Source organism: Rhodococcus sp. H36-A4 (assembly GCF_027158005.1).
Lineage (GTDB): Bacteria > Actinomycetota > Actinomycetes > Mycobacteriales > Mycobacteriaceae > Rhodococcoides.
In genome coordinates this window covers 57,672-113,758 of sequence record NZ_JAPVLQ010000001.1, presented here as the reverse complement: position 1 = coordinate 113,758, position 56,087 = coordinate 57,672, and the positions used below count along the sequence as shown (strand labels likewise).

56 protein-coding genes and 1 pseudogene (2 of these 57 cut by a window edge) are annotated in these 56,087 nt (G+C 61.7%); 27 read left to right on the top strand and 30 right to left on the bottom strand.

Features of this window, described 5'->3' with window-relative positions; genetic code table 11:
• Positions 1-262 carry the 5' end (the start) of a YhjD/YihY/BrkB family envelope integrity protein gene (locus O1W68_RS00440; protein ID WP_269300949.1) on the bottom strand. 1,271 nt of this gene lie to the left of the window's left edge, so the window shows 262 of its 1,533 coding nt (coding positions 1-262); the start codon lies at positions 260-262; the stop codon falls past the left edge of the window.
• Positions 263-374: 112 nt separating this feature from the next.
• On the bottom strand, positions 375-1,328 hold the full coding sequence (locus O1W68_RS00435; protein WP_269300948.1) for a ferritin-like domain-containing protein: 954 nt from the start codon (positions 1,326-1,328) through the stop codon (positions 375-377).
• Positions 1,329-1,685: 357 nt separating this feature from the next.
• Here O1W68_RS00435 and O1W68_RS00430 point away from each other — a divergent pair, with 357 nt between their 5' ends.
• Both O1W68_RS00430 and O1W68_RS00425 read left to right on the top strand, forming a co-directional pair.
• Positions 1,686-2,783, top strand: coding sequence for a ferredoxin reductase (locus O1W68_RS00430; RefSeq protein ID WP_269300947.1), 1,098 nt, complete (start codon positions 1,686-1,688; stop codon positions 2,781-2,783).
• Positions 2,784-2,802: 19 nt separating this feature from the next.
• Positions 2,803-4,215, top strand: a complete 1,413-nt coding sequence (locus O1W68_RS00425) for a fatty acid desaturase family protein (protein WP_269300946.1) — start codon at positions 2,803-2,805, stop codon at positions 4,213-4,215.
• An 83-nt stretch (positions 4,216-4,298) separates the two neighbouring features.
• Here O1W68_RS00425 and O1W68_RS00420 read toward each other — a convergent pair whose 3' ends face one another.
• From O1W68_RS00420 to O1W68_RS00410, 3 genes are read right to left on the bottom strand one after another with little or no spacing between them, the layout of a single operon-like run.
• Positions 4,299-4,679: a nuclear transport factor 2 family protein gene (locus O1W68_RS00420; RefSeq protein ID WP_269300945.1), complete on the bottom strand. Its 381-nt coding sequence runs from the start codon at positions 4,677-4,679 to the stop codon at positions 4,299-4,301.
• Positions 4,676-6,181, bottom strand: coding sequence for an FAD-dependent oxidoreductase (locus O1W68_RS00415; protein WP_269300944.1), 1,506 nt, complete (start codon positions 6,179-6,181; stop codon positions 4,676-4,678). Before O1W68_RS00415 ends, O1W68_RS00420 begins: the two co-directional genes overlap by 4 nt.
• A gap of 16 nt (positions 6,182-6,197) precedes the next feature.
• Complete coding sequence (locus O1W68_RS00410) at positions 6,198-7,103, bottom strand: AurF N-oxygenase family protein (protein ID WP_269300943.1); 906 nt, start codon at positions 7,101-7,103, stop codon at positions 6,198-6,200.
• A 194-nt stretch (positions 7,104-7,297) separates the two neighbouring features.
• Between O1W68_RS00410 and O1W68_RS00405 the strand changes: the two genes are divergently transcribed.
• From O1W68_RS00405 to idi, 3 genes and pseudogenes are all read left to right on the top strand, one after another.
• Positions 7,298-7,723 (top strand): nitroreductase family deazaflavin-dependent oxidoreductase, encoded by a 426-nt coding sequence (locus O1W68_RS00405; RefSeq protein WP_269301739.1) that lies wholly within the window; start codon positions 7,298-7,300, stop codon positions 7,721-7,723.
• A 4-nt stretch (positions 7,724-7,727) separates the two neighbouring features.
• Positions 7,728-8,111, top strand: a pseudogene (locus O1W68_RS00400) (PLP-dependent transferase); the annotation flags it as partial.
• Between the two features lie 273 nt (positions 8,112-8,384).
• Complete coding sequence (idi, locus tag O1W68_RS00395; RefSeq protein WP_269301738.1) at positions 8,385-8,999, top strand: isopentenyl-diphosphate Delta-isomerase; 615 nt, start codon at positions 8,385-8,387, stop codon at positions 8,997-8,999.
• A 38-nt stretch (positions 9,000-9,037) separates the two neighbouring features.
• Here idi and O1W68_RS00390 read toward each other — a convergent pair whose 3' ends face one another.
• A complete protein-coding gene (locus O1W68_RS00390; protein WP_269300942.1) occupies positions 9,038-9,634 on the bottom strand; it encodes a TetR/AcrR family transcriptional regulator in 597 nt (198 codons plus the stop codon).
• A gap of 127 nt (positions 9,635-9,761) precedes the next feature.
• On the opposite strand from O1W68_RS00390, the gene O1W68_RS00385 reads away from it, so the two are divergent.
• Positions 9,762-11,513: an acyl-CoA dehydrogenase gene (locus O1W68_RS00385; protein ID WP_269300941.1), complete on the top strand. Its 1,752-nt coding sequence runs from the start codon at positions 9,762-9,764 to the stop codon at positions 11,511-11,513.
• Between the two features lie 10 nt (positions 11,514-11,523).
• Here O1W68_RS00385 and glgX read toward each other — a convergent pair whose 3' ends face one another.
• Entirely contained in the window at positions 11,524-13,572 is a 2,049-nt protein-coding gene (gene glgX / locus O1W68_RS00380) for a glycogen debranching protein GlgX (protein WP_269300940.1), read from the bottom strand.
• Between the two features lie 72 nt (positions 13,573-13,644).
• On the opposite strand from glgX, the gene O1W68_RS00375 reads away from it, so the two are divergent.
• Positions 13,645-13,827 (top strand): hypothetical protein, encoded by a 183-nt coding sequence (locus O1W68_RS00375; protein WP_269300939.1) that lies wholly within the window; start codon positions 13,645-13,647, stop codon positions 13,825-13,827.
• A gap of 121 nt (positions 13,828-13,948) precedes the next feature.
• Positions 13,949-14,950: a mechanosensitive ion channel family protein gene (locus O1W68_RS00370; RefSeq protein WP_269300938.1), complete on the top strand. Its 1,002-nt coding sequence runs from the start codon at positions 13,949-13,951 to the stop codon at positions 14,948-14,950.
• Here the strand turns inward: O1W68_RS00370 and O1W68_RS00365 are convergent.
• The 7 genes from O1W68_RS00365 to O1W68_RS00335 all read right to left on the bottom strand — a co-directional run bounded on the left by O1W68_RS00365 (position 14,901) and on the right by O1W68_RS00335 (position 20,802).
• Positions 14,901-15,344 (bottom strand): PRC-barrel domain-containing protein, encoded by a 444-nt coding sequence (locus O1W68_RS00365; protein WP_269300937.1) that lies wholly within the window; start codon positions 15,342-15,344, stop codon positions 14,901-14,903. The two genes, O1W68_RS00370 and O1W68_RS00365, sit on opposite strands and share 50 nt — an antisense overlap.
• Positions 15,344-15,958, bottom strand: a complete 615-nt coding sequence (locus tag O1W68_RS00360) for a PRC-barrel domain-containing protein (protein ID WP_269300936.1) — start codon at positions 15,956-15,958, stop codon at positions 15,344-15,346. The genes O1W68_RS00365 and O1W68_RS00360 overlap by 1 nt, the downstream gene beginning before the upstream one ends.
• Before the next feature lie 296 nt (positions 15,959-16,254).
• Entirely contained in the window at positions 16,255-16,746 is a 492-nt protein-coding gene (locus O1W68_RS00355) for a GNAT family N-acetyltransferase (protein WP_269300934.1), read from the bottom strand.
• A gap of 78 nt (positions 16,747-16,824) precedes the next feature.
• Positions 16,825-17,649, bottom strand: coding sequence for a glycosyltransferase family 2 protein (locus tag O1W68_RS00350; protein ID WP_269300933.1), 825 nt, complete (start codon positions 17,647-17,649; stop codon positions 16,825-16,827).
• Positions 17,646-18,638, bottom strand: coding sequence for a glycosyltransferase (locus O1W68_RS00345; RefSeq protein WP_269300932.1), 993 nt, complete (start codon positions 18,636-18,638; stop codon positions 17,646-17,648). The genes O1W68_RS00350 and O1W68_RS00345 overlap by 4 nt, the downstream gene beginning before the upstream one ends.
• On the bottom strand, positions 18,635-19,726 hold the full coding sequence (locus O1W68_RS00340) for a glycosyltransferase (protein WP_269300931.1): 1,092 nt from the start codon (positions 19,724-19,726) through the stop codon (positions 18,635-18,637). Before O1W68_RS00340 ends, O1W68_RS00345 begins: the two co-directional genes overlap by 4 nt.
• Positions 19,726-20,802 carry a glycosyltransferase gene (locus tag O1W68_RS00335; RefSeq protein WP_269300930.1) on the bottom strand — a complete coding sequence of 359 codons (1,077 nt, stop codon included), beginning with the start codon at positions 20,800-20,802 and terminating at the stop codon, positions 19,726-19,728. Before O1W68_RS00335 ends, O1W68_RS00340 begins: the two co-directional genes overlap by 1 nt.
• A gap of 101 nt (positions 20,803-20,903) precedes the next feature.
• On the opposite strand from O1W68_RS00335, the gene O1W68_RS00330 reads away from it, so the two are divergent.
• Genes O1W68_RS00330 through O1W68_RS00320 form a run of 3 tightly spaced genes read left to right on the top strand, consistent with a single transcriptional unit; the run spans position 20,904 to position 24,204 of the window.
• Positions 20,904-21,860, top strand: a complete 957-nt coding sequence (locus O1W68_RS00330; RefSeq protein ID WP_269300929.1) for a WcbI family polysaccharide biosynthesis putative acetyltransferase — start codon at positions 20,904-20,906, stop codon at positions 21,858-21,860.
• Complete coding sequence (locus O1W68_RS00325) at positions 21,857-22,873, top strand: hypothetical protein (RefSeq protein ID WP_269300928.1); 1,017 nt, start codon at positions 21,857-21,859, stop codon at positions 22,871-22,873. The genes O1W68_RS00330 and O1W68_RS00325 overlap by 4 nt, the downstream gene beginning before the upstream one ends.
• Positions 22,870-24,204, top strand: coding sequence for a glycosyltransferase (locus tag O1W68_RS00320; RefSeq protein WP_269300927.1), 1,335 nt, complete (start codon positions 22,870-22,872; stop codon positions 24,202-24,204). Before O1W68_RS00325 ends, O1W68_RS00320 begins: the two co-directional genes overlap by 4 nt.
• A 3-nt stretch (positions 24,205-24,207) precedes the next feature.
• Here O1W68_RS00320 and O1W68_RS00315 read toward each other — a convergent pair whose 3' ends face one another.
• Both O1W68_RS00315 and O1W68_RS00310 read right to left on the bottom strand, forming a co-directional pair.
• Complete coding sequence (locus O1W68_RS00315) at positions 24,208-25,314, bottom strand: DICT sensory domain-containing protein (protein WP_269300926.1); 1,107 nt, start codon at positions 25,312-25,314, stop codon at positions 24,208-24,210.
• A 25-nt stretch (positions 25,315-25,339) separates the two neighbouring features.
• Positions 25,340-25,537, bottom strand: a complete 198-nt coding sequence (locus O1W68_RS00310; protein WP_269300925.1) for a hypothetical protein — start codon at positions 25,535-25,537, stop codon at positions 25,340-25,342.
• A 299-nt stretch (positions 25,538-25,836) separates the two neighbouring features.
• Here O1W68_RS00310 and O1W68_RS00305 point away from each other — a divergent pair, with 299 nt between their 5' ends.
• A complete protein-coding gene (locus tag O1W68_RS00305; protein ID WP_269300924.1) occupies positions 25,837-26,589 on the top strand; it encodes an SIR2 family NAD-dependent protein deacylase in 753 nt (250 codons plus the stop codon).
• Between the two features lie 70 nt (positions 26,590-26,659).
• On the opposite strand, the gene O1W68_RS00300 is transcribed toward O1W68_RS00305, so the two are convergent.
• On the bottom strand, positions 26,660-27,265 hold the full coding sequence (locus O1W68_RS00300; RefSeq protein WP_269300923.1) for an SACE_7040 family transcriptional regulator: 606 nt from the start codon (positions 27,263-27,265) through the stop codon (positions 26,660-26,662).
• Positions 27,266-27,377: 112 nt separating this feature from the next.
• On the opposite strand from O1W68_RS00300, the gene O1W68_RS00295 reads away from it, so the two are divergent.
• From O1W68_RS00295 to O1W68_RS00275, 5 genes are read left to right on the top strand one after another with little or no spacing between them, the layout of a single operon-like run.
• Positions 27,378-28,955, top strand: coding sequence for a carboxyl transferase domain-containing protein (locus O1W68_RS00295; protein WP_269300922.1), 1,578 nt, complete (start codon positions 27,378-27,380; stop codon positions 28,953-28,955).
• A gap of 6 nt (positions 28,956-28,961) precedes the next feature.
• A complete protein-coding gene (locus tag O1W68_RS00290) occupies positions 28,962-30,974 on the top strand; it encodes an acetyl/propionyl/methylcrotonyl-CoA carboxylase subunit alpha (protein ID WP_269300921.1) in 2,013 nt (670 codons plus the stop codon).
• On the top strand, positions 30,971-32,137 hold the full coding sequence (locus O1W68_RS00285; RefSeq protein ID WP_269300920.1) for an acyl-CoA dehydrogenase family protein: 1,167 nt from the start codon (positions 30,971-30,973) through the stop codon (positions 32,135-32,137). The genes O1W68_RS00290 and O1W68_RS00285 overlap by 4 nt, the downstream gene beginning before the upstream one ends.
• Positions 32,134-32,622 carry a MaoC family dehydratase gene (locus O1W68_RS00280; RefSeq protein WP_269300919.1) on the top strand — a complete coding sequence of 163 codons (489 nt, stop codon included), beginning with the start codon at positions 32,134-32,136 and terminating at the stop codon, positions 32,620-32,622. Before O1W68_RS00285 ends, O1W68_RS00280 begins: the two co-directional genes overlap by 4 nt.
• Positions 32,619-33,425 (top strand): HpcH/HpaI aldolase/citrate lyase family protein, encoded by an 807-nt coding sequence (locus O1W68_RS00275; protein ID WP_269300918.1) that lies wholly within the window; start codon positions 32,619-32,621, stop codon positions 33,423-33,425. Before O1W68_RS00280 ends, O1W68_RS00275 begins: the two co-directional genes overlap by 4 nt.
• A 96-nt stretch (positions 33,426-33,521) precedes the next feature.
• Here O1W68_RS00275 and O1W68_RS00270 read toward each other — a convergent pair whose 3' ends face one another.
• From O1W68_RS00270 to speB, 5 genes are all read right to left on the bottom strand, one after another.
• A complete protein-coding gene (locus tag O1W68_RS00270; RefSeq protein ID WP_168708278.1) occupies positions 33,522-33,677 on the bottom strand; it encodes a DUF6131 family protein in 156 nt (51 codons plus the stop codon).
• A gap of 333 nt (positions 33,678-34,010) precedes the next feature.
• Positions 34,011-34,559 carry a Dps family protein gene (locus O1W68_RS00265; RefSeq protein ID WP_269300917.1) on the bottom strand — a complete coding sequence of 183 codons (549 nt, stop codon included), beginning with the start codon at positions 34,557-34,559 and terminating at the stop codon, positions 34,011-34,013.
• 110 nt (positions 34,560-34,669) lie between these two features.
• A complete protein-coding gene (locus O1W68_RS00260; protein ID WP_269300916.1) occupies positions 34,670-35,635 on the bottom strand; it encodes a TerC family protein in 966 nt (321 codons plus the stop codon).
• A gap of 193 nt (positions 35,636-35,828) precedes the next feature.
• The gene (locus tag O1W68_RS00255) at positions 35,829-37,025 is read right to left on the bottom strand and encodes a PucR family transcriptional regulator (protein WP_269300915.1); all 1,197 of its coding nucleotides are present in this window, start codon (positions 37,023-37,025) and stop codon (positions 35,829-35,831) included.
• A 29-nt stretch (positions 37,026-37,054) separates the two neighbouring features.
• Positions 37,055-38,005 carry an agmatinase gene (gene speB / locus O1W68_RS00250; protein WP_269300914.1) on the bottom strand — a complete coding sequence of 317 codons (951 nt, stop codon included), beginning with the start codon at positions 38,003-38,005 and terminating at the stop codon, positions 37,055-37,057.
• Positions 38,006-38,161: 156 nt separating this feature from the next.
• On the opposite strand from speB, the gene O1W68_RS00245 reads away from it, so the two are divergent.
• Positions 38,162-38,974, top strand: coding sequence for a carbon-nitrogen hydrolase family protein (locus tag O1W68_RS00245; RefSeq protein WP_269300913.1), 813 nt, complete (start codon positions 38,162-38,164; stop codon positions 38,972-38,974).
• Positions 38,971-40,653: a flavin monoamine oxidase family protein gene (locus O1W68_RS00240; RefSeq protein WP_269300911.1), complete on the top strand. Its 1,683-nt coding sequence runs from the start codon at positions 38,971-38,973 to the stop codon at positions 40,651-40,653. The genes O1W68_RS00245 and O1W68_RS00240 overlap by 4 nt, the downstream gene beginning before the upstream one ends.
• A gap of 18 nt (positions 40,654-40,671) precedes the next feature.
• Here O1W68_RS00240 and O1W68_RS00235 read toward each other — a convergent pair whose 3' ends face one another.
• Together O1W68_RS00235 and O1W68_RS00230 are read right to left on the bottom strand one after the other, a co-directional pair.
• Positions 40,672-41,151, bottom strand: coding sequence for an Lrp/AsnC family transcriptional regulator (locus O1W68_RS00235; protein ID WP_136169637.1), 480 nt, complete (start codon positions 41,149-41,151; stop codon positions 40,672-40,674).
• A 48-nt stretch (positions 41,152-41,199) separates the two neighbouring features.
• A complete protein-coding gene (locus O1W68_RS00230; RefSeq protein WP_269300910.1) occupies positions 41,200-42,360 on the bottom strand; it encodes an NAD(P)/FAD-dependent oxidoreductase in 1,161 nt (386 codons plus the stop codon).
• Positions 42,361-42,445: 85 nt separating this feature from the next.
• Here O1W68_RS00230 and O1W68_RS00225 point away from each other — a divergent pair, with 85 nt between their 5' ends.
• A complete protein-coding gene (locus tag O1W68_RS00225; protein ID WP_269300909.1) occupies positions 42,446-43,252 on the top strand; it encodes a tyrosine-protein phosphatase in 807 nt (268 codons plus the stop codon).
• Between the two features lie 67 nt (positions 43,253-43,319).
• The gene (locus O1W68_RS00220; protein WP_269300908.1) at positions 43,320-43,865 is read left to right on the top strand and encodes a peroxiredoxin; all 546 of its coding nucleotides are present in this window, start codon (positions 43,320-43,322) and stop codon (positions 43,863-43,865) included.
• On the opposite strand, the gene O1W68_RS00215 is transcribed toward O1W68_RS00220, so the two are convergent.
• A complete protein-coding gene (locus tag O1W68_RS00215) occupies positions 43,848-43,985 on the bottom strand; it encodes a hypothetical protein (protein ID WP_168708277.1) in 138 nt (45 codons plus the stop codon). The genes O1W68_RS00220 and O1W68_RS00215 overlap by 18 nt on opposite strands.
• Before the next feature lie 116 nt (positions 43,986-44,101).
• Between O1W68_RS00215 and O1W68_RS00210 the strand changes: the two genes are divergently transcribed.
• The gene (locus O1W68_RS00210; RefSeq protein WP_269300907.1) at positions 44,102-45,226 is read left to right on the top strand and encodes a class I SAM-dependent methyltransferase; all 1,125 of its coding nucleotides are present in this window, start codon (positions 44,102-44,104) and stop codon (positions 45,224-45,226) included.
• A gap of 4 nt (positions 45,227-45,230) precedes the next feature.
• Here the strand turns inward: O1W68_RS00210 and O1W68_RS00205 are convergent, their stop codons facing one another.
• Positions 45,231-45,653 (bottom strand): hypothetical protein, encoded by a 423-nt coding sequence (locus O1W68_RS00205; RefSeq protein ID WP_186628957.1) that lies wholly within the window; start codon positions 45,651-45,653, stop codon positions 45,231-45,233.
• A gap of 187 nt (positions 45,654-45,840) precedes the next feature.
• Here O1W68_RS00205 and O1W68_RS00200 point away from each other — a divergent pair, with 187 nt between their 5' ends.
• A complete protein-coding gene (locus O1W68_RS00200; RefSeq protein WP_084348004.1) occupies positions 45,841-46,689 on the top strand; it encodes a Bax inhibitor-1/YccA family protein in 849 nt (282 codons plus the stop codon).
• A 78-nt stretch (positions 46,690-46,767) separates the two neighbouring features.
• Here O1W68_RS00200 and O1W68_RS00195 read toward each other — a convergent pair whose 3' ends face one another.
• Positions 46,768-47,988, bottom strand: a complete 1,221-nt coding sequence (locus tag O1W68_RS00195) for an acetyl-CoA C-acetyltransferase (protein ID WP_269300906.1) — start codon at positions 47,986-47,988, stop codon at positions 46,768-46,770.
• Between the two features lie 68 nt (positions 47,989-48,056).
• Entirely contained in the window at positions 48,057-49,019 is a 963-nt protein-coding gene (locus O1W68_RS00190) for an SGNH/GDSL hydrolase family protein (RefSeq protein WP_269300905.1), read from the bottom strand.
• Positions 49,020-49,127: 108 nt separating this feature from the next.
• On the opposite strand from O1W68_RS00190, the gene O1W68_RS00185 reads away from it, so the two are divergent.
• Complete coding sequence (locus tag O1W68_RS00185; RefSeq protein ID WP_269300904.1) at positions 49,128-50,513, top strand: cystathionine beta-synthase; 1,386 nt, start codon at positions 49,128-49,130, stop codon at positions 50,511-50,513.
• 59 nt (positions 50,514-50,572) lie between these two features.
• Here O1W68_RS00185 and O1W68_RS00180 read toward each other — a convergent pair whose 3' ends face one another.
• Positions 50,573-51,760, bottom strand: coding sequence for an acyl-CoA dehydrogenase family protein (locus O1W68_RS00180; protein WP_269300903.1), 1,188 nt, complete (start codon positions 51,758-51,760; stop codon positions 50,573-50,575).
• A 121-nt stretch (positions 51,761-51,881) separates the two neighbouring features.
• On the opposite strand from O1W68_RS00180, the gene O1W68_RS00175 reads away from it, so the two are divergent.
• From O1W68_RS00175 to O1W68_RS00165, 3 genes are read left to right on the top strand one after another with little or no spacing between them, the layout of a single operon-like run.
• The gene (locus O1W68_RS00175) at positions 51,882-53,054 is read left to right on the top strand and encodes a cystathionine gamma-synthase (RefSeq protein ID WP_269300902.1); all 1,173 of its coding nucleotides are present in this window, start codon (positions 51,882-51,884) and stop codon (positions 53,052-53,054) included.
• Between the two features lie 8 nt (positions 53,055-53,062).
• Positions 53,063-53,833, top strand: a complete 771-nt coding sequence (locus O1W68_RS00170; RefSeq protein WP_269300901.1) for a glutamate racemase — start codon at positions 53,063-53,065, stop codon at positions 53,831-53,833.
• Positions 53,834-53,891: 58 nt separating this feature from the next.
• Positions 53,892-55,175: an MFS transporter gene (locus tag O1W68_RS00165; RefSeq protein ID WP_269300900.1), complete on the top strand. Its 1,284-nt coding sequence runs from the start codon at positions 53,892-53,894 to the stop codon at positions 55,173-55,175.
• A 29-nt stretch (positions 55,176-55,204) separates the two neighbouring features.
• Here the strand turns inward: O1W68_RS00165 and O1W68_RS00160 are convergent, their stop codons facing one another.
• Positions 55,205-56,087: the 3' portion of a ferredoxin--NADP reductase gene (locus O1W68_RS00160; RefSeq protein WP_269300899.1), read on the bottom strand. It continues 173 nt past the right edge of the window; 883 of the gene's 1,056 nt are visible here — the last part of the coding sequence; its start codon lies beyond the right edge, outside the window — the gene reads right to left on this strand; its stop codon occupies positions 55,205-55,207.

Genomic DNA, 56,087 nt, shown 5'->3' with positions numbered 1-56,087 from the left:
GGACGCCGTCGACGGTCGCTTGGCCCTGCCCGAACACTCCCAGCAGCGACACGACGGCAAGCATCGCCGGGAACAGTGACAGCACAGCGTAATAGGTGAGAGCCGCGGCGAGATCGGTACATTGATCGCGCGAAAACTCTCTGGCGGTCTTGCGGACGATAAACAGCCAGGAGGGTTTGGTCAGCTCAGTGGGTAACTCCGGCTTTCGAGGGTCGTCGGGGTCGGCGTCGACCGGGGCTGGTGAATCTTTACGTACGTGCACAGTCCGGACATACCCACCCGTCGATTCCGGAAACCGTGGCGACTCACCGATAAAAGAAGCCGGCCCGAGCTGATCAGCTCGGGCCGGTTTCCATTGTTCGAAACTTCATCGATCAGGGCGTCGAGACAACTTCCTTGGCGATCGCAGCCAGTCTTGTCTGGGCCGCGGATACGACCCCATGGCGATTCTTGTGCGCTTCTTCGAAGGCGAGCACGACGCGAATGTCCGAAGGATCAACCAATTCCTTGATTGCAGATACGGATTCGGAAACATTCAAGTCTTCGTAACCATCGATGGGAAGCTCCTCGGGCTCGAGGATGCCACCGGCTGCACGTGCGGCGTGGATAGCGTCGGCTACTCCGTCGGCGCCCTCGTCGCGAGTCACACCCTCGGCAGCTTCCAGGGCAGCGTCGCGGCCGGCGGCGAGAGCCTTCGCTGCAACATCGCCTGCGTGGGCCCCTCTGCCGAGTAGCTCGCCCAAACGGTCGGGTGTTCCGCGGGCCGCGTCGAGTGCTCGATCGAGACTGCGGGCGGACCATGTCGCGGGCGCATTGACCAACTTGACGGCGCCGCCTGCTGCGGCCTGCAGCGGTGACCGGCGCAGTGCTGCGGGGCCGCCCAGTGCGTCTTCGGCGAGGACGGTTTCGAGCCATTCGACAGTGGCGCTGTGTGCGGTGATCAAACGATCGGCCAGGTCGACCACCTTCGCCTCGTGAGCTGCTGTTGCGAGAGCCTTGATGTACTTTGCACGGCCGAGCAGCTGTTGTTCGAGGGCAAGATCGCCGAGAAGTGCTTCGTCGAAGGGTTGGGCCTGCTCGCCGAGGGTCTTGAACAGTGCGAGGGTGCGTCCGAGCAGTGGCCCGACGACATCAGGAAGGCCACCGAGGTCACGGAGTGCAGATTCGATCGCGTCGGCGCGGTCACGGCCGTTCGACGCATTCTGTTCGAGCTCTGTGCGGACTGCTTCGGTGCGAGCTTGAGCAGTGCGAGTTTGGGCTGTCTGGATTTCGGTGTTCGTCAGTTGGAGAACGGCCCGCAACTGTGCGAGCAGGGTGGATGTAGCCATCGTGCGCTCCTTTTCGAGTTGTGTGGGTCTCTCGTTTCTGGTGTGCCCCCCACGTAGTCAATGGCACTGCTTAGTGCGTTACCCGTCGATATCGGCGACAAACACCGACCGAGTGAGGGTGATGCGCATCACTTGGCGCTCTCGGGTCGGCTCACTCGAAGATGAACTCGCCCGAGTGTCGTCGGAATGTCCTTTTCGAAGTTGATGCCCGGGGTGGTCGTCGCCTGGGTGGAGGGTGGTTGGATCTCTGTATTCCACTGCACTGCAATGAAATACAGACCAATCTGCGACGCGGCCCGGTTCGGTTGATTCGCGAATCCAGCACAAACATGCGTGACCGGGGTTAACGTGTACATCGTGGCAGAGCGCGGGGCGAGACCCCAGGTTTCGATAGTTCGCAGGACGATGCTGAGAGCCGTCCGATTGTTGTTCAATCCGTTGAGGCCAGATGACTATCTTTCGATGATCAATCCGCTCTGGACTACTCGTGAGCTGCGCGGCAAGGTCGAGCGAGTCTCGCCGGAGGGGTCGGAGGCAGTGTCGGTCTACATCCGGCCAGGCTTCGAATGGGCAGGCCACACCCCGGGGCAATATGTGCGCCTCGGAGTGCTCATCGACGGCCGGTACCACTGGCGAGCGTATTCGCTGACCTCGGATCCCGACCCGGTCGACGGCCTGGTGAGCGTCAGTCCCAAGCTGGTCCCGGAAGGCACGGTGTCGCCCTACCTGGTCGGCACCATCAGGGCCGGCGACATAGTCCGGCTCAGCGAGGTCGAAGGGGAGTTCACGCTTCCCGATCCGATACCGGTGAAGATGGTGTTCATCAGTGCGGGGAGTGGTATCACACCGATCATCAGCATGCTTCGAAGTCTGGACCACCACGACCACATGAAAGACATCGTCGTAGTCCACTCGGTTCACAGCCGTGAGCAGTTGATGTTCGCCGACACCCTCGCCGAACTGGAAGCGAAGCATCCTGGTTTTCGTTTCGAACTGCGCATCACCAGCGACGAAGGTCGAATGAAAGCCACCGAGCTCGACAAGCTCGTTCCGGACTGGCGTGAGCGTGAGGCGTTCTGTTCCGGTCCGGGGGAGCATCTGGACGACCTGCGGTCCTACTGGAAGGACGAGGGCGACTACGAGCGGTTCCATCATGAAAGCTTTCAGCCAGTGATCGGTGGCAATGCAGACGACGGCGAGGGCGGCACTATCCGGTTCGTCAACAGTGACAAGGACGTGGAGTGCGACGGCGGAACGACGATATTGGTGGCCGGTGAAGACGCAGGTCTCGACCTGACATTCGGATGTCGCATCGGGATCTGCCACACCTGTATCGGAACGCTGAGGTCCGGGCGTTTACGTGACTTGCGCAACGGGGATGTATCGGAACCAACGGGACAAGCCGTGCGAATTTGTGTGAACACGGCCGAGGGCGACATCGAAATCGAGCTATGAGATCTCCGGAGGGATTTTTATGACCATCGACCACTCGACTCGCACGGAGCCGGTCAATCCGCTGGCACACCTGAGCGAGGAGACCATCGCACAGTTGGCCAAAGAGTTCGACGCCATTCACGACGAGGTGTACGCGAGTCTGGGGGCGAAGGATCGGAAATACATCACCTCGGTAATCGCGGCACAACGCCAACTTCTGGTCGCGGGGCGCGTACTTCTGCTCGGCTCGACGAGCAAGCCTGCTTGGCTGGCGGGCACCGCCTGCCTCGGAGTTGCGAAGATCCTCGAAAACATGGAGATCGGCCACAACGTCATGCACGGGCAGTGGGACTGGATGAACGATCCAGAGATCCACTCTTCGGTGTGGGACTGGGACACTGCATCGACGGCGCAATCGTGGAAGCACTCACACAACTACGTACACCACACGTACACGAACATTCGCGGCAAGGACAAAGACCTCGGGTACGAGATCATGCGTATCGACCCGCGGCAGAAGTGGCACCCGGTCTATCTGGCGCAGCCCTTCTACAACGTTCTCCTCATGGCGTTCTTCGAATGGGGAGTGGCGCTGCACGATCTGGACCTCGATGCGTTGCGACACGGTGACAAGTCGCCGAAGGAACTGCTGGCCGATCTCGAGGGTATTGCAGGTAAAGCACGTCGGCAGTTCGTCAAGGACTACATCGGCTGGCCGGTTATCAGTGCGGGCGCATTCGGCCTGGCGCAGCTGATGTCCGGAGGGCATCTGCGCGAGAGCAACAAGTCGAGAGTGGCTGCGCGGTTGCGTAAGTCGACACGATTCGGGAAGAACAACGCCGTATCCAACGTGCTCGATGCTCGCTTCAGCGGCATCGAAAGCACGTTCCTCGCAACGTTCGCCGCAAATTTCTTCGCGAACATCATTCGCAATGTCTGGTCGCACGGCATCATTTTCTGCGGGCATTTCCCGGATCAGGCCTACACGTTCAGTGAAGAAGAAGTGGAGAACGAAACCCGCGGCGGCTGGTACGTTCGCCAACTCGTCGGGGCTGCCAACATCGATGGCGGGCCACTGTTCCATCTGATGAGCGGGAACTTGAGCTACCAAGTCGAGCACCATTTGTACCCGGACATGCCGAGTACGAGGTATTCCGAAGTGTCTCCGAAGATCAAGGACATTTGCGAGCGCTACCAACTGCCGTACAACAGTGGCCCGTTGATGCAGCAGTGGGGGATGGTGCACCGCACGATCGCCCGACTCGCTTTTCCCGGTGGCAAGCTTCGTCCGAAGCCCGGCCCCTACCGGCCCGACGAGGGCTGGCGTAGGAAGTTCCACGAAAGCGAAGCCGCCAATTCGCGCAGCCGCGTTCCGGCGAGCCATCCTGACGCGGGGCCCGAGCACCGGAGCGGAGGCGTGGACGTCGAGCCGCCTCCGCGTGGCGACGACTGATGTTGCTGACGGTGCGGTGCCCGATCGAGTAGGACAGGTACCGCACCGTTCGGTCCATCAGTAGTGAGAGTGCTTGGGGTGGGTCAGCTTTCGGCTACCCGATCGCTCTCCGACATGCCTGTGGCGGAGAGGGCCGATTCGAGGTCGGTATGACGGAAGATCGACGTGACGTGGTCGTGAACGACCCGGAAGCTGGCGGCCTCCGCAGTGGGTACTGTCGGCTCGGCCTCGCTTGTCGCCGATTCTTCGACGACAACGACGCCGTCCCGGTAGAACATCGCACCGGGAGTGAGTGTCACTCCGGGAGTGCGCACCCACTCCTGTAGGTGCTCGAGCCCCTGCGCAGCGCCATCGGCCGAGCCCACCTCGATGTCGTCACTCGACAAAGCCAATACCGTGTCCACGTCGGTCGAGTTGAGTGCGTCGTGCCAGGCCAATACAGTCGCGATCTCAGAAGTGCTCACCGATCGAGTATAACGACGTCCTCGATAGTTTTCGCTGATGCAGACAGTCTTCGGTACCGGTCTCGGGTGCGTCGGGGCCCGCGTGCCGCGACGTCCTCGATGAGCGCGTCCACAGTCAGTTCTGCATCGACCTTGTTGTCGCCGATTCCGCCCGTGGCGCCACGCTTGGCCCAACCGACCACGTAGCAACCTGCTACGAGTGTTCCGTCATGGTCGGACACGCGGCCGTCGATATTGTTGATGGTCCCCGATTTCTCGTCGAAAGGAACTCCCGCAGAGGGTGTTCCGCGATATCCGATCGCGAGAAGTACCAGCTCGGTGGAAATTGATCGTGCATCGTCTCCGGTGCCGACGAGGACCGACTCGACACGGTTGCCGCCGTGAACGGCGAGAGGTGCCCGTCCGAAAGCGAAGACGATCCGAGGCGAAGAATGCGGTGAACCCAGTTCGGCGACGTCCGCGCCACACAGCGCCGACGCCGGAGCCGAGGTGGGAAGCTCGTCGATTATCGACAGGGTCTCCGGCGATCCGGCTACCACCACATCGACGTGTGGGCGGTCGATCAGCGCCTTGCACTCGGAACGGGTGAATGCGGCGAACTCCGGACCTCGACGAGCGAGAACGACCACTTCCTCGACCCGGTTCCGTCGGAGAGCCTCGAGGGCATGGGGTGCGATGGAGGTGCATGCGAGATCGTCCGGGTCGGCGGTAAGGATGCGCGCTGCATCTAGGGCCACGTTGCCGTTGCCGACGATCGTGACACCCCGAACTCCGGTGAGGTCGACGGCATCGGCGGCGACGTCGGGATGGCCGTTGTACCAACCGACTACGGTGCGAGCGCTGATCGAACCGGGCAGGTCGAGGCCTGGAATGTCGAGGGGGCGATCCTTCTCCGCACCCACGGCGTACACGACGGCGTCGTAGCGTTCGGCCAGAGTCTGGTGGTCTATGCCGACTCCGACCTCGACTCCCAGCTTCATGCTGACGCGGGGGTGCGCGAAGATGCTCCGGAAATGCTCGTTGATTCGACGTGTTCCGAGGTGGTCGGGTGCCACCCCGTAGCGAGCCAGTCCACCTGCTGTCTGCAGGCGGTCGTAGAATGTCACCCGGCTGCTCGGAAGCCGAAGGAGTGCCTGTGCGGTGTAACAGGCAGCCGGGCCGGTCCCGATGATCGCGACATCGATGCGTCGAAGTTCGTTTACCGCCGGGGCTGGGAACCGCGGAGGTGCCCAGGCCGGATCGATCGGTTTGTCCTTGTAATAGTCGGCGTTGATATCCGCGTAGATCGACTGCTCCGGTGTCAGACGCGAGACGCGGGAAATTGCGTCGACCGGACATGCATCGGCGCATGCCCCACAGTCGATACAGGAGCGTGGGTCGATGTACAGCAACTCGGTCTTGCCGAAATCCGGCTCATCAGGCGTCGGATGGATGCAGTTGACGGGGCAGACCGACAGGCAGGACGCGTCGTTGCAGCAGTTCTGGGTGATGGCGAAGGCCATATCAGCTATTCCTTCTTCACAGCATGTGCAGCCGACGATAAATTGCCTCCGCCGGCTTGGTGGCAAGACCGCAGTCCAGCAGGAAAGCCATCAGGTGTTCGCTGCTGGTTCGCATCATGGTGTGGTGGTGGGCGTTGTTCTTGGCCTCTTTGATTGCTCGATCTGCGTCGAGACCCGCAGCCTCGTATACCCCTTTGTTGACCATGTTCGAGACGATGATGCGAGCGGCGATGGCAACGACCAGCGCACTCGACTTACGTCGCGCGACGCTCTTGCCTTGAATCCGTTCACGCATCTGCGCACGGGCGAAGGTCATGTGTCGTGATTCTTCGACCACATGGATCTTGCTGGTGGTGCGCACCAGGGGGAGGACGTTCTCACCGCGCATCCAATCGCGCTGCATCACGTCGAGAACTTCCTCGGCCACAAGTATTCCGCCATAGGCGGCTTCGGCAGACGCTATCGCTTTGAAGCCGCGGCCGAGTTCGATGCTCATCCGGCGCGGTAGGTAGGCCTTGATGCCCATGGTCGTACACGCACGAGCAAACATGATCGAGTGTCGGCACTCATCGGCGATCTCGGTCAATGCGAACTGGAAATCGGAGTTCGACGAGTCCTTGCAGTACTGGTCGCGAAGAACCATCTGTTGCAGGATCATCTCGAACCAGATGCCGGTGCTCATGATCGAGCACACCTCGTGGCGGGTGAGCAGGATGCGCTGTTCCTGCGTCATCTCCTCCCACATCGCTGTGCCGTAGAGAGTGCTCCATTCCGGATTGAGGCCGAACAGGGTGGGGTCGAGGGGTTCGTCCCAGGCAACTTCTTCGGCCGGGTCGTACGACAATTGCGCGGCGGAATCGAGCAGCCGTGCTGAGACATCCTCGGCTTCGATGGTGTCGATCGAGCTGACGGTGCTGGTCATCGCGGGTGCATCCTCTCGTCTTTCGTTCTAGCCAATGTAGCTGTTACGAAGATTACCAGTTACTTCAAGAAACGGATAGGTTTCAACTGGATCGTCGACGGCAGCGGCCCCGAGGCCTTAGACTGCCCGACGTGACGACACCACCGCCGCCCGCACGACCATCCCACCTCGACTCGCCGATCGTTCCCTCGGTGATGAAATACGGTGCCAAAGCGCAGGTCTGGTTGTACCGACGCACCGGCGGCCGGATCGGTGGGAAATGGCGTATCGGCAGCGGATTCCGCAAGCCGGTGCCAGTGCTCCTGCTGGGGCATCGAGGCCGAAAGTCGGCCACCGAGTACACCACTCCCCTCATCTATCTGCTCGATGGCGACAACGTGATCGTGGTGGCCTCGCAGGGCGGAATGCCCAAAAATCCGCAGTGGTATTCGAATCTGATGGCGAGCCCGGACACCTGGCTGCAAATCGGCCCCGAGCGACGTGACGTGCAGGCACGCACAGCGGACGCCGTCGAGCGCGCTCGCCTGTGGCCCTTACTGGTGAAGCGATATGCAGATTTCGCGAACTACCAGGCGTGGACCGACCGCGAGATCCCGGTGGTCGTTCTCTCCCGTCGCTAGCGCACGCGTGGCGTTCGTTGCCTATCCGGGATTGCAATCGCATCCTCAGCACGAGGTCGCCGCACGCCAGTTCGATGGTCGGTTCGGTGCGATGATGGCTTTTGCGATCGACGCCGACACCGATACCCACAACGCGTTCGTCGCGAATCTTCGAGTGATCACCTCGGCAGTATCACTCGGCTACGACGAGTCGTTGATCGTGCACGTAGGAACCGAAGGTGCGCGGGTCGCCCGGTATCCAGATTCTTTCCGGACCCTCGGACACTTGCGATTCTCTGTCGGGTTGGAGGATCCGGCCGATCTGATCGCCGATCTCTCGTCGGCACCGGATCTCACAGTTCCGTCGAGTTCTCGAGCGACCACGGCGCGGTCGGCGTCCGGGAAGTAAGAACGACCGGGAGGCTGTGTGCTCAACCTGCCCGGACGCCCCGGCGGCGAAGTGAACCAACACGGCCCCGCCTGCGTATCGCACTACCCGTTCCGCCGGTCACTACAAACATCGAACTTTCTCCACCCACGCGTGGTGCGGTCTTCGATGGCGGAATGTAAGGAGAACGCGCCGACCGGTGACGAAATGTTTCGAATGCGGCGGGGTCTGGGAACATGATGGTATGGATCGGATACCTTGCGCGCCCCTCACCTCATCCACTGGCGGTTCCCGATGCTGACCGAAGAGGTCGTACTCGTCGACGACGAAGGCCGGAAATTGGGAACGCAGGCGAAGTCGACAGTGCATACGACGACGACCCCGCTGCATCTGGCGTTCTCGTGTTACGTATTCAACGGCAAGGACGAGGTACTGGTCACCGAGCGTGCCCATCACAAGTCGACCTGGCCGGGGGTGACTACCAACAGCTGCTGCGGGCATCCGGGACCAGGGGAGAATTTGGGTGATGCGGTCCTGCGCAGGTTGAGTCAGGAGTTGGGAATCGAGGCAGGAGGCGTGCGCCTGCTGCTTCCCGGTTTCCGGTATCGAGCCGTCATGGCAAACGGAATCGTGGAAAACGAACTGTGTCCGGTGTTCGGCGTCGTCTACGACGGGCCCGCTCCGAAACCGAATCCCGAAGAGGTCTCACGCGCGGATTGGGTTCCATGGCAAAGATTCTCGAGATTCGTCGCTGAGGGTGGTGCTGTATCGCCGTGGTGCCGTGAGCAAATGGAACGCTTGCACGACCTCGGTGAATCTCCAGCACGTTGGCCTACAGGTGATCCGGACGCCCTCCCGATCGTCGTGCGTGACCCACACCAATGGCAACCGACGCTGTCGTCGGAGTGAGTCGATAGCTGACTGCTTCAGCCGGATCGCCGTTGAAACTACGACGGTGGTGCGCCGACCATCCGAAGCGCCAGTTCCACATAACGCGAGGCCAGGACGTCCGGGTCCGAGAACGACTTACTCGGAAACCACCGGCTGACGTCGATTCCGAGCGAGGTGATCGCCAAAGTGGCAGCGTCGGTATCGGCGATCGAAAAATCTCCCGCGAGCACGCCCGCGCCGATGATGTCGGTGAACACCTTGGAGGTGGCACGTCGAACAGCGGCGATCGTGCGAAAGTGTTCGGTCGTGAGCGATCGCAGTTCGTATTGGATGACCCGTGCCAATGCGTGATGACGGGCATGGAACTGGACGTACGCGTGGACCGTGGATGCGAGTCGAGCCGGCGGCGGGTCGGTTTCGACATCGGCCTGTTTCGTTTCGGCGAGCGCACGGCGGTGTCCGTCGAGGCTCGCGTCGAACAGTAGCGACTCTTTGGTTTTGTAATGCGGGTACATAGCCCCGGGACTGAGATCGAGGCTTGCGGCGATCTCGCGCGTCGACGTCGCGCCGTAGCCTTTGGCAGCAAAAATCTCGATGGCTGCGCTTCGGATTCGGGCGGCGGCTTTGGAGGTGCTCACCTCGTCGACACTCATGGTCGGTCGATCCCTCCTCTTCATGCCCAGGGTTGACACGATCGGGTGCCGGGTCAATTATAGGCAGGTGCATAGAAAATATGCACTTGCATAGTTCCCACCGCGACTTTCCGACACGAGGCATGCCATGACCGACGTACTCTCTCGCCGCGATCTCGACTTTCTGCTCTACGAGTGGCTCGACGTCGTATCGCTGACGGACCGCGCACGGTTCGCCGAACACTCGAAGGAGACGTTCGACGCGGTACTCGACCTATGCTCCGACATTGCGCACAAGCACTTCGAGCCGCACAACAAGAAGTCCGATGCGAACGAGCCGACAATGCGTCCCGACGGCTCCGTGGACATGATCGGCGAGGTCAAGGCCGCATTGGACGTCTACTCTTCTGCCGGGCTCATAGCGAGCCAATTCGATGAGAGCGTCGGCGGGATGCAACTGCCGACTACGGTCGCGCGCGCGTCGATGGCGTACTTCCAGGCGGCCAACGCCTCGACTGCGTCCTACCCGTTCCTGACCGTTGCGAATGCCAATCTCATCTCGACATACGGAACTGCCGAGCAGATCGACGAGTACGTGCGTCCGATGTTGGAGGGCAAGTACTTCGGCACGATGTGCCTGTCCGAACCTCAGGCGGGTTCCTCGCTCGCCGACATCACGACCCGGGCAGAGAAGCAGGACGACGGCAGCTACCGGATCACCGGAACCAAGATGTGGATCTCAGCTGGCGACCACGAACTCACCGAGAACATCATCCACCTCGTGCTGGCCAAAATCCCAGGTGGGGGAGCGGGAGTCAAGGGTATCTCGCTGTTCATCGTCCCCAAGCTACGGCCGAACGCCGAGCGCAACGAGGTGACTCTCGTCGGTTTGAACCACAAGATGGGTAACCGTGGGACAACCAACACCCTTCTCGCTTTCGACGGATCGGTCGGCTACCTCGTCGGCGAGGAGCATCGCGGTCTCTCCTACATGTTCCACATGATGAACGAGGCCCGAATCGGGGTCGGGTTCCTGGCAATTGCGCTGGGTTACGTCGGATACCTGAAGTCGCTCGAGTATGCGAAGGTTCGCACTCAAGGTCGGCCACTGGGGTCCAAAGATCCGTCATCTCCTGCAGTGCCGCTGGTCGAGCACGCCGACGTCAGGCGAATGCTGTTGGCACAGAAGTCATATGTGGAGGGAGCGCTTGCACTCGGTCTCTATTGCTCCAGGCTCGTCGACGAGCAGGATTCGACGACCGACGACACCATCAAGGCGGAGTCGACGCTACTACTCGATGTGTTGACGCCGATCGCGAAGAGCTGGCCGTCACAGTGGTGCCTCGAGGCCAACAGCCTGGCGATCCAGATTCACGGCGGCTACGGCTACACCCGTGACTACGACGTCGAGCAGTACTACCGAGACAATCGCCTCAATCCGATTCACGAGGGGACGCACGGCATTCAGGGGCTCGATCTGCTCGGCCGGAAGGTGACCATGCAGGCGGGGGCAGGGGTGGCGCTCCTCGGTTCCAAAATTTTGGCCACCGTCGAACGGGCCCAGCCGCTGAGTCCCGACACGGCCCGGTTCGCCGGTAAACTGGAAGCGGCATGGAACCGCACGGTCGAGGTCACCGCAGCGCTGTGGACGACGGGTGATCCTGCTGTGGCACTGGCTAATTCGACTGTGTACCTCGAAGCGGTCGGACATGTGGTCATTGCTTGGATGTGGCTCGAGCAGCTCACCGTCGTAGAAGGCAAGACCGGAGCCTTCTACGACGGCAAACGCCAAGCAGCACGGTATTTCTTCGGCTACGAGCTACCGAAGACAGGCCCGCAATTCGACCTCCTGGCGGCCCTGGACCGTACGACTCTGGATATGAACCCCGAGTGGTTCTAGGCCCTGCCTTCTAGTCTTCTGCTGTCAGGAGGGTGAACGAGTGCTCACGAATCAGGATCGTCGGGCCCTCGCTTTCATAGGCCTGATCGGGATCGCTCGACAGACTCTGCTCCCACTTTCCCTCCGGCAGCGAGAAGTCCACTGGGCCGGAAGAGGAGTTGACGAGCCAGGCGAAGGTGGTGTCATCCTCTGGCGCCGTCATGCGCACGAGCATGGACAGTGCTGCCCCGTCCTCCCAGTCCTCGTCGCCTAGCTTGGCGCCATCGGCCCGGTAGAAATCCACCGAGTTCTCGGCATTGCTGTCACTGTCGTGCCGGAACCACTTCGGACGCAGTGCCGGATGCTCGCGGCGCATGCGTAGGAGTTCGCGGGTGAAGTTGCGGAGATCGAGATCGGCGTTTGCCCAGTCGAACCAGGACAGTTCGTTGTCCTGGCAGTAGGCGTTGTTGTTCCCCTGCTGAGTTCTGCCGATTTCGTCCCCCCCGAGGATCATCGGCACGCCCGCAGACAACAGCAACGTCGCCAGATGATTTCGTTGTTGCCGTGCGCGCAGGGCAAGGATGCCTTCGTCCTCGGTCGGGCCTTCGGCGCCGCAACCCCACGAACGATTGTCGGACTCGCCGTCCTCGTTGTTCTCGCCGTTGGCATCGTTGTGCTTGTCGTCGTAGCTGTTCAGGTCGGCGAGGGTGAAACCGTCGTGCGCAGTGATGAAGTTGATGCTCGCCAATGTCGGCCGACGGCTGGCCTCGTAGACGTCGGGGCTGCCGGTGATGCGCTGCGCGAAGGCGCCGAGCGATCCGGGTTCACCGCGCCAGAAGTCTCGAACGTCGTCGCGGAATTGGCCGTTCCACTCGGACCAGCGAGCGGGGAATCCGCCTACTTGATATCCATGGGTGTCCCAAGGCTCAGCGATAAGCTTGACCGGCGCCAGCGTCGGATCTTGGTGAACCAGATCGAGGAACGCGCTGTGCTTGTCCAGATCGGAATCCTGGCGGGTCAGAGTGCTCGCAAGATCGAATCGAAACCCGTCGACGTGCATCTCGGTAACCCAATACCGCAAGGAGTCCATGATCAGAGCCAGCGCGGCTGGGTGGCCGACGTTGAGGCTGTTGCCCGTTCCCGTGGTGTCGAAGTAGGACGCTCTGTCGTCCTCGACCAACCGGTAATAGGACCTGTTGTCTATTCCCTTGAGCGACAACGTCGGTCCCAGGTGATTTCCCTCGGCCGTGTGGTTGTACACCACATCGAGGATCACTTCGATTCCGGCGTTGTGGAGAGCTTTGACCATGGCTTTGAATTCATCGACCTGGCCGCCGGTGTCTCCGGCGCTGCTGTACTCGTTGTGCGGGGCGAAGAAGCCGATCGAGTTGTATCCCCAATAGTTCCGAGAACCCGCTTCGAGGAGATGGGAGTCCTGAACGAACTGATGAACGGGAAGCAGTTCGACGGTAGTCACACCCAGGGCGACCAGTTCGGCGATCGCTGACGGGTGGGCCAACCCTGCATAGGTTCCGCGGATGGACTCCTCCACGTCGGGATGCGAGGCGGTGAAACCCTTGACGTGAACTTCGTAGACGACTGTGCGGTCCAACGGAATTCGAGGTGCGGCATCGCTGCCCCAGTCGAACTCGGACGCCGAGACCACCGATAGCGGCATGGACGCCGCGGAATCGTCGTCGTTGCGAGTGTCGGGCTCGTCATGGTGGTGTCCGAATACCGATTCGTTCCACTCGACTCCGCCGGCGATTGCTCTCGCATAGGGGTCGAGGAGGAGCTTGTGCGAATTGTGGCGTAGACCGGACTCGGGATCCCATGGTCCTTCTACCCGCAGTCCGTATCGTGAACCCGCGGTCAGATCCTCGACGATCCCGTGGAATACATGGCCGGTCCGGATGTCGAGCGTGGTCGAGGACACCTCGGTACCGTTCTCGTCGACGACAACGACGGCGATGGAGTCGGCGGTTTCGGAGTACACGGCCACATCGGCCCCGCCCGTGGGAAATAGAGAGGCACCGAGTGGGTACGGCCTGCTGATGGTCGTGGGTCTGGCGTCGTTCATTGCTCTGCTGTACCCCGGCCCCCGGGTGACAAACCACGTTTGGAAACGAATGACTCGCGGGTACATGGAGATATGGCAAATTACAGAGTTCTCGATCCCAAAGGCGAAGTCGTCGAAACCAAGGACATAGACAGTGCGGAGGACGCACACTCGTGGTTCATCGACAAGAAAGCCGACAACTCCGAACTTGGCTGGCGCCTCGAGGTCGACCACGATGGTGAGTGGGCATTCGTCAGCGACACCGAAGGCAGCTGACTCCATATAAGCGAAACGGCACCGCGGCGGAGTATTGCCGCGGTGCCGTTTCGTTTTGTCTTCGTCCAGGGGGTGGGACACTCACTCGACGTAGGGCGCGGCAAGCGGATCGGAGCAGTGTATGAATGTTGTCTTCTCAGCGGGGTCCGTGGAGGTCTTCGGCGTCACTCTCGTCGGCATCAGTACCACCACAGGTGTCAAACTGCTCGTCACTGCCGTGTTCGTAGTGGCAGTGCTGGCGCTACGGGGGGTCGCGCTGGCGGTGACGCGGCGAACACTCGGTGGTGAGGTGGGAGATTCTCGCCGATTCTGGGCACGTCAAGGGGTGCACGTGGTCGTCGCGGGTGTCCTTGTGCTGGGGTTGGTATCGATCTGGGTGACGCCTAGTACCGATATCACCACCGGTGTCGGATTGATCAGTGCTGGACTGGCATTTGCTCTGCAGCAGGTCATCACCTCCTTCGCCGCGTACTTCGTGATTCTGCGTGGTGACACATTCGGGATCGGCGATCGGATCACTCTCGGCGGCGTCCGCGGTGATGTGGTACGGCTCGGGTTCCTCAAGACGACCATCATGGAGATGGGCCAGCCACCTTCGGTGTCGGACTCCGATCCAGCTATCTGGGTTAATTCACGCCAGTACACCGGACGCTTGGTCACGGTCACCAACGGTGTCATCTTCACCGATCCGGTGTACAACTACACTCGTGAGTTTCCGTACCTGTGGGAGGAGATGATGCTTCCTATCACCTACACAGACGACCGCGCCCGTGTGGAACAGATACTTCTCGATGCCGCTCGTGCTCACGCCGTCGTCGACAACCGGGAGGCCGAAAATGCGTTCGCGTCCATGCGTGCGCGATACGCACTGTCGGAGACATCTCTTGCCCCTGCCGTCTACTGGCGAATCACCGATAACTGGCTCGAACTGTCTCTACGGTTCCTGGTGCCGCATCGCGGCGTACGAGCGATCAAGGACCGGATGAGTCGAGATATCTTGACCGGCCTCGACGCCGCAGGTATTGGTATCGCCTCGGCTACCTATGACATCGTCGGGATTCCGACGATCACCATCACTGATCCTGATGATCGAGAATTACCGCGTACGACCCGACCCCGATAAGGGCGCGGCCTTCGATCTGCTCGGCGCCGACGATGAGCGAGTTGATCGCTCCCGTCTCAGGATCGAAATCGACGTCGTCGACTTTTCCGAGCTCGACACCACCAGTGCTGAGTACGCGCTTTCCGACGACGTTGTGGGTCTTTCCTTCCAGCGCCGAGAGTGAGGCCTCGTCGTCGGCATCAACGATCGCATCCGAGGAGCCGACGGTGACAGCATCGATTCCGAACGCAGAAATTCCCGACCAGGCGAGCGCATTCCCCGACTTGGCCTTCTTGAGATGAACCCCGGCGACGGTGCGGTTGTGCGGATCGATAAAGAACCCGGCAATGGTCCCGACCGTGTCGGCGGTGGTTGTGCTGACCACCTTGCGGCCGATGGACTCGGAGAACAACATCAGTTCTTACCCCCCAATTGTGCGCGGAATGCGTCGACGGCAGCACCGAACCCGGCGAGATCATCACGCACGAAATCGGTGGCGCTGGCGGGCACCATCAGATGTTCCCCTGATGCAGCAAGTGTGTCGGGCAGAGGGATGAGCACGGTGGTGCCCTTGTTCTTCATCGCCTCCGAGGACTTGATCTCGTAGCCCACTACTTCGCACTTTCCACCGTAACGGCCACTGACTTCGATGATGACGTCGACAACGGTGCCCAATTCGGTACCGGAGTCGGTGAGGACGGTGGAGCCGAGGATGTCACCGCGCCGCTCGTGCGAGGGTTGCGGAGTGTCGTCGCTGGAGTCTGGAGCGGAGAACATCTCGCCTGCCGGGGAGAGCATGTCCTCGCGGAGAATCATCACTGCGTCCGGACCCAATGCCGCGACGGACCGCCATGGAAGTACCTCTTTCCGGGGACCGGAGAACAGTCCGCGACCGGCAAGAGTGAAACCGGCGACGGCTCCGCCGTCCGGTGCGTAGATGATGTCCTTGATCTGCGAGACATCTTCACCGGTGAAAGTCACAACCGGACGCTTGGCGATCTCACTGGACCGCATCAACTGTTCGATCATGGTTTTCTCGCTCTTCCGGTCTTGCCCGGCCGGCCAGTGATGATTACACCGCCGGATCGGCGTTTGGCCTGAATGGCCAGCACGAGCGCAACGAGCGCCACGATCACGACCAGGGCCACGATAACCCATCCCCACCACTGCATGTTGTTCTCGACTCTCTCGCGTCCAGGTCCTTCAGGCGTACAGCATCAATGTTGTCGGGAAGCGGACTCCACCAGTTGGCTACTGCGCGTACGAGTCCAATCTACCCGGTCGAGCCGCGCCCACTGGGCTTACTTCGACTGAAACTTCCACATTCACTTGGATTCTCGCACCAAGGGGATGACAGGAACTCCGTTGTCGAGGACCTCGTCCCCGCATGGCACGAATCCGTGCCCGGTGTAGATGTCCACGAGGTAGCTCGGCGAGTCGATTCGACATCTGGCCGAACCGACATCGGCCAAGGCAGCCTGGAGCAGACGGGTGGTATGTCCCTTCCCGCGTTCGGAGCGTCGGGTACACAAATGGCCGATGCGCAAAACCCGATCAGGTCCGCTGCCCTCTTCGGTCAGTCGTAACGTGCACAGCACTTCGTCGTCACGCTCCAGCCAGAAGTGCCTGGTCAGCGAGCCTAAGTCCTCACCATCGAGCTCGGGATAGAAGTACGCCTGCTCCACCACGAACACCTCTACGCGCAGCTTGAGCAGCGCGTACAACCGCTGGGTGCTGAGGTCTGCTGCCCATTCCCGCTTGGTTGTCACAGCGCGCGTGGCTGGTGCCGACGTGCCGGTGTTGATCACTTGGTTCATCGGTACGGTCCCTCGCATCCTGTGTGGGCACCGGCGTTCAGTGCGGAGCACACGTTGCTTACCCCGTATTCGCGTGGTTCATGCAATGCGATCGATGGATCCGTCGGGACTGCGTACGATCCGGCCCGCACGTTCGAACTCGTCCAGCCACCCGGCCATCGGCCATCGGCCCCAACGGCGATGAAACAGAGCCGCATTGCGGACGATGTCGTCGAGATGTTCGATCGGGGGTGACGACACACGATGATGCTGGTGGTAGGCATGTGCGCCGCCGACCCAACGCAACCCGACACCGATCGAGCGAGCTACAGCAGCGAAATCGGTGTCCTCGCCGCCGTATCCGAGGTATTCGTCGTGAAATCCGCCGATACGGTTCCAGGTGTCGGTCGAGAGGGCGAAGGACAGTGACCAGAAGAGGTCATAGTTCCTGCCTGTCTCGACCAGTCCCGCAGCCGGATTCGGACGCGCCGGATGAGGGTCGGTGTGGGCGTGCAACTCCTCGACGGCCCACGCCGAGGTCCGAGCCGGTAAATAAGTGACCGGTCCGCAGAGTAAAGACGTACGGTGCTCAGGCTGTGTTGCGCAATCGTGATAGCGCGTAAGCAGTTCGGGTGACGGAATGCAGTCGACGTCGAGAAAGACGAGAAGATCGGTTCCGCCGTCCGATGCCACTCGGGCGCCCTCGTTTCTTGCCTGCCCGATCGGAAGCCTGCCTTGGGGTGCTGCGAGGTCGACCACCTGCGCCGAGCATTCGGTTTCCGCGACGACACCAGCGATCTCGTCGTCGTCGACGGCGACGATGATGTGTTGTTCGGGTGCGAGCATCGACTGGGCGAGGCCACGCAATTGGCCCCGAAGATGCTCGTGCCGTCCCGACACGACGGTGATCACGGATGTCTTCATACGGCGGCCGTCTCGGACAACAGCCGAGCTGCGCGGCGGGCAGCGCCGGACGCTTCGACGCGATGCCAGCCCGCCGACCCCACGCGTACTGCTTCGGCCAACAAGGATCGCCAACGTTCGGGGGAAGGCCACGACGGCGCCACGACAGCTACTCCTGCCCTGGCGAGGGCATCGGCGGTGGCGTCCTGTTCACCGTAGGGCCGATCCTGGGGCACGATGACTGCAGGAACCTGCGCGGAGGCCACGTCGGCGAGTGCATTTTGTCCGGCGTGCGTGATCACCACCGACGCCGAACACAAGTGTGGCCATACGTCGTCGATCCATGATTGTGTATCGAGTCCGGCTGCCGTCCAGGTGTATTCGGAGTTGCGTTCGGCCGCGGCATCGATATCTTTCTTCGTCAGCGACGTTCCGCCCGCGCCCCCGAGTACGAAGACAGTCGGTTCGGTTGTCGTGTTCGAAGTGCGGGGTCGCCCGGCGAATCGGCTGATCGAGCCCACGTAGGTGGTTTTGGTAGAAAAAGCATGGAGCGAGGCCGGGTCGTACACGTCCTTCGACCACGGGGCGATGATTGCTGTTGCGATCCGATAAACCAGCTGATGTTGCTCGTCCGTTCGATCGCCAGGCATGGCGACGATGACGACAGGAATGCCGAGCAATCGAACGAACAGAGCTATTTCGACAGACACGTCGACGACGACGAGCCGCGGATGTGTTCGTGCGACCCACTCGGCAATCATGGCCATGCGCTCGGTGAACCCACGAACGCCGATCGGTGCCCAATGGACCACCCCCGATGCAGTCGGGTCGAGATCGCCCGTCTTCGCCGAGTCCACATCGAGTGGCAGAGTCAGCCAGGCGAGGTGAGCGTGTTCGGAGGATCGCGGGCGCGAGGACAGTACGGTCATCGGTTCTTCGAGCTCAGCGGCGATCGATGCCGCACGAGTCACATGCCCCGATCCGTGATGATGCGCGTAGTACCCGATCATGCCGCACCTCGTCGAACCGTCGTCTCACCGATCATGTGCTCGTAGAGCTCCGAATAGTGGTCCACCATCGCAGTTTCCGAGCATGCTGTCTCGGCACGGGCCCGGGCATCGCTCCGTGAGAGTGCTGTGGCGGCGACGAGGGCAGTTGCCAGATCCTTCACCGAATCTGCGGTGGCGAGGCGACCACAGACGGGGGTGAGAATCTCCGGAATCCCGCCACGGTCGAAAGCGGCGACCGGAGTTCCACATGCCAAAGCTTCGGCGACAACCAGGCCATAGGGCTCCTCCCACACGGGCGTCACCAGAGCAACAGCGGCGGCACCGACGAGAGCCGCCAGCTCCCGCTGACGAAGATGGCCGACGTAGGTCACCGAGTCGTCGAGTCGCGGCACAACGTGTTCCCGGAAGTACTCGGAATTCGAGACAGGTCCGGCGAGGCGAAGTGGAACTCCGGCCACCCGCGCGGCATCTATAGCAAGATGGGGCGCCTTCTCCGGCACCATACGGCCGGACCAGACGGCGTATTCTCCGCCGGGTCCTTCCGGCCACCGCTGCGTCGAGATGCCATTGGGGACGACATGAACCCCACCGAGCACGGGTGCCCACTGGCGAGCGGCATGCTCACTGACTGCGACGAACGACGACGCAGGACTCGCCGAGATAGCGATCGCCGACTCCAGCCAGGCGAATGGGGGAGTGTGCAACGTGGTGAGCATCGGCGTCTGCACTGTCGGAGACATCGCAATGGGCAGGTAGTGAAGGCTGTGATTGTGGATGATGTCGAAGGAGTCTCGCAGTTCTCCGGCCAGATCCATCATCACCGACAGGTACGCGTGATGCTCGCTCACAGCCCAGGCGGGGGTGGTGATGTCGGCTTTGGAAATTGCACTCAGTTCCAGTCGTGCGACGTGAAGATTACCGCCGGTGACCTCCACCGACGACCCCTCTGCGGCGAAAAGCGTCACGATGTGGCCGCGTTCGGTCAGGGTGTGGGCGAGTTGCCAGATGTGCGCCTCCATGCCACCGGCAAACGGTTCGGCGATAGGGAAATTCGACGAACCGAGCAGCGCAATGCGTAAAGGGCGCATCAGCGGGCCTCGGTCAGGATGCGGCTACCTCGCGACAGAGCACGTTCGTAGATTTCGTAGTGTCGGCGGGAGAGCATGGTGCGTTCGCGTTCCCGTTCGACTCTGGACGCGGCAGGAGTCCGGCCACGCGCAGCGTGAACATCCCGAAGTGCCTGCGCAAGGGTGTCTGGTTCGAATCGGTCTATCCCGAATTCATATGTAGTACAAGGTTTCTGATCGCCGTAGTATCCGCAGTCGGGGGCAACGACGGCGGTTCCGAGGTCGTAGCATGCTTCGAGCCAGCCCGAGTGTGTGCCGAATCGATACGGTAGTACAGACACGTCGATCTCTTTCAGATAGCGCCACAACTCGGTGTCGTCGAAGCGGCGATGCACCCGAACGTCGACGCTGCGGAATCGGTTGTATGCAGTCAACGCTGCACCGACTGCTCCCCGCTGGTCACGGTGGGCGAACACCTCCTCGTCGATGTCGAGTTGCACTCGTGCGTTTCCGAGTTCTGCTGCGGTGCAGACTACGACGTCCATGACCGCCAGCGGATCGAGATTTGCACGAAGGCTCTTCGCGTGAATCCCGATGACGAACTCCCGCTCGTGTTCCGCTCGCGCCGGTCCGATCAGGTCGAGCGGAACGACGTGGGGATGTGGCAGCACAGTGGCAGGGGTGTTCCATCGCGCAGTGATCTCCGCGGCAGCGGCGTGAGTGAGAGTGATGACGTTGTCCGCGGCAGTCACGAGAATGTCGAGTTGTGCCAGGTGCATGGAGTTGTCCGCGAAGTGTGGATTGTGCAGATCGTGCACGGTGAGCACGAAAGGCTTGTCGTGCGCGCGCAGAATCTCGACGATGGCGGCCAGTCGCGCAGGCTCGACCGCATCGAACCCGAAGTGAAGATGGAACACGTCGAATGTATCGATGTGCTCGGTCAACCATCGAGGTTCGAGCCACCGAGGAGGCCACCACCGGTTCTCTGTCTCCTCGGCGTCGACCGGTCGGGGGTCGGGAAGTCGGAAAAATGCCGGCTCACCCATGTCCACGGTGTCCGGTGCGAGATTGGTGATATATCGGTGGTCAGTAGGCACCGAGGCGATCGTGATCAAAATAACGGGTTCCTCTGTCGGCAGAGTGGATATACGGGGGAGTGTCGAACCCGGCCCGGCTGCTCGAGAGGGAGTGTATTTGCGTGACAAACGAATACTACAGCGCGCGCGTGACCACGGACGGCCGAACTCTGCATTACGGCAGCTTCTACGGCGTCGATGCCGACACCTCGGACACCCGGCCGGTGCTGCTCGTCTGGGGGAACTGCCAGGCGGAAGCGCTGCGTATCGTGCTGGCGTCGTCGGCGAACAGCCCATTTCGCACCGTCCGCGTGCCGCCCGTTCACGAGTTGACTGCCACTGACATTCCGCATGTCGAGCGTCTCCTGCAGCAGACTCGGGCCGTGATCGCACAACCGGTCCGGGCCGGTTACCGAGGGCTGCCCATCGGTACCGCGGACCTCACGGACATGGCCCCGTCCATCACGATCAGGCTCATCTGGCCGGTCATCCGGTACTCCGGGTTGTACCCGTGGCAGATCATCGTTCGGCACCCCAGCGATCCCTCGGCCGTGCCTCCTGGTGTGCCGTACCACGACCTTCGGACCGTACTGGCGGCCCGCGACGGCCGAACGCGGTTCGACGAGTGGGATCTCGAAATCTCGTCGAGGGGAATTGTCGACGCCGCGCAGGCGAGCATCGCCGAACTGGACCGACGCGAGCGGCGCGACTGCGACGTCGCGATCTCCGATGTCCTTCGCCCCCTCGGCAGCGCGGCCGCGCACACCATCAACCACCCGGGCAACGCGGTTCTGATCGAACTCGGTAGTCGTATCCTCGACGCGCTCGGTCTGCCAGGTCCATCTTCGCTCGATCGCGAACTGCTCGGCGTCGTCCGAGCACCGCTGGAGCGACGGGTGATCGATGCGCTCGGTCTCGAGGCGGTAGCCCGGTCCGCGTGGACCGTCGATGGAGTAGTGCTGCAGGAGCAGGCTATTCACGATCAGCAGATGTCCTGGTATGCACAGCATCCGGAGTTCGTGGACGCTGCGCTGGGCCGATACAGCGGACTGATCGACATCCTCGGCTTGCCGACATGATGGGCACTGTGTGTCATTTGATTGTCGGTCCTGAAACACACGGCGTCGTCCGGTACGGCCTTGCCGTGTGTGACGCGGCGCGGGCGGAAGGTTTCGAACACCGTTCGATTCGGTCGTACAGTGCAGAGGCAATGGACGTCCTCGACTGCGTTCTGGTCCACCTTCATGTCACCGACAGATTGTTCGGCAGTAGCCCTCGGCAAGCGCTGACCGATCTTCGGGCATTGATCGCAGCAATCGGAACGCCCGTTTCGGTTACGTTGCACGACCTGCCGCAACCCTCGGACGGACCGTCGATGTCGGACCGGGTCGAATTCTATCGATCTGTTCTCGATCTCGTTGTGGGAGTGGTGGTGTCGAGCGAACATGAAGCCGAGCTTCTCCGCGAGTTCGTCCATCCCGATGCGGACTCACCCGTCGAGGTCGCGGTAGTACCGTTGATGATTGCCGGCCCGATGAGACCGAAGCGGGTGCTGCCGACGGTTGGACGGACTGTCGGAGTACTCGGGTTCCTTTATCCAGGTAAAGGCCACATCGAGACAATGCGGGCAATGCAGACGCTGCCTGCTTCCGTGGGGTTCACCGCTCTCGGGATGCCGTCCCCAGGGCACGAGTATCTGGTCGACGAACTCCATACCGAGGCAGCAGTGTCGGGGCGGGAGTGTCTGGTCACGGGATTTCTCGACGACGACGAACTTACGCAACGTATGTGGGAGGTCACGGTTCCAGTGGCTCATCATCGACACCTCTCGGCATCGGGTTCGATCAATACCTGGATCTCGGCAGGACGGCGTCCACTCGTACCGCGAACCAGGTACATCGATGAGTTGAACCGTCGGGCACCGGGCGTGCTCACCATCTACGAGAACGTCGACGGTGCACTCGATGCGGCGCTTGTGGCTGCTACGGAGAACCCCGCCCACACGTGGACGGACCCGTCCGTAGTTCCATCACCGTCGCCGGCTGAGGTGGCGAACACGTATGACGCGATTCTCCGAAGTTGGTCCGCGTGAGCAGCACAGTAGATATCGGTGATGGCCGGATGTTGGTGCCCGACAACGACTGGGATCGTGTGCACGGCCCGTCGCGATATCCCTTCGTCAGCGTGATTATTCCCTATTACGACCAACCAGGTCAGTTGTCGCTCGTATTGGCTGCGTTGACCGAGCAGACCTACCCGGCGGATCGACTGGAAGTTGTCGTTGCCGACGATGGATCCTCGCTGCCGCCGCCCATCGACCGATGGGGTTCGCAGTTGAACATCGTGATCGTCCGACAGGAAGACCTGGGTTTTCGAGCGGCTGCTGCACGGAATCTCGGGGTGTCCGCCTCGCGCGGTTCGGTTCTGTGTTTCCTGGATGCAGACACCGTGCCGACGCCAGACTACATACGCGCGGCAACACGCTTGCCCTCGATTCTTCCCGATGCCTTGGTGGTCGGAAGGCGGAAACATTTGTCGTCCGCGGTGACCGAACCAGCCTGGCTGGTCGACGCTTACGAGCGGACGCAGGATCTCCTGCACCCAGGATGGGACGCGTACAAGTACATGATCAGCGCGGTGATGACCTGCGGGCGTTCACTGTTCGATGCCATCGGAGGTTTCGACGAGTCGTTCGTGCAGTACGGAGGGGAGGACTGGGAGTTCGCCAACCGTGCCTTCATGGCCGGCGCGGTATTCGCCTACGAACGCACGGCCCTTGCTTGGCACGACGGCCCCGACTGGGCCGAGCGATCCGTGTCGGCACGAACGGACTCCAAGAATGCCGAGGCTTTGAAACTTGCACCGTTGATCACCGACCCTGCGGCCAGGAGGTCAGGGCTTCGATACCGCGTCCCGGACTGTGTCGTGATCGTAGCCTCGGGGTCGCACAGTGCGGCGTCGTTGTCGGTGACGATCGCGTCTTCGGTCGGTGCTGCGGACGACTGTGGTGTATGGGTCGTAGGCGAGAGCGCCTCGGACCTCTATTACGAACTGGGACTGAATGATTCGCGGGTCCATCTCGGTGAACCCGACGACTGGATACGAGCGCGGTGTCGCTTCGTAGTCGAGGTGACCGGTCGGGTGATATTCGGCGAGGACTCGTTGCGGCGGTTGTGTGCCGAGGTGGGACCAGGTGTGGCAGGCGGTGTGAAAGTCGACTTCGCCGGCGATAGCGGTAGTGGAACCGGTGATGCAGCAGTGGCGGTATGGACGACGCGAGCTCTCCATCGGAGCCGTCGATGGGTCGCCGAATCCGGACGGAGTGAATCGGAGTTGATGATCGCATTGTTCGGCGTGCGCCGAGCCCCCGCTTCGGTCGTAGGTGCCCAGGTGGCCCAGTCGGAGCCGTGGTTGTCCTGGTGAAGGTCAGCCTGGTACTCGAACCCCCGCTCGGCCGTTGAATCTATGCAGAATGGCCTTGGCGCAGCGAACCACCGTGCAACGATCGTGCGAGATGACGTAGTCGAACTCCCGATCCGGTCTCGAGTCTCCGATGTTCATCTCACGCGCGGACAGTACGCAGCAGAAGTGAGCCCCCAGAACTACGACGTTCCATTCCTCGGTCATGCCGTCGGCAGAGTCGAGGGACGCTCGGTGGATGTGGGTGTCGGACGTTTCGGTCATTCCGACGCCGCACACGCCGGTATAGGCGCTGTGTTCCGCCATTGCGTGCCAGCGGGCCTTCGTATTTCCTCGGAAATGTCGATCGTGCTGAAATGTTCCGAGTATCAACGTTTCCGGGCCGGCCACCGACGCCTGCCATTCTATGTGTGTGCTCATTTCCATGAGCAGGTTCTTGCGGCTACGTGTCACGACACGACCGGCAGATGCGATGGCGAACGGCGACGTCGAGTCGGCATCGGGGGTACTCCAGGTGCGCGATGCGAGGACGGCACGAGAACTGCTCTCCGACAGCGACTTGGGTGAGGACCGAGGTGGAAACAGCAGACCGATTCCGAAGGTTGCCCCCAGTTCGAGCGCCCTGACGCGATGGGCTTCGGAATCGATGCCACTGGCGACTATCACTGCACCGGTCCGCTCGGCTTGGGCCGCGAGAACATGCGTGGCCCTGGCCACGTACGGGTCGGGATCGGAAGCGCTCATCTCGGGTGCCAGAACGATGATGTCGGGTTCTATCAGAGGCAGGATCCCGAATGACGCGAACTGCCCGCCGACGTCGTCGACTGCAATTATATGGTTCTGTGCTCTGGCCTTCTCGACCGCAAGCAAGGTCTCCGCCGGGTTGTCGACCATCGAACTCTCGCGCACGACGAAGGTCCCGCAAGCGTCCGACGCTACCCCGGTGCCGATCAGCAACGGCGTCATCCAACCGATGCTGTCGAGCACGTCGCTCGACGCGTTGTGCAGCGCATCATCGAAGTCACTCGTCCCGTAGCGCTCGTCCAGATAGATCTTCACACCGCCGATTGCGTCGTCGTCGAGCCGGCAGATGGGGGAGTAGTGAAGAGTCATGATGCTTCGCTCGCGGGCAGTGAGATCAGAGGGTGGCGGCGAGGAGGCCGACGATGCCGAGCACCAGTGCACCGATCATCAGTGTGACGGCATGGCCGCCAACCGACAAGACGATAGCGGCGGCGATGATCGCTGCGAATGCGGAACCGAAGACCAGGCGATGATGAACCTGGGGGATCAGGGTCGTGCGTTGGGAATTCTCGTCGAGCGTTGCGTAGTTCATGCCCACTCCTCGTTGCCGATCGTGCTGAGCCAATCATGAAGCAAGGAAGTAGCTGCCCTGCAACCCATTGGATAACAGATTGATCACAAAAGTAACGAATAGGTAACGTGGCAGCGGGGTTGGCCTCTGTAACGTGTTGCTACACAGTAACTATGGCCGTTCGAGCCGGCAGGCTCGTCGGCCGAGCCGGATCCGGTCGGTCGCCTGGGTCATGCGGTGGGCACGGGCAGCAGTGGATACCGCGCATTCTGGCGAGACCGTCCAGATCGCTGTCGGCATGCCGTGGCACACTGGCCATAATGAACAACTCCGAGCTACCAAGCGCCGTAGTCACACTCGCGCGTACTGCGTCGCGGGTGGCGGTGCTCACGGGCGCTGGGATGTCGGCCGAATCCGGGATACCGACCTTCCGTGATGCGCAGACGGGGCTGTGGTCCAACTTCCAACCCGCTGCCCTGGCGAGCCCGGAGGGGTGGGCACGCGACAGTGACCTGGTGTGGGGTTGGTACCAGTGGCGCACAGAATTGGTCCGCCGGACGCAGCCGAATGCCGGTCATGTCGCACTTACTACGTGGCAACAGCGTGCGCACCTCGACATCGCTACCCAGAACGTCGACGATTTGCACGAGCGCGCAGGCTCGAAGGTCGTATCGCACGTGCACGGTAGTTTGTTCGATCCACGCTGTTCCGAATGCGGGGTTCACTCCGAGCCTGCGTACGAACCGAGTGATGAGCAGTCGGATCGAGTCCCACCGCCACCGTGTCCTGAGTGCGGCGGACCTATGCGTCCGGGAGCAGTGTGGTTCGGCGAACCGCTGCCGGAGTCCGAATGGACGTCGGCAGTGTACGCCGTCGAAAGCGCAGATCTCGTGTTGGTCGTCGGGACATCCGGCGCAGTTTTCCCGTTCGCTGGGCTGCCGGCAATGGCACGCAGCTGCGGCGCAACTGTTGTCGAGATCAACCCCGTGGAGACGGAGATATCCGATATCGCCGATCACCGCTGGCGAACCACCGCGGCCGTCGGATTGCCTGCATTGGTGCAGGCGCTCTAGGTGCCGGCATAACTCTGTCCGCTGATCCTGACCGTATCCGCGCCACGCGTCCCGGATGGTCGCGGACCCGCTATGCCGTGAGGGCGGCGTTTGCCATCACTCTGATTACTTCTCGCGATCGGCGGGACATGCTTCGTCCAATGCTGTGAGGGGTCGAATTCAACAGACCGAACACGGCGTGCGCTTTGGTGCGGGCGTCGTCTTCGTGCAGTTTCGAGTCGGATCCGCGGAGTGCTGCTACCCAGACCTCGACGTATTCGCGCTGCTTGCGTCGGACATCACGTCGAGCGGACGTCGGCAGATTCGCCAGATCGCGGTCCTGAATTCGGATCAACGCCGGTTTACTCAGTGCGAAGTCGAGATGGAAGTCGACCAGTTCGGAGATCGTGCCGGACGCGTCCGCAGCGTCCCGCACGACCCGTCGGCCACCGGTCAGTAGGTAGTCGGAAATGTCCACCAGTAGCTCGACGAGGACTGCTTCCTTGTTGGGGAAATGGCGATACACCGCAGGTCCACTGATCCCGACCGCTGCGCCGAGATCCTCGAGCCGCACGGCTGCGTAGCCGCGCTCGGCGAACAGTTCGGCCGCTGCATCGAGAAGCTCGATGCGTCGCGCAGCCTTGCGCTGCTCGCGAACGGTCGGTTTCGACTCGGCAGGCGGCGACACTGTGCTCATGGTGAAATCCCCGACTTCGGCTCGATACTGGACAACTCGGTTAATGAAAGTTTACTATTGATTTCGGTTAGTGATGATTAACCGAAATTTCGGTCAGGGAGTGGGCACCACTATGGCGATCGATATCGAAGCCAACAGGCTCGAACACAAGAGGCTCGTCGAAGAACTGGGCGAGAAGCTGGACCGCGCTGCACTCGGAGGCAGCGATAAGTCCCGCGAGCGACACATTGCCAGAGGCAAATTACTACCGCGAGATCGTGTGAACGAGTTGCTCGATCCAGGCAGCCCCTTTCTCGAGATCGCCGCGCTGGCAGCCGACGGAATCTACGACGACGAGTGCCCCGGCGCCGGAATGATCGCGGGAATCGGCAGAGTGTCCGGCCGCGAGTGCGTCATCGTCGCCAACGACGCGACCGTCAAGGGCGGCACCTACTATCCGCTCACGGTGAAGAAGCATCTGCGCGCGCAGGAAATCGCGGCGCAGAATCGACTGCCCTGCATCTACCTCGTCGATTCAGGCGGTGCGTTCCTTCCGCGGCAGGACGAGGTGTTTCCCGACCGCGAGCACTTCGGCAGGATCTTCTTCAACCAGGCGACGATGAGCGCGGCAGGCATTGCGCAGATCGCGGCTGTGATGGGCTCGTGCACGGCAGGCGGCGCCTACGTTCCCGCGATGAGCGACGAAGCCATCATCGTCAGAGACCAGGGCACGATTTTTCTCGGGGGACCGCCGTTGGTCAAGGCAGCAACGGGTGAAGTCGTCACGGCCGAGGAACTCGGGGGCGGTGATCTGCATTCGAAGGTGTCCGGGGTGACCGACTACCTTGCCGACGACGACCGAGACGCACTGCGCCGAGTGCGTCGAATCGTCGCCACGCTCGGGCCGGTCCCTGCGGCACAATGGCCGATACGGCAAGCGCTCGATGCCACCGTCGATCAGCAAGACCTCTACGACGTGGTGCCGATCGACTCGCGCACTCCGTACGACGTTCGCGAGGTCATCGTCCGCATCGTCGACGGCGGGGAGTTCGACGAGTTCAAGTCCGAGTACGGAAAGACCCTCGTAACCGGGTTCGCGCATGTGCACGGACATCCGGTCGGAATCATCGCCAACAATGGCGTGCTGTTCGCGGAATCGGCGATGAAGGGCGCGCACTTCATCGAACTGTGTGACAAACGCAGTATTCCACTCGTATTCCTGCAGAACATCGCTGGTTTCATGGTCGGCAGAGACTACGAAGCAGGCGGCATCGCCAAGCACGGCGCCAAAATGGTGACCGCGGTCGCGTGCGCTCGGGTCCCGAAGTTCACCGTCGTCATCGGCGGTTCCTACGGTGCAGGCAACTATTCGATGTGCGGCCGCGCCTATTCACCGCGCTTTCTGTGGATGTGGCCGAATGCCCGAATCTCCGTCATGGGCGGTGAACAGGCAGCCTCGGTACTGTCCACGGTCCGCAGTGAACAACTCGATGCGGCCGGCAAGCCATGGTCGAACGAAGATCAGGAAACGTTCAAAGCACCGATTCGAGAGCAATACGAATCGCAGGGCAACCCCTACTACTCGACCGCGCGATTGTGGGATGACGGGATCATCGACCCCGCGGACACCAGAACTGTTCTCGGACTTGCTCTGTCGGCGAGCGCTCATGCGCCGCTCGAGCCGGTCTCCTACGGCGTTTTCCGGATGTGAGATGTGATGACGAGACAGATCGACACAGTGCTGGTGGCCAACCGCGGCGAGATCGCGGTTCGCGTCATTCGAACGTTGCGGCGCATGGGTATTCGATCCGTTGCTGTGTTCAGCGACGCCGACGCAAATGCACGGCACGTCCGTGAGGCAGACACCGCGGTCCGCCTCGGTCCAGCCCCCGCGCGTGAGAGCTACCTCGCGATCGACAAGGTCGTCGAAGCCGCGCACCGCACCGGAGCGCAGGGCGTCCATCCGGGCTACGGGTTTCTCTCGGAGAATGCCGAATTCGCCGCAGCCTGCGAGGCTGCCGGACTGGCGTTCCTAGGACCACCCGTTGCGGCAATCGAGGTGATGGGCGACAAGATCACGGCCAAGAACGCAGTGGCGGAGTTCGGTGTACCGGTAGTGCCCGGTATCGCTCGCCCCGGACTTTCCGACGCGGACCTCCTCGATGCCGCCCAGGACATCGGCTATCCGATCCTGGTCAAGCCGTCGGCAGGCGGCGGCGGCAAGGGCATGCGACTGGTCGAGGAGGCGGGAGCACTTGCCGGTGCGTTGGCGAGTGCACGACGCGAAGCGGCTTCCTCGTTCGGTGACGACACGCTGTTCCTCGAACGGTTCGTTCTGCGGCCTCGGCACATCGAAGTACAGATACTCGCCGATCAGTTCGGACACGTCGTGCACCTCGGCGAACGAGAGTGCAGTCTGCAGCGCAGGCACCAGAAGGTCGTGGAGGAAGCGCCGTCGCCACTTCTGGACGATGCGACACGAGAACGTATCGGGAAGGCGGCGTGTGACACGGCTCTCAGTGTCGACTACTCGGGCGCGGGAACCGTGGAGTTCATCGTCTCGGCGGATCGCCCCGACGAGTTCTTCTTCATGGAAATGAACACCCGACTTCAAGTCGAGCATCCGGTGACGGAAATGGTCACCGGGCTGGATCTGGTGGAGTGGCAGGTTCGAATCGCCCGCGGTGAACCGCTCACGATTCGGCAGGACGAGGTGACACTGACCGGTCATGCGATCGAAGCCCGCGTCTACGCCGAGGATCCCGGTCGAGGATTCCTGCCCACCGGAGGGACCGTGCTCTCGCTTCGGGAACCGTCACCCACTCCAACAGTTCGCGTCGACTCGGGCGTGTCCGTCGGGTCCGTCGTCGGCAGCGACTACGACCCGATGTTGGCCAAAGTGATCGCGTACGGCCCCGATCGAGCTTCGGCGCTCGCTACTCTCGATCGCGCGCTTGCCGACACCGCAGCGTTGGGCGTTGTCACCAACATAGAGTTCCTCCGATTTCTGCTGGCGGACAGCGATGTCGTCGAGGGAAGTCTCGATACCGGATTGCTCGATCGCACGGTCGAGGACTACGAAACAGCGCCTGCTCCGGACGAGATCTTCGTGGTCGTGGGCGTCCATCTGTGGTCGTCATTGTGGACGGACTCGGATCCTTCGCGACCGTGGACGGTCCCGAGCGGTTGGCGAATCGGCGGGCGAGCCCAGCCAGTGACGTATCGACTATCATCGGGAACACGGACCGTGCATGTGCACGTGCACGGCACTCTGTCGGACGCATGGGTAGCGGTCGACGACGGAGAATCGCAACCGATGTCGTTCGCTCGTGTCGAGGACGGCGACGTGGCCATGGTGCGCGCCGGCGTACGTTCGCGCTTTCGGCTTGCCGACGACGACGCGACTGTCTGGGTGTCCTCACCGGCCGGCACGTGGGCAATCACATCCGTCGAAGAGACCAGTGTCCGTGGTGAAGACAGCCACTCCGGAGATGCCGAGATGACCAGCCCGATGCCGGGAACCGTTATCGCCGTCGGTGTATCCAGCGGTGACACCGTGGAGGCAGGCTCGGCGATCGTCGTCGTCGAGGCAATGAAAATGGAACATGCAATGACAACACCGATCGGTGGAACGGTGGAACTTCTTGTCGTAGTGGGAGAGCAGGTTCGTGTCGATCAACTTCTCGCCCGCGTGAGCCCGAGAACCGAAGTGGAAGAAGGAAAGTCATGACCGATTATCTCGCCACCGGAAACCTTCCCGACGAGTACCAGCAGCTGATCGCGAGTGTCGCCGACTTCGCCACGTCGGTGGTGGCGCCGGTATCGGCCAAACACGATGCCGAGCACTCGTTTCCGTACGAGGTCGTTGCAGGCATGGCCGAGATGGGGTTGTTCGGCCTACCGTTCCCAGAGGAGTACGGCGGAATGGGCGGCGACTACTTTGCGCTCTGTCTTGCCCTCGAAGAGCTGGGGAAGGTGGATCAAAGTGTTGCGATCACGCTCGAGGCGGGAGTCTCCCTCGGCGCGATGCCGGTCTACCGCTTCGGTAACGACGAGCAAAAGCAGGAGTGGTTGCCCAAATTGACGAGCGGAAGCTCGCTCGCGGCCTTCGGGTTGACCGAACCCGGGGCAGGCAGCGACGCAGGGGGGACACGTACCACCGCGAAACTCGTCGGTGGTGAATGGATAGTGAACGGCAACAAGCAGTTCATTACGAACTCTGGCACCGACATCACCGAACTGGTCACCGTCACCGCAGTAACCGGCGTCGACGAGGTGACCGGAAGGAAGCAGATCTCCTCGATCCTTGTCCCTACGTCGACTCCGGGCTTCGTAGCGGAGAAGGCGTACGACAAAGTTGGCTGGAATGCATCCGACACACATCCGTTGTCATTCACCGACGTCCGGGTTCCGTACGAAAATCTGCTGGGCCAACAGGGCCGCGGATACGCCAACTTTCTGCACATTCTCGATGAGGGACGCATCGCCATCGCTGCACTGTCGGTAGGCGTTGCGCAAGGGTGTGTGGACGAAAGCGTCAAGTACTCCAAAGAACGAGAAGCCTTCGGTGGGCCGATCGGACGAAATCAGGCCATCGCGTTCAAGATTGCTCGGATGGAAGTGCGAGCGCATACAGCCCGTACAGCCTATTACGACGCTGCTGCGCTGATGTTGTCGGGAAAGCCTTTCAAGAAACAAGCCTCGATCGCGAAATTGGTCGCCTCCGAAGCGGCTATGGACAATGCGCGTGACGCCACACAGATTCACGGGGGATACGGGTTCATGAACGAATACACCGTTGCCCGGCACTATCGGGACAGTAAGATTCTCGAGATCGGCGAGGGGACCACCGAGGTGCAGTTGATGCTCATCGCGCGGGGGCTCGGACTATGACCACGGACAAGCGTGTCCGTCAGCGCGGGCTGTGGTTCGAGGAAATGGAGCTCGGCACCGTCTACGAACACCGGCCCGGCCGAACGGTCACCGAGGCCGACAACACCTTCTTCACCGCGCAGACGATGAATACCCAAGCGCTGCATCTCGACGCAGCCTTCAGTGAGGGCACGACGTTCGGCGTACGACTGGTCAACTCGATGTTCACTCTGTCGACAGTGGTCGGCCTCTCGGTAGCGCAGTTGACGCAGGGCACGATCGTAGCCAACCTCGGGTTTTCCGAGGTGAGGTTCCCGAAGCCGATGTTTCACGGGGACACGCTGTACGCGGAGACGCTCATCGTCGACAAGCGCGAATCGAAATCCCGACCCGGCGAGGGCATCGTCACCTTCGCCCACACCGGACGCAACCAACACGGCGACGTCGTAGCCACGGCGGTCCGCAAGACTCTCGTCAGGCTTCGGCCCGCGGAGGACGCGTCGTGACGTGGGTGCCGCCGGGTCCTGGATGGTTGTTCTGTCCGGCGGATCGACCGGAACGCTACGAGAAGGCGGCACAGCGGGCCGACGTCGTAATCCTCGACCTGGAGGATGCTGTCGCTGCCGGCGACAAGCAGAAAGCCAGGCAGTCGTTGCTGTCCACCCCTCTCGACCCTGCATCCACTGTCGTCCGAGTCAATGCGCACGGCACTGCCGACTTCGAACTGGACATGGCAGCACTCGCCCAGACGGCGTATCGCACAGTGATGCTGCCCAAATGTGAAAGTTCGATCCAGATCGGTGCGGCTGCGCCTTATGAGGTGATCGCAATCGTGGAATCACCGCTCGGCGCCGTCGCTGTGTCCGACAGCCTCGGCGCAGAAAATTCGATCGGGGTGATGTGGGGTGCCGAGGACCTGATCGCAGCACTGGGGGGTAAGGCGAGCCGATTCCCCGACGGTACGTACCGGAAGGTGGCACAACATGTCAGGTCGACAACACTGCTCGCAGCCAAAGCGCGCGGTGTGTTCGCCCTCGATTCGGTAGTGCTCGATATCGGTGACATCGCTACCTTGACGGCCGAATCGGAGGATGCCGTGGCAGTCGGGTTCGACGGGAAGGTTGCTATTCATCCTTCGCAGGTACCGATAATTCGAGAGGCTTTCGCACCGACCCAGGCGGAGATCGATTGGGCTGAGCAGGTCGTTGCGGCTGCCGCAGATGAGCGCGGAGTATTTCGTTTCGAAGGACGGATGGTCGATGCGCCCGTGTTGCGGCAGGCCGAGCAGATACTACGTAGTAGACGGTAGATTCGCTGACGCGGACCGAAAGAGCTTTGTCGAAACAAACGAGGCCCCGCGCTGATGCGCGGGGCCTCGTCTACGTGCAAGGGCAATACCTGGCGATCAATACCAGGTTTTGCGGCCACCGATAGCGCGCCCGGTTGCACCGAGGATGGTGAGGACGGCGCCGACGACGATCAGGATGATGCCGATCGTGGTGAGGATGCTGATCGACGTGAAAAAGCCGATGAGCGCGAGGATGATTCCCAGGACGATCACTATTGTTCCTTCTTTCGAATTGGATGCTGCGTGCGGCATCAGATGATTGCGTTGATCGCCAACCATCTGAGAACTTACCCTGATGTCTCTTGAATCGACAGTAGCGGTTGATCTTTCGAACTTCTCACAAAGTCGAATTCCAGCCGACACCGCTCGGGCCCACGACGGCATAGCCTTCTGAGTGTCATTGTTATGACACATGAAAGATGCCCGCGCAAGCGGTTCGCCACTGGCTGGACGAAAGACACAACACTCCGCAGCGGAGTGTCGGGCAACTGATGTTACCCCGAATTATTCCGCGTCAAACGCGATCATCGATTCGAAGTGAAAATTTCAGCGCGCGTCTGCGGCAGCTTCCTTTTCGCTCGATGCACCGCTTGTGGAAAGCTGTCCACCGGAGTTCTCCAGGTGCGCGCGAACGAACCAGTGGAAGAGTTCGAGTTGACCGCTCTGCCCGATCAACAAGTCCTCGGTGACCGGATCGACCTTGCCGATCTCTTCGATTGCCTTGCGCGTGTCGGTTATGACACCGGTGTACACGAGGTCGAGTGCGCCGAGGTGCTCGATGGCTGCGGCCCGCCCGATCGAGTAGTCGTCCCATGAGCGCTGCTCGACGATGGTGCCCGGCGTGCCCTTCGCCGAGGATCCCAGTGTCGCAATGCGCTCGGCGACATCGTCGGCGAAGCCACGCACGGTTTCTACCTGTGGGTCGAGCATCTCGTGGACAGAGATGAAGTTGGGGCCCACGACATTCCAGTGAATGTGCTTGAGGGTCAGATGAAGATCGTTGTATGCGTTCAGGCGATCCTGGAGCAATGCCGCGACACGCGCTCCCTCGTCGGTGCTCATGCCGGGAACTGTGTATGAGTTCGATGTGGTCATGACAAACAACTACCCAGGACGAACCGGAGTGAAACACAGCTCCGAGAAGGTGAATCCGAAAAGGGGGTATCCGACCGGACCTGTCGGATACCCCCTTTGCCTTGCCCGTGTTACTTTTCGCCGGAAGCCAGCTCGGAAGTCTCCTCCTTTGCTGGGCGCACGAAGCTGAGGATGATCGAGCCTGCCAACACCGCGATGATGACTGCGAGGCTGACCAGCGATGGAATCTCGGGGATCGAGGTACTGATGACCTTGTGGCTGGCCTGCAAGATCAACTTGACCCCGATGAATCCGAGGATGATCGCCAAGCCCTTGGACAGGTAGTGGAACTTATCCAACAGGCCGGAGAGCAGGAAGTACAACGCGCGCAGTCCGAGAATCGCGAACGCATTCGACGAGTAGATGATGAACGGATCGTCGCTGACGGCAAGAACTGCAGGGACACTGTCTACGGCAAAAACAAGGTCGGCAGCTTCGATGGCAACCACGACGGCCAACAACGGAGTGGCAATGCGCTTTCCTGCCTCCTTGACGAAGAACTTCGTTCCGGAGTACTCGTCTTGAACCGGGATAACCTTGCGCAACAGGCGAACCGCAAACGAAGTGCTCGGATCATACGAATCGTCCTCATCCTTCATCAGCTTCCACGCGCTGTAGAGCAGGATGGCTGCGAAGACGAACAAAACGACGGTGAACTTGCTTACGATAGCTACACCTGCGGCGAGGAAGATGCCGCGGAATACCAATGCGCCGATCACGCCGAAGAACAGAACGCGGTGCTGATATTCCTTCGGAACTTTGAAGTAGCCGAAGATCAATGCGAATACGAAGAGGTTGTCCACGGACAAGCTTTTCTCGAGGAGCCAGGCCGTCGTGTATTCCACGCCTGCCGTCGTACCGAGAGTGGCGAAGACGACTCCACCGAAGACGAGTGCGACGCCGACCCACAATGCACTCCACCATGCAGCTTCCTTGAAGCCGATGACGTGTGCACCGCGATGCGCAAGCAAATCGATGGCGAGCAGGGTGAGCACGACCGCGGCAAACGCCGCCCATGCCCAGAGAGGAACGTTCATCGGCGGTAGTCCTTACTGGTGAATTGAGATAGCTTCTGGGTCAGGGACGCCATGGAACGGGCTCCTTGTCGCTTCGATGTTCTCTGCGGCAACTCTGTTTACCGCGACTACTTAAGTGTGCCTGTCGTGAAAGCGGCATGCACCGTGCGATCGCGGACATGTTTGTCCACCTTCAATTGCCGTGAACCGGCAACTACGTCTGTGAGGTGGTGCTGGTCGGCCAATCCAATAACTTCGCTCCGAATACTGCTGTCTGCAGTGCGAATCTCTCGCTGGGGTTGTTCACGTCGTGGCCGGTCAGCTCGGCAATACGCGCTAGTCGATAGGTGACCGCGCGAACCGAGAGGTGCATCGACCTTGCCGTCATCGCGGAGTTACCCCCGGATTCGAAGTAGGCGAACAACGTGCGCAGAAGGGGAACGGCGCCGCCCCGCGCAGCCAGCAGGGGCGTCAGTACTGTCTCGACGAGATCGGTGATCGCGGGTCGGTCGTCGAGCAACACTCGATACACCAGCAGGTCTCGCGCATCCAGCACCGGTGTGTCGAGTCCGAGTTTGCCCGCCAGGTCGAGCGCGTCGAGTGCCTCGCGGTAGGAGGACGCCACCCCGGCAGCACTCTGACCAGGACGACCTACTCCCAAACGTTGAGTCCACCCATCGGTGCCGTGAACTTGACCGACAGTGCTTCGGACACGTTCGGTCACCAGTTTCACCGCATGATGGTCGGGCGCCGCGAACACGACGACGAGACGGCCTTCCTTGCTGGCAACCAACGTCTCGGTGTCACCTTTGCTCCCGGCGATCGCGCGCTCGACGTCGGTGATCATCGAAGCATCGTCGGTGAACGGGGAAGTCGCCTCTACGACCAGGACAGCGTGAGGTCCCGTCAAGTCCAGTCCGAACGACTCTGCGCGACCCAGCACCCCAGCGATATCGGCGCTGCCCGAGAGAAGATCGTCGACGAACTCGCGTCGAGCGGACACCTCGGCGCGGACCAAAGCTCTGCGGGCGAGCTGAAAAGCCTCCGCGAGCTCTGCCACCGCGTCGTCGACAGCATGCAACATCACTTCACCTGCAGTCACGACGGCGCTTGGGTTCTTGGCTGCGTCCACCACCGCGGGCAGCTCGCGCCACAGGCGCCAGGCCGAGGACAAGTACAGATCGAGCAACGCCCTTAATGCAACGCCTTCCTTGGCCGCAGTATCACCATGAACCCGCAATGCGCGCAGTTGACGACGCGTCAATGGGCGTCCGACAGCGACGGCGTCGGTGAGGACCTCGAGGAAATCTCCGAGAAGTTCGGTGGACAAGCCACCTGCGTCGGCTGCTGCGAGGTCGGCAACCTGCTGGTACTTGCCGTCCGGGTCAGGTGCGTCCGATCGGTAGGGCATCGGGCTCATCGTATGCGCCTCGGGCGACACTATCGATTCAGTGCCAGAACGGACAACAGTTCATAGGCTACGTGCGCGGCGGCTATACCGGTGATCTCAGCGTGGTCGTACGCAGGGGCAACCTCCACGATGTCTGCGCCCACCACGTTCAGTCCGACGAGCCCACGCAACGTGTTCAGCAGCTCTCGCGAGGTCATGCCTCCAGCTTCCGGAGTACCAGTTCCCGGTGCATGAGCCGGATCGAGAACATCGATGTCCACTGAGACGTACACCGGACCACCGTCGAGTCGGTGCCGCATCCGCTCGACGATGCTCGCGAACCCATCGACCTCGTAGTCATCGGATCGGATCACCTGGAATCCGAGAACACGGTCGTCCTCGAGGTCTTGCTCGGTATAGAGCGGCCCCCGGATACCGATGTGCTGGGAGCGTTCGAGGTCGATGAGACCCTCCTCGCTCGCGCGGCGAAACGGAGTGCCGTGGGTGTACGGGGCGCCGAAGTAGGTGTCCCACGTATCGAGGTGAGCATCGAAATGGAGCACGGCAACCGGTCCGTGGTCGCGCGCGAGCGAACGCAGGATCGGGAGAGCAATAGTGTGATCGCCGCCGAGAGTCAGTACCGAAGAACCGTCGGCGCGTAGATCGGTCACCGCCGACTCCACCGAATTCAACGCCTCGGTGATATCGAACGGGTTGATGCCGATATCCCCGAAATCGGCGACCTGTTGTTCGGCGAACGGTGAGACTTTCAAGGCTGGATTGTACGGCCGAAGCAACTTCGAGGCAGCGCGAATGTGACCGGGGCCGAAGCGCGCCCCCGGTCGATAGCTGACGCCCGAGTCGAACGGAACCCCGAGGATCGTGACGTCGGCTCGAGAGACTTCGTCGAGCCGCGGTAGTCGCGCGAACGTCGTCGGTTCGGCGAACCGCGGGACCTTTCTCGCGTCGACCGGTCCGATCGGTGGCGTTTCGGTGCTCATAGGAAGCGCTTTCTGATAGTTCTTCAGGTACGTCCAGCGTCGTTGGTCGGATAATTGTCTATAACTCCATGTTGCCCGGCAGTGCCTCGTTGTCGCACGATTATCGAACAAGCGCGCCTGCCCGCCGGACGCGAAACCTGCGGAAAGGACCAGCCGATGACTACCGCGGTACGAGTGTCGCTGTTTCAAGGCCCCGAACTGGCAGGCGACGTCGAGGCCAACCTCGCTGCCATATCGCGCGCGGCGATTGCCGCTTCGGACGCAGGAGCGTCGATGCTCGTCACTCCCGAGATGTCGACGACTGGCTACGACGTCGGACGTCTCGTAGAAGAACGTGCAGAGGCGGCAGACGGGCCGATCTTCGACGCCGTCGTCGAGATTGCCCGGAGCTCCGGTCTCGTTGTGGTGTACGGGTTTCCGGAACGAAGCGAGGAAGGAATCTACAATTCGGTACAGGTAGTGGGTAGCGACGGGACCATCGTGTCTCGATATCGCAAGACGCATCTGTTCGGTGAGCTCGATCGTGGGCACTTCGTTCCAGGCGACGAACTGGTCGTGCAGTTTCACTTCGGCGGGCTGACCTGCGGACTTCTGACCTGTTACGACGTGGAATTCCCCGAAGCCGTTCGTGCGCACGCCGATGCAGGAACCGAATGGTTGATCGTCCCTACTGGGCTGATGCACCCGTTCGACATGGTTGCCACACACGTCGTGCCTACTCGGGCCTATGAAAGTCAGCTGTTCGTCACCTACGTGAATCGGTGCGGAATCGAGGGCGATCTGCATTACTGCGGTCTCACCTGTGCCATAGCGCCCGACGGATCCGAACTCGGCCGTGCCGGCCGCGGTGAGGCACTTCTCACGGTCGATATCGATCCCGGTGTACGTGCCACGTCGAGGGAGATCAATACCCACCTGGGCGACCGAAGACACGATCTCTACCCCCAGGATGGGAAGAGTGGCAGATGACCACCCCCGTCAGCCCGGACAGCACCGTCGAGGACGACCACGAGCTACCGCTCACCATGTTCGGTCCGGACTTTCCGTTTGCATACGACGATTATCTGGCTCACCCGAACGGACTCGGCTCGGTGCCTGAATCGGCATACGGAACCGAGGTAGCCGTGATCGGCGGCGGCCTCGCGGGCATGGTCACCGCGTACGAGCTGATGAGAATCGGCCTGAAACCGATCGTCTACGAGTCGGATCAGATCGGCGGTCGCATGCGGTCGGTGAAGTTCGAGGGCCATCACGGAGTGGTGGCGGAGATGGGCGCAATGCGCTTTCCTCCTTCGTCGACGGCGCTGTTCCACTATCTGGATGCAATGGGTCTGCACACCGAGCCGTTCCCCAATCCGCTTGCCGAGGTCACCCCGAGCACCGTGATCGATCTCAAGGGCGTCAGCTACTACGCGAGCAGTCTCGACGATCTGCCCCCGGTGTTCGGCGAGGTTGCGCGAGCCTGGCAGCGCACTCTGGAGCAGTATGCCGAACTGGTTCCTCTCCAGCGGGCAATTCGGGCGCGGGATACCCCCGAGATCAAGCGGCTGTGGAACGAGATCGTAGTGAGGTTGGACGATCAGACTTTCTATGGGTTTCTGGCGGAGTCCGAGCACTTCGGATCTTTCCGTCTGCGAGAACTGTTCGGGCAGGTCGGTTTCGGCACCGGAGGGTGGGACACCGACTACCCCAATTCCATCCTCGAAATCCTTCGAGTCGTGGTGACCGCAGCGGACGACCACCATCGCGGCATCGTCGGTGGCGCTCAACAACTACCCCAACGACTGTGGACGAGCGCAGCACCAACAGCGCACTGGCCGGTGGGCACCACGGTGGCGTCGCTGAACGATGGGACGCCGAGTCCGCGCGTCACCGAGCTACGACGCGCCGCCGGTGGAACGGTGGTGCACGACAGTGAAGGGGGAACCCGCACCTTCCCGGCGACAGTGGTGACTGCTCAGTCCTGGATGTTGCTCAGCAACATCGAATGTGACGATGATCTGCTGCCGATCGACCATTGGACGGCCGTCGAGCGGACGCACTACATGGGTTCGACCAAGGTATTCGTTCTCGTGGACCGCCCGTTTTGGAAAGACAAGGACCCGCTCACGGGCCATGACATCGTCAGCATGACTCTCACCGATCGGATGAGTCGTGGAACGTATCTGCTCGATCAGGGGGAGGGCAAACCGGGCTTGATTTGTCTGTCGTACACGTGGTCGGATGATTCCCTGAAGTTGTTGGCGTTGGGCCCGGTCGAGCGGATGAACATCATGCTTCGTTCATTGGAGGGCATCTATCCGGGTGTCGACTTCCGAAGTCACATCATCGGAGATCCCGTCACCTTGTCATGGGAGACCGAGCGGGACTTCATGGGAGCCTTCAAAGCCAATCTGCCCGGCCACTACCGATATCAGGAGCGATTGTTCTCGCATTTCGTGCAAGACGATTTCGATGAGCGGCATCGTGGGATCTTTTTGGCCGGAGACGACATTTCGTGGACCGCAGGGTGGGCCGAAGGTGCGATCCAGACTGCACTCAACGCGGTGTGGGGAGTGGTGCATCATCTCGGCGGCGGAACAGCGAAAACCAATCCGGGGCCAGGAGACGTCTTTGGAAGTATTGCGCCACTTCGATTGGGGGACTGAGGAATAGGGGAGAACTGGTCAGCTGCGTGGTGTTGCGGCGGCGCGATTCAGTAGAGGCCTGGTGCGATACGGAATCAGTTCGCTCATAGCGATGGACATGTTGGTGCGTTCCACCCCCGGAATTTTCAGTATCAGTCCGGCGACTCGGTACAGATCATCGGCATCGACCGCGGCTATTCGAATGTGCATGTCCGACGCGCCCGACAGTCCGAAGACCTCGAGTACCTCTTCGATGGTGCGGAGATGATCGGTGACCTCGGCGAGTTTGTGCTGATCGACACGGGTGGTGACGAAAGCCTGCAATGCGTACCCGAGACTTCTCGGACGCACCCGATGATCGATGGAGGTGAGAGCATCCTTCTCGTCCCATCGAGTCAACCGAGCTTGCACAGTGTTCCGTGAAATTCCTAGATCTCCCGCGAGTTCGACGCCTGTCGCGCGTGGTCGATCGCACAACGCGAGCAACAAACGGGCATCCGTTCGGTCCAGATCGGTCATGCAGTCCACGATATGCGTAGACCACAACGTGTGCGCCGAAAGGCGCGCTCAGACGTCGGGTGCGGCAGCGAAGTCGCGACCAGGGGCGAGGTCTGCGGCGGCCAGGCCGCGATCGACGACGTCGAACGGCAGACCTGTTCCTCTGATCAGTGCAGCTCCGACACGAGAGAGTGCCGAACACGTCTGGATGCCGTAACCGCCTTGTCCCGCACACCAGAAGAAACCGTCGACCCGCGGGTCGAATCCGACTACCGGCGTCCGATCCGCGACGAAGCTCCGCAGACCGGCCCAGGACGATCGCACGTGACGAGCGGTCAGAGTCGTGGTCTCGTGTATGGCGTCCAGGGCACGTGCGATTTCGAGTTCGTCCGGCCGTGCATCGCTGGGTTCCACCGGTGTCTCATCGGCGGGAGAGCAGAGCAGCTGAGCACCTTCGGGCTTGATGTAAAAGGACTCATCGATGTCGCTGAGCGTGGGGAGCGCGTTCGTATCCATCTCTTCCGGGGCGCCGATCATGAAGATCGTTCGACGTAGTGGCCGGAGTCCCGATCGCTGCGCTCCGGCAAGGGTAGCGACCGAATCTGCCCAGGCTCCAGCAGCATTCACGACGATCTCGGCCCGACGTACCGTCCCGTCCTGCGAAGTCACCTGCCAGATCCCGTCGCGACGTTGCAGGTTCACGACGCCGCTGTCGGTCTCGACATGGCCGCCTCGCTTGCGCAGGCCGCGGAGGAAACCCTGGTGTAGGGCATGGACGTCGATCTCCATCGAACCCGGCTCGTGGAGTGCGAGATCGATGTGGTCGGCTCGTAGCGGTGGGAACAGATCATGCGCGTCACGAGAGGAGAGGAGGTGCGCGTCCGGTGTCAGCGATCGGATTTGCTCGAACATGGACTCGAGGATCGCACCGCGTCCGCGCGCAGCGAACTGCAGTAGCGAACGGGGAGAGAGCAGTTCACTTTCGAAGTGCACCGGCGGCTCGAGGAGGAAGTCTCTACTCGCGCTCGTCAAGGCTCGAATTGGCTTGTTGCCGTACGTTTCGAGGAACAATGCGGCCGAACGTCCAGTGGTATGGAACGCGAGCGTCGACTCCTGCTCGAGTAGGCACACCGTCCGGTCGGTCGCGAGTTCATAGCCGATCGATACGCCTCCGATGCCGCCCCCGATGACTATTACGTCGTAGGTCCGGACCTCGAGGTTCGATGTCATACCTGCTGACGCTACCGCGGCGACCGAGTTCCTTGCCTGCACGGTGAAAGTGCGGCCGGTCCGAGGCATTGGTTATTGTCGTGGAATGCGAGAAGCGAGTACCAACGACCAGTTTCAGCTGTCGGGTGCATGGAACTTTCGGGACGTCGGTGGTGCGCGCACCACCGAGGGTCTCGAAGTGCGTCGCGGAGTGCTCTACCGGTCGTCGGAACTGACCAGGCTCGATGCTCGTGGACACGAAGAGCTGGTACGGCTCGGGGTGAAGCAGGTCTTCGACCTGCGTGGTGAGACGGAGATCGAGAGAAGCGGAACCGACCGCGTCCCCGGCAGCGTTCGTGTCCACAATGTTCCCTACGACAACCACAGGGGCGAAAAGGCCCCACATGAGGCGCGGATCACTGCGAGTGAGGATGCCCAACTCGACTACATGATGCGTGCCTATACCTCCTACGCATCGCTCGAGGGCGCGCGTATTGCAATACGTAGGGTGGTCACGGCGCTGGGAACCGGCGAAGGACCGGTGCTGGTGCATTGCGCCGCAGGCAAGGATCGGGCTGGTTGGACCATAGCGACGGTGCTTCGCGCTGCCGGAGTCGACGACGCACACATCGTTGCCGACTACCTACGCAGCAATGCCGCCGTCGAGTCGTTACGCGCCCACGTGCAGGCGAGTTCAGCAGCTGACGAAAATGGTGCGCCGATCGAATTGTCCGATGCTCTTCTCGGGGTGACGGAGCGGTACTACCGGCACGGGCTGGAGGCCGTCGAGCATGTGCACGGATCGTTCGATGGATATCTCGATGCGATCGGAATCGACGGAGACGACCTCCTCAGGCTCCGATCGACGCTGCTCGTCGGACCCGGAGGGGCAGTTTCGATGACCTCGAATTAGAGGCCTCGGATTGAATTTTGCACTGCTTCTCGACCGATGCGCCGGGAGGTCACGTAGCCTCGTCATCATGCGTACTGGCGATATCGCGCCGGATTTTCGACTCCCTGACCACCTGGGGAACGTCCGGAGCTTGAGTAAACTGCTGGTCGACGGCCCGGTGGTGCTTTTCTTCTACCCGGCTGCGACCAGCCCCGTCTGCACCGCAGAAGCGTGTCATTTCAGAGACCTCGGGGGTGCATTCGAGTCGTTCGGCGCTCAGCGAGTCGGAATCAGCACCGACACCACCGGTAAGCAGTCGCACTTTGCGCTGCAACGCTCGTTCGACTATCCAATGCTCGCCGATACCGACGGCGTGGTGGCCGAGCAATTCGGGGTGCGTCGCGGAGGGCCACTCGCAAGGCTGAGACGAAGGAAGGACATCGGTCGGAGTAGGTCACACTCGGCGCGATCTTCAATGAACTCAGCGCGATTTTCGATGATCCGTCAGTTGTTGTCGGTGAAGCGAACAACATTTGTGATCGACACGAATCAAGTGGTCAGGCTGGTGGTCAGGAGCGAACGCTCACATGTCCACGCTGACAAGTCCTTGGACTATCTACGCTATTTGTCCTGACGGGGTTTCGCCGCTGAACAGCGTGGTGTAGACAGCAGGCTTCTTGTTTTCGGCAGGCGCATCATCCGACGCGTCTTCCACGTGGCTGAACAGCGCTTCGATCTTTTTCGGTTGTTCCATTCTTCGAGCATGCTCCCGATCGGCCGAAAATGCCATTCGGGCGCGCTGATGACGTGTCGAAATTATTGACGTTCAACGTGTTTGGATATGCATTCCAGGGGTGAAACACTGGTCGGATGCACGAATTGGAATCCGTCCTCGCCGGCCTACGGCGATTTCCCGACACCGAAGCACCCAACCTCTTTGCCGTAGACCCCACAGATCGCCTGTTGCTCGACTCGGTACCTGCTGCGCTGCAGGTAGGCCCTGGCATGCAGATCGCGGTAGTCGGGGACCACTACGGCGCTCTCACTCTCGGCGCCGCTGTGCAGTTCGGGGCCACCGGAATTCGAGTACATCAGGACTCGTCGACCAGTGAAGCAGCCTTGGCACGTAATGCCGCAGCGGTAGGACTGTCGGAGGTGTACGGGAACTTCTCGCTGGGTGAGGACCTCCTGCAGACTGCGGACGTCGTCCTGATGCAACTGCCCCGCAGTCTCGCCGAGCTGACCGAAGTGATCGAACTCATCGCCGCATACGCGCCGAACGACGTGCTGGTCCTTGCCGGTGGTCGCGACAAACACATGTTCCCGGCGATGAACGACATTCTGCGCAAGAATTTCGAGACGTTCAGCGCGGGGCGGGGCAGGCAGAAGTCGCGGGTGTTGTCCGCGGCGACACCGATTCGTGCGACGTCGCGTACGTACCCGGTCACTCGGACGTTGGAAGACGTCGGCTTGACGGTGGTTGCCCACGGTGCTGTGTTCGCCGGGTCGACGCTCGACATCGGAACCCGTTTTCTTCTAGAGCACGAGAGGAAAATGAAGCGTGATGCGCACGTTGTCGTCGATCTCGGTTGTGGCACAGGAATTGTCGCGTGCATGCTCGCGCGCGAGCGCGAGGGAATTCGCGTGCTGGCCACCGATCGCTCGACGGCGGCCGTCGATTCCGCCCGCGCGACTGCCCAGGCGAACGGCCTTGCCGTGGAGGTCCTTCGGGATGACGCCATGGCAACGCTGGAAGACGATTCGGTAGACCTCATCGTATGCAACCCGCCCTTTCACGAGGGCGCGGCGGTGCACACCGGTGGGGCCGAGAAGCTCTTCGCCGCAGCCGGTCGGGTTCTGCGGCCCGGCGGTGAGTTGTGGACCGTATACAACTGGCACTTGAACTATCGGGCTGCGCTCGCGAAGGCTGTCGGGCCGACCGAAGTGAGGGGTAAGAACAAGAAGTTCACCGTCACTCGGTCGACCGTCGCCTGATCGGCTATGTGACGGGGCCGCCGTCTTCGGGGGTCCCGTCGATCTGACCGCGATTACGCCCGCGATCCTCGATCAAGGTTCCTTCGACGATCTCGGCCTGTCGCTGACCGTCCGCGTAGTCGATATCGGGATCCTCGTCGGATTCGAGGATCACATGGTCGACCAGTTCCTCGGTCAACTCTGCGTCGGGAGTTTCGGCAACCGAACGTGCCTCGGACTCCAGCGCGATGTCCGGTTCTTCTTCGCTCAGCTTCTCCTCCAAGCTCTCACCTTCGAGGGCTTCTTCGGCGGTAGTCCCGAACTTGTCTGCCTCACTCCAGTGGTCCGGTGCGTCCACGACCGTGTCGCCGTCGTCGTTGCGCAGTTCGTCCGAGTCCAAGCTTTCGCTCTGATCGAGGGTCTGTCCCGGTCCGTCTTCGATGCTCATGTCCTCCATACTGCACGGCCGAATTTTCCGCTTGTGCGAGCGACCCACCGTCCGGGCCGGTAAAGTCCGAATTGTCCGAACATGTCGGTCCGACTGGGAACTTTTGTCCGGATGTGGAACGTTCTTCATATAACTGCCCGGGGATTTCCCCGCGGTCTGCTCGTTACGACGAAGGGAAAGAGACACGGTGCGCACCTCCAGCAACCCGGTGTTCCGCAACCTGCCCAAGCAGGAGGGCGGCGGATACGCCACTTTCGGCACTGCGACGGCTGGTGCCTCGCAGGCCACACAGCAGTTCGGGCAGCCGGGTACGCAGCCTGAGCCGTATCGGACTGGTCCCACCACGCGGGCGATGACGATCGACGATGTCGTCACCAAGACGGGCATCACACTCGGTGTGCTGTCGATCACCGCGATCATCTCGTACCTGCTCGTCGACAGCAATACCGACCTGGCCGCACCGTTCGTCATCGGTGGCGGACTCGTCGGTCTCGGCCTCGTGTTGTTCGCGACGTTCGGCCGCAAAATGGACAACAAGGCCATCGTTCTGGCCTACGCGGTAGCGGAGGGTTTCTTCCTCGGTGCGTTGTCCTTCATGTTCACGAGTATCGAATTCGGGGGTGTGGGCGGTAGCACTCTCATCGCCCAGGCGGTCCTCGGCACGTTCGGCGTATTCTTCGGCATGCTGGTGGTCTACAAGACCGGCGCTATCCGGGTCACCCCACGATTGACGCGGATGATCGTCGGCGCTCTCATCGGCGTCGTCGTGCTGGCGCTGGGCAACCTGGTGGCGAGCTTCTTCACCGCCGGCGGACTGGGTCTGCGCGACGGTGGCACTGTGGCCATCATTTTCAGCCTCGTCTGCATCGGTATTGCGGCGTTCAGCTTCCTGCTCGATTTCGATCAGGCCGACCAGTTGATCCGCGCGCAGGCTCCCGAGAAGGCAGCGTGGGGCGTAGCTCTCGGATTGACCATCACCTTGGTCTGGCTCTACGTCGAAATCTTGCGTCTGCTGAGCTACTTCAACAACGACTAGTTCTTGCACGAGAAAGGCCCCGCACTCCAATGGAGTCCGGGGCCTTTCTCGTGCAAGAAGCGACCAGGGATGTCTCGATCAGCTCAGGCGTTCCAGAACCATTGCCATACCCATGCCGCCGCCGACACACATGGTCTCGACGCCGAACGTCTTGTCCTGCGTCTTCAGGTTGTTCAGCAGCGTCGTGGTGATGCGGGCACCGGTCATTCCGAAAGGATGCCCGATGGCAATAGCGCCACCGGAGATGTTGAGCTTGTCGTGATCGATGCCGAGATCGCGTGCGGATCCGAGAACCTGGACCGCGAACGCCTCGTTGATCTCGAAGAGGTCGATGTCCGAGATCGACATGCCAGCGATCGAGAGCGCCTTGCGGGTGGCCTCGATCGGGCCGAGACCCATGATCTCGGGCGAAGTACCGGTCACACCCGTGGAGACGATACGCGCAAGCGGCGTGAGGCCGAGCGCCTTTGCCTTCGTATCACTCATGATCACCAGCGCGGCTGCACCATCGTTGAGCGGGCAAGCATTGCCTGCGGTGATGGTTCCGTTCGGACGGAAGACCGGCTTGAGCTGACTGATCTTCTCGTACGTGGTCCCTGCACGCGGGCCGTCGTCCGTCGAGACGACGGTGCCGTCGGGCAGTGTGACCGGGGTGATTTCACGCTCGAAGAAGCCGCTGGCGATGGCTTCCTCAGCACGATTCTGGCTCCGCACGCCCCAGTGATCCTGATCCTCGCGGCTGATGCCGGTGACGAGCGCAACGTTCTCGGCGGTCTGGCCCATCGCGATGTACGCGTCGGGGAGGTCGCCGTTCTCTCGGGGATCGGTCCAGCTGTCCGCGCCCTCTTCTTGCGCCTTCTTGGTGCGGGCCTCGGCATCGGCGAAGAGCGGGTTGTGGCTCTGCGGAAGCGAATCGGAATTGCCGTGAACGAAGCTCGAAACACTTTCGACGCCTGCGGAGATGAAGACATCTCCTTCGCCGGCCTTGATCGCGTGCATGGCCATGCGAGTGGTCTGCAGTGAAGACGAACAGTAGCGAGTGATGGTCGTGCCGGGCAGTGAGTCGTAACCGAGAAGAACGGCGACAATCCGAGCGAGGTTGTTGCCCTGCATTCCGCCGGGGAGGCCACAGCCGAGGAGCAGGTCATCGATGTCGGTCGGGTCGAGCTCGGGGACCTTGGCGAGCGCTGCGGCCACCATCTGCACGGTCAAGTCGTCAGAACGAATGTCCTTGAGCGATCCCTTCATTGCGCGACCGATAGGTGAACGAGCGGTACTGACGATTACTGCCTCTGGCATGAAATCTCCTTTGTTGGCTGCTGCCTGCGAGACTGCGCTAGCAGGCGTTTGCTGTTTCGAACATATCGCTAGCCGCTCTGTGCCTCTATTTCGGCACCTCGACGGCGCAGAAACCTCTCGATCGACGCAGTTGCCCGAGGCCGGAATCTGCGAGACTCTACTGCCGCGGATACCTCGGGCAGCTGGGGTAGTGGTCCGCCGCGCCATTCTCCGAGCGCGGCCGCGAGGACGGGAAGCAACTGACGTGCCGCGAGTTCGTAGCCCGCCGCCGACGGGTGGAAACGATCGGCCGAGAACATGGTCTCCGGCGCGGCAAGAAACTCCGGAGCGAGCAGATCTGCCAAAGCGACCGGATGACCGCCGGCAGACAGGGTGGCCGCGGTCTGTGCGCGAGCGAGTCGAAGGCCCCAGTTCCGCACGACGGTGCGCAGCGGTTGCGGAATGGCTGTGACCACACCGAGGTCGGGGCACGTACCGACCACCACCACAGTTCCCTGCGCGGTCAGACGTTCCACCGCGGCGCCGAGTCGCGTCGCCGAGGCGCTGATCGAGAACTTCTTGGTGACATCGTTGGCGCCGATGAGGATGACAACGGCGTCGGGCGCAGGACCGGCGACGAACATCGCATCGACCTGACCTTCGAGTCCTTTCGATGTTGCACCCGCAAGCGCTTTGGTGCTCAGCCTAATTCGTTTGTCCGTCTCCTCGGCCAAACCGCGGGCCACGAGGACACCGGGCACCTCCTCCGCGACGGCGCACCCGACGCCTGCAGCAGTGGAGTCGCCGAAGACCATCAGGTGAATATCGGCCGAAATTCCGGGCCGCCAGCGCTGCGGGGTCGGTGATCCTGCGGTGTAGACGCCGTCGGCCTCGGGAGGTTTGGTGGTGTTCCTCCCGATCACGCCTCGCGCGGAACTCGCCTGGGACATCAGCGTTTTGTACGCAGCCCAGGATGCAGTGCCGGCGGAGGAGCCTGCCAGGACGGTCGCGGCACCTGCTTTGGCGGCCCTCTGCCATCGATTCACCGGCACTCGAGGTCCATTTCTTTCTGCGCCATGCCGTCCATCGTATGCAACGAACCACACGTGCCTCGGTGGTACCGGGAAGCCGCCCGTGGTGGCGTCTGGGAAGATGTAGGTATGCGCATTGCTCAGCACGTCACCGAACTCATCGGCAACACTCCGTTGGTCAAGCTGTCCTCCGTTGTCGGCGACAACGCAGGGACGGTCGCTGCCAAGATCGAATACCTCAACCCGGGCGGCTCGTCGAAGGACCGCATCGCGGTCAAGATGATCGACGCCGCCGAAGCTGCAGGAGAGCTGAAGCCCGGTGGGACGATCGTCGAGCCCACCTCCGGTAACACCGGCGTCGGGTTGGCTCTGGTAGCTCAGCAGCGGGGTTACAAGTGCGTCTTCGTCTGCCCCGACAAAGTCGGCGAGGACAAGCGCAACGTCCTCCGCGCGTACGGCGCCGAGGTCGTGGTCTGCCCGACCGCCGTCGCACCGGAGGATCCGAACAGCTACTACAGCGTCTCCGATCGTCTCGTGCAGGAAATCGACGGAGCTTGGAAGCCGAATCAATACGCCAACCCGGCAGGCCCCCAGAGTCACTACGAGACCACCGGCCCCGAGATCTGGGCCGATACCGACGGCAAGATCACTCACTTCGTTGCGGGCGTCGGTACCGGCGGCACCATCTCCGGAACAGGCAGGTACCTCAAGGAGATGTCCGGCGGCAAGGTCAAGGTCGTCGGCGTCGACCCTGAAGGTTCGGTCTACTCCGGCGGTACCGGCCGTCCGTACCTCGTCGAGGGCGTCGGCGAGGACTTCTGGCCGACCGCGTACGACCCGTCGATCCCCGACGAAATTATCGCGGTATCCGATGCGGACTCGTTCGACATGACACGACGGTTGGCTCGGGAAGAAGGCCTGCTGGTCGGCGGATCCTGCGGCATGGCAGTGGTAGCTGCGATCAAGGTTGCCGAGCGTGAAGGCCCCGACGCGCTCGTCGTCGTGCTCTTGCCCGACGGTGGCCGCGGTTACCTGGCCAAGATCTTCAACGACGACTGGATGTCCTCCTACGGATTCCTGCGCTCACGTCTCGACGGCAAGACCGATGAACCGTCGGTCGGTGACGTCCTGCGGGGCAAGTCCGGCGCGCTACCGGCACTCGTGCACACGCATCCGTCCGAGACCGTCCGCGACGCCATCGAGATTCTCCGTGAATACGGCGTCTCGCAGATGCCGGTCGTCGGCGCCGAGCCGCCCGTCATGGCAGGGGAGGTTGCAGGCAGCGTCACCGAGCGCGATCTGCTCAGTGCAGTCTTCGAAGGACGCGCAGCACTCGCTGATCCGGTGGCCAAGCATATGAGCGAGCCGTTCCCGCTCATCGGCGCAGGCGAGCACGTGTCAGATGCGACGAAGGCGCTGGGGGAGACCGATGCCCTCATGGTCGTAGAAGAAGGCAAGCCGGTTGGTGTCATCACCCGACATGATCTCCTCGGATTCCTCAGCAAGGGTGCATAGCCCCACGTGAGTGGAATTTGTGCCCTCGGGCGTGAATTCCACTCACGTGCGTCGAGCGCTTATCGCACTGCGCTCGACCCGGTCAACGCCTGGCCCACTACCAACTGGTGTACCTCGGACGTGCCCTCGTAGGTGAGGACGGACTCGAGGTTGTTGGCGTGCCGTAGCACCGGGTACTCCAACGTGATTCCGTTGGCACCCAAAATCGTTCGACATTCACGGGCGATCTTGATCGCCTCCCGCACGTTGTTGAGTTTGCCGACCGATACTTGCTCACCTCGCAGTTGGCCCTTGTCCTTCAGGCGTCCGAGGTGGAGTGCAAGGAGCTGACCCTTTCCGAGCTCCAAGGCCATGTTCGCAAGCTTTGCCTGGGTCAGCTGGTAGGCGGCCAGGGGCTTGTCGAACACCTCTCGGGTTTGGGAATACTCGATCGCCGATTCCATGCAATCTCGGGCCGCTCCCATCGCACCGAAAATGATGCCGAAGCGTGCCTCGTTGAGGCACCCGAGCGGGCCGCTCAGCCCGCGCGCCTCGGGGAGCATCGCGTCGTGGGGAAGCCTGACGTCCTCGAGCACGAGTTCACCGGTGATGGACGCCCGAAGCGACAATTTGTTCTTCACGGTGTTCGCAGTGAAACCCGGAGTGTCCGTCGGTACTACGAAGCCGCGAATCTTGTCATCGGTCTGTGCCCAGACCACGGCGACATCGGCGATCGGGCCGTTGGTGATCCACATCTTGCTGCCGTTGAGGATCCAGTCGCTTCCGTCCTTCTTCGCTCGGGTCCTCATGCCGCTGGGGTTCGAGCCGAAGTCCGCCTCGGTCAGTCCGAAGCATCCGATGCTCGACCCCTCGGCCATCGACGGGAGCCACTGCTGCTTCTGCTCCTCGGAGCCGAACTTCCAAATCGCGAACATCGCCAGCGAACCTTGCACAGAGACGAGGCTGCGAATCCCGGAGTCCATGGCTTCGAGTTCCATACAGGCCAATCCGTATGCAGTCGCCGAGGTTCCAGCGCAGCCGTAACCTTCCAAGTGCATCCCGAGCAGGCCGAGTGCGCCCAGTTCCTTCGCAAGTTCGCGAGCGGGGACAGTGCCCGCCTCGTACCATTCCGCCAAGTGCGGGCGGATGCGCTCGTTGCCCAGCTTGCGGACCGTCTCGCGAATCTGACGTTCCTCGGAGTCCAGGAGAGTATCGAGCGCGAACAATTCTTCGACGCTCTGCGAGCTGTGGGGTGTCGAGTCGGCCACGGTGTGCCTCGTTTCTTCCGGCGGTGTTCTCCGCTGGCTTGGATGAGTGTTGCCGCCGAAATTTCGTGCGGCTGAGTCTCCCGCAGGCTACCCATTTCCTGCACCTATTAGTCTGGAAGCCATGAGTGAGCAGCGCAGCAAGGCAGACAGCACGTCCGTACAGGGGTTTTCCACCAAAGCGGTGCATGCGGGGTACGAGCCCGATCCGTTGACCGGTGCGGTCAACGTGCCTATCTATGCAAGCTCGACGTTCGCTCAGGACGGCGTCGGCGGCATGCGCAGTGGGTTCGAGTACGCCCGCACTGGAAACCCGACACGTCGGCCGCTCGAAGCCAACCTTGCTGCGATCGAATCCGGCACCTACGGCCGAGCGTTCTCGTCGGGCATGGCGGCCACGGATTGCCTCCTTCGTGCGACCCTGCGACCCGGCGACCACCTCGTCATTCCGAATGACGCTTACGGCGGCACTTTCCGCCTGATCGACAAGGTTTTCACCCAGTGGGGTATCGAGTACTCCGTCGCGGCAGTGTCCGATGTCGATGCCGTTCGTCAGGCGATTCGGCCGAATACCAAGCTTGTGTGGGTCGAGACGCCGACCAACCCGCTTCTCAACATCGGCGACATCGAGGCACTCGCGGAGGTTGCTCACGGCTCGAATGCGAAGTTGGTCGTGGACAATACTTTCGCCTCGCCCTACTTGCAGCAGCCACTTGCACTCGGTGCGGACGTCGTGCTGCATTCGACGACGAAGTACATCGGCGGACACTCCGACGTCGTCGGCGGGGCACTGATCACCGATGACGAAGAGCTCGACGCGGCCTTCGCGTTTCTGCAGAACGGGGCCGGTGGAGTGCCAGGGCCGTTCGACGCATTTCTGACCCTGCGCGGCATCAAGACGCTGGCGTTGAGAATGGAGCGTCACAGCGACAATGCCGAAAAGCTCGTCGAGATGCTGAACAGTCATACGGCGATCTCGCAGGTCATCTACCCGGGATTGGCGGAACACCCTTCGCATCATGTCGCGGCAAAGCAGATGCGACGCTTCGGCGGCATGATTTCGGTTCTGCTCGGCGGCGGTCAGCAGGCAGCGCTCGACTTTTGTGCTCGCACTGAAATCTTTACCCTCGCGGAGTCCCTTGGTGGCGTGGAATCACTCATCGAACACCCCGGGGCGATGACTCACGCGTCGACGGCAGGGTCGCTGCTCGAGGTTCCCGATAATCTCGTTCGCTTGTCGGTAGGTATCGAAGACGCCGCTGATCTCATCGGCGATCTCGAGCAGGCGCTGGGCTGACACACGCAGTGATGATCGGTTTGATCGACTCGGGGCTCGGCCTGTTGCCGACGGCTGCACACTTGAGGGAACTGCGTCCCGAGCTCGATCTGATTCTGCTGATGGATCCAGACGGGGCCCCATGGGGCCCGAAGCCGGACGCGTGGGTGATCGATCGCGTGGTGAATGCTGCCGATCGCGCTGTGTCATCGGGAGCAGAGGTAATCGTGTTGCCGTGCAACACCGCGAGTGTGACGGCATTGGCGCACGTCCGTCGCCACCTCGGTGACGCGATTCCGGTGATCGGCACCGTCCCAGCGATCAAACCCGCTGCGGCAGCAAGTGATCGGATCGCGATTTGGGCAACGGCTGCAACGACGGCCAGTGCGTACCAAGCGCGGTTGATCGAGGAGTTCGCGACGGGTCGGTCCGTCACTTCGGTCGCGTGTCACGGTCTCGCGGATTCCATCGACCGGGGCGACACGGAGGCGATCTCCGCGGCGATCCGTGCTGCGGTCGGTGCCACGCCGGAACATGTCGATGCCGTAGTTCTCGGATGCACCCACTATCCGTTGGTATCGAACGAGATCGCTTCTCTGTTGCCGGAGAACGTGCGCCTGTTCGACAGCGCCGAAGCCGTTGCCCGGCAGACGCTTCGGCGGATCGACTCGGCGGGTGACTTTGCTGCCGGGTCGAGTGAGCTGACAGTGTTCCTCAGCGGCCGGGCAGGTGAGCTTCCGGCCAGTGCGCTTGCGCACCGCGAAGGCCGGTTGCTGAGCGAACTGTCGATCCACCAGTGAGCGGGCGGGCCGCGCTTTCGGCACCGGAGACCAGGCAGGTATACCGTTAGTTAAAGCAATGATCGTCGCATTAGCGGAAGTAGGGACCTACGTGGTCAGCGTCGAGTCGAAGATCGCCTTTCCCCCTCGCGCCCGGATGCAGCGTCGACTGCCGTACGGTGTCGCGTTCTGGGTCGTCGGACTGACCTACCTCGTAACAATGGCGTCGTCGGCAGCACCGTCCCCGCTCTACCCGATCTACCAGAGCAACTGGAACTTCTCATCGACGACATTGACCGTGGTTTTCGCGGTCTACGCGTTGGCGCTGCTCGCAGCTCTGCTCACCGTCGGAGGTCTGTCCGACCACGTTGGGCGAAAGCCCATTCTGGTGGGTTCGATCGCTCTTCTGGTGGTCAGCCTGCTGCTCTTCATCGTGGCCGACGGCGTGTCAGGTCTGATCGCTGCGCGCATCGTGCAAGGACTCGCCGCGGGCGCTGCGATCGGTGCGATGAATGCAGCAGTGGTCGATCTCCAGCCGTCGAACACCTCGGGTCCGCTCGTGAACAGCGTCGCACCCTCACTGGGTTTGGCCTCGGGCGCGCTCGGCGCCGGACTGTTGGTGCAACTCGCCCCTGCCCCGACGGTCCTCGTGTACGCCATGCTCATCGGAGTTCTGGTGATTCTCACTGTCGCCCTCGCGTTCCTACCCGAAACCTCCGCGCTCCGAGGAGTGGACTCGAAGCGGCATCTTGCACATTTGGTGCTCCCGAAGATGGCAATACCAGCCGACATCAGGACACCATTCCTGCTCATCGTTCCTGCGCTCGTCGCAACGTGGTCCTTGGGCGGATTTCACCTCTCCCTCGGATCGTCGATCATCCGATCGGTCTTCGGAATCGACAATCACATCGTCGGCGGACTCGAAAGCTTCGCGCTTTTCTTCTCCGGATCCCTGGCAGCGGCATCCGTACGACATCGCCCACCGCGCACCGTCATGATCGCCGGTGCCCTCGTCTTGGCAACCGGCGTGGCGATCTCCCTTCTCGCAGTGAGCACCTCGACAGTCGCGCTCTACTTCATCGGCACCGCCGTCGCAGGTGCAGGGTGGGGCAGCGCATTTCTCGGAGCCATGCGCACGCTCGGAGCTCTCGTCCCCGCAGCCGATCGCGGAAGCATGTTCGCCACGACCTTCGCCATCAGCTACCTGGCATTCAGTCTGCCCGCCGTCGTCGGAGGATTCGCCGTACACATCTTCGGCTTGGAGCGGACTGCCCTCGTGTACGGCGGATTCGTGATCTTGCTGGCCTTGATCTCGGCCGTCGGATTCGGCATCGCCTCACGGCGCGAAAGCGGGCCTCGGTAGCTTCCCCAGCGCTGACATTTCTTCCGGCGTCAGAACTCGATTTCAAGGTGGTCGCTGACCGGGTGAGCTTGGCAACCGAGGATCAAGCCCTCGGCTATGTCCTCGTCGTCGAGGACCTCGCAGTTGTCCATCGTCACTTCGCCGACGGAGAGGGTGCACGCGCAGGATCCGCATTCGCCCTCTCTGCAGGAGTACGGGACGTCGAGTCCGCCGGCCAGCATCACGTCCACCAGTGTCTGCTTCCGTGGCCACGAGAGGGTATGAGTTTCGCCGTCGAGTTCGACCTCGACGGTCGCGGCCGACGCAGTGTCATCGTCGGTCAGTTCGATCTCGGGGGCGTCGGTGAACGGATCCCCGGCGAGGGACAAGAACACCTCGCTGTGCACGTTCTCGCGGGGGAACCCGCCCGAGGAGAGCGCCTTGTGCACTGCGTCCATGAAGGGCGCGGGCCCACACATGAACGCGCGGTACTCGCGGAACGGTGTCGCGAATGTTGCCAGCTGATCGACCGTCGGAATGCCCTGTAGTGATTCGAGCCAGTGCACGACCACGAGTCGGCGGGGATATTCGGTTGCGAGAGCACGAAGTTCTTCGGCGAAGATGACCGAGTCCCCGTCGCGATTGGCGTAGAAAAGGAACACCTTCCCGGTGCCCTCTCCCAGCGCGGACTTCAAAATCGAGATCACCGGAGTGATTCCCGATCCTGCGCCGAACAGCAGGAAGTCGTCGTCCAGATCTGCCGGGGTGAACCGTCCCGACGGCGGGAGCACCTCGATGGTGTCGCCGGCCTTCACGTTGTCGCATACCCAGTTGGACCCGTAACCGTCGGACGTGCGCTTGATCGTCACCTTGGGGCGGGCGTCGCGGTGCGGTGAGCTCGCCAGGGAGTAGCACCGAGCGACCGAGCCGGTC

What these genes read in the sequence shown, in the direction of transcription:
- O1W68_RS00415 (WP_269300944.1), bottom strand. Translation starts at nt 6,181, where the DNA reads ATGGCCTTCGCCATCACCCAGAACTGCTGCAACGACGCGTCCTGCCTG.
- O1W68_RS00425 (WP_269300946.1), top strand. Translation starts at nt 2,803, where the DNA reads ATGACCATCGACCACTCGACTCGCACGGAGCCGGTCAATCCGCTGGCA.
- O1W68_RS00185 (WP_269300904.1), top strand. Translation starts at nt 49,128, where the DNA reads ATGCGCATTGCTCAGCACGTCACCGAACTCATCGGCAACACTCCGTTG.
- O1W68_RS00435 (WP_269300948.1), bottom strand. Translation starts at nt 1,328, where the DNA reads ATGGCTACATCCACCCTGCTCGCACAGTTGCGGGCCGTTCTCCAACTG.
- O1W68_RS00385 (WP_269300941.1), top strand. Translation starts at nt 9,762, where the DNA reads ATGACCGACGTACTCTCTCGCCGCGATCTCGACTTTCTGCTCTACGAG.
- O1W68_RS00365 (WP_269300937.1), bottom strand. Translation starts at nt 15,344, where the DNA reads ATGTTGTTCTCCGAGTCCATCGGCCGCAAGGTGGTCAGCACAACCACC.
- O1W68_RS00315 (WP_269300926.1), bottom strand. Translation starts at nt 25,314, where the DNA reads ATGACTCTTCACTACTCCCCCATCTGCCGGCTCGACGACGACGCAATC.
- O1W68_RS00340 (WP_269300931.1), bottom strand. Translation starts at nt 19,726, where the DNA reads ATGCGCCCTTTACGCATTGCGCTGCTCGGTTCGTCGAATTTCCCTATC.
- O1W68_RS00280 (WP_269300919.1), top strand. Translation starts at nt 32,134, where the DNA reads ATGACCACGGACAAGCGTGTCCGTCAGCGCGGGCTGTGGTTCGAGGAA.
- O1W68_RS00235 (WP_136169637.1), bottom strand. Translation starts at nt 41,151, where the DNA reads ATGACCGATCTGGACCGAACGGATGCCCGTTTGTTGCTCGCGTTGTGC.
- O1W68_RS00260 (WP_269300916.1), bottom strand. Translation starts at nt 35,635, where the DNA reads ATGAACGTTCCTCTCTGGGCATGGGCGGCGTTTGCCGCGGTCGTGCTC.
- O1W68_RS00215 (WP_168708277.1), bottom strand. Translation starts at nt 43,985, where the DNA reads ATGGAACAACCGAAAAAGATCGAAGCGCTGTTCAGCCACGTGGAAGAC.
- O1W68_RS00205 (WP_186628957.1), bottom strand. Translation starts at nt 45,653, where the DNA reads ATGAGCATCGAAGACGGACCGGGACAGACCCTCGATCAGAGCGAAAGC.
- O1W68_RS00285 (WP_269300920.1), top strand. Translation starts at nt 30,971, where the DNA reads ATGACCGATTATCTCGCCACCGGAAACCTTCCCGACGAGTACCAGCAG.
- O1W68_RS00345 (WP_269300932.1), bottom strand. Translation starts at nt 18,638, where the DNA reads ATGATCGGGTACTACGCGCATCATCACGGATCGGGGCATGTGACTCGT.
- O1W68_RS00265 (WP_269300917.1), bottom strand. Translation starts at nt 34,559, where the DNA reads ATGACCACATCGAACTCATACACAGTTCCCGGCATGAGCACCGACGAG.
- O1W68_RS00325 (WP_269300928.1), top strand. Translation starts at nt 21,857, where the DNA reads ATGATGGGCACTGTGTGTCATTTGATTGTCGGTCCTGAAACACACGGC.
- O1W68_RS00370 (WP_269300938.1), top strand. Translation starts at nt 13,949, where the DNA reads ATGAATGTTGTCTTCTCAGCGGGGTCCGTGGAGGTCTTCGGCGTCACT.
- O1W68_RS00240 (WP_269300911.1), top strand. Translation starts at nt 38,971, where the DNA reads ATGACCACCCCCGTCAGCCCGGACAGCACCGTCGAGGACGACCACGAG.
- O1W68_RS00290 (WP_269300921.1), top strand. Translation starts at nt 28,962, where the DNA reads ATGACGAGACAGATCGACACAGTGCTGGTGGCCAACCGCGGCGAGATC.
- O1W68_RS00375 (WP_269300939.1), top strand. Translation starts at nt 13,645, where the DNA reads ATGGCAAATTACAGAGTTCTCGATCCCAAAGGCGAAGTCGTCGAAACC.
- O1W68_RS00165 (WP_269300900.1), top strand. Translation starts at nt 53,892, where the DNA reads ATGATCGTCGCATTAGCGGAAGTAGGGACCTACGTGGTCAGCGTCGAG.
- glgX (WP_269300940.1), bottom strand. Translation starts at nt 13,572, where the DNA reads ATGAACGACGCCAGACCCACGACCATCAGCAGGCCGTACCCACTCGGT.
- O1W68_RS00300 (WP_269300923.1), bottom strand. Translation starts at nt 27,265, where the DNA reads ATGAGCACAGTGTCGCCGCCTGCCGAGTCGAAACCGACCGTTCGCGAG.
- O1W68_RS00355 (WP_269300934.1), bottom strand. Translation starts at nt 16,746, where the DNA reads ATGAACCAAGTGATCAACACCGGCACGTCGGCACCAGCCACGCGCGCT.
- speB (WP_269300914.1), bottom strand. Translation starts at nt 38,005, where the DNA reads ATGAGCACCGAAACGCCACCGATCGGACCGGTCGACGCGAGAAAGGTC.
- O1W68_RS00245 (WP_269300913.1), top strand. Translation starts at nt 38,162, where the DNA reads ATGACTACCGCGGTACGAGTGTCGCTGTTTCAAGGCCCCGAACTGGCA.
- O1W68_RS00310 (WP_269300925.1), bottom strand. Translation starts at nt 25,537, where the DNA reads ATGAACTACGCAACGCTCGACGAGAATTCCCAACGCACGACCCTGATC.
- O1W68_RS00305 (WP_269300924.1), top strand. Translation starts at nt 25,837, where the DNA reads ATGAACAACTCCGAGCTACCAAGCGCCGTAGTCACACTCGCGCGTACT.
- idi (WP_269301738.1), top strand. Translation starts at nt 8,385, where the DNA reads ATGCTGACCGAAGAGGTCGTACTCGTCGACGACGAAGGCCGGAAATTG.
- O1W68_RS00210 (WP_269300907.1), top strand. Translation starts at nt 44,102, where the DNA reads ATGCACGAATTGGAATCCGTCCTCGCCGGCCTACGGCGATTTCCCGAC.
- O1W68_RS00225 (WP_269300909.1), top strand. Translation starts at nt 42,446, where the DNA reads ATGCGAGAAGCGAGTACCAACGACCAGTTTCAGCTGTCGGGTGCATGG.
- O1W68_RS00410 (WP_269300943.1), bottom strand. Translation starts at nt 7,103, where the DNA reads ATGACCAGCACCGTCAGCTCGATCGACACCATCGAAGCCGAGGATGTC.
- O1W68_RS00195 (WP_269300906.1), bottom strand. Translation starts at nt 47,988, where the DNA reads ATGCCAGAGGCAGTAATCGTCAGTACCGCTCGTTCACCTATCGGTCGC.
- O1W68_RS00360 (WP_269300936.1), bottom strand. Translation starts at nt 15,958, where the DNA reads ATGATCGAACAGTTGATGCGGTCCAGTGAGATCGCCAAGCGTCCGGTT.
- O1W68_RS00220 (WP_269300908.1), top strand. Translation starts at nt 43,320, where the DNA reads ATGCGTACTGGCGATATCGCGCCGGATTTTCGACTCCCTGACCACCTG.
- O1W68_RS00230 (WP_269300910.1), bottom strand. Translation starts at nt 42,360, where the DNA reads ATGACATCGAACCTCGAGGTCCGGACCTACGACGTAATAGTCATCGGG.
- O1W68_RS00255 (WP_269300915.1), bottom strand. Translation starts at nt 37,025, where the DNA reads ATGCCCTACCGATCGGACGCACCTGACCCGGACGGCAAGTACCAGCAG.
- O1W68_RS00295 (WP_269300922.1), top strand. Translation starts at nt 27,378, where the DNA reads ATGGCGATCGATATCGAAGCCAACAGGCTCGAACACAAGAGGCTCGTC.
- O1W68_RS00175 (WP_269300902.1), top strand. Translation starts at nt 51,882, where the DNA reads ATGAGTGAGCAGCGCAGCAAGGCAGACAGCACGTCCGTACAGGGGTTT.
- O1W68_RS00390 (WP_269300942.1), bottom strand. Translation starts at nt 9,634, where the DNA reads ATGAGTGTCGACGAGGTGAGCACCTCCAAAGCCGCCGCCCGAATCCGA.
- O1W68_RS00350 (WP_269300933.1), bottom strand. Translation starts at nt 17,649, where the DNA reads ATGAAGACATCCGTGATCACCGTCGTGTCGGGACGGCACGAGCATCTT.
- O1W68_RS00405 (WP_269301739.1), top strand. Translation starts at nt 7,298, where the DNA reads ATGAAATACGGTGCCAAAGCGCAGGTCTGGTTGTACCGACGCACCGGC.